The organism is Klebsiella sp. CN_Kp075, assembly GCF_040065055.2.
Lineage (GTDB): Bacteria > Pseudomonadota > Gammaproteobacteria > Enterobacterales > Enterobacteriaceae > Klebsiella > Klebsiella aerogenes.
In genome coordinates this window covers 1,671,708-1,729,378 of sequence record NZ_CM198050.1, presented here as the reverse complement: position 1 = coordinate 1,729,378, position 57,671 = coordinate 1,671,708, and the positions used below count along the sequence as shown (strand labels likewise).

Annotated in this window: 44 protein-coding genes and 1 riboswitch (2 of these 45 cut by a window edge); of the genes, 20 read left to right on the top strand and 24 right to left on the bottom strand. The window is 53.4% G+C overall.

Features of this window, described 5'->3' with window-relative positions:
- From ABLV78_RS08205 to galF, 9 genes are all read right to left on the bottom strand, one after another.
- Positions 1–305, bottom strand: partial view of an O-antigen ligase family protein gene (locus ABLV78_RS08205; protein WP_047046476.1) — the 5' portion only. It extends 922 nt beyond the left edge of the window; only the first 305 of its 1,227 coding nucleotides appear in the window; its start codon is at positions 303–305; its stop codon lies off the left edge, out of view.
- Positions 306–342: 37 nt separating this feature from the next.
- On the bottom strand, positions 343–1,707 hold the full coding sequence (locus ABLV78_RS08200; protein WP_047046473.1) for a right-handed parallel beta-helix repeat-containing protein: 1,365 nt from the start codon (positions 1,705–1,707) through the stop codon (positions 343–345).
- Positions 1,708–1,727: 20 nt separating this feature from the next.
- Positions 1,728–3,158, bottom strand: a complete 1,431-nt coding sequence (gene wbaP, locus ABLV78_RS08195) for an undecaprenyl-phosphate galactose phosphotransferase WbaP (RefSeq protein WP_047046471.1) — start codon at positions 3,156–3,158, stop codon at positions 1,728–1,730.
- A 92-nt stretch (positions 3,159–3,250) separates the two neighbouring features.
- Positions 3,251–5,404, bottom strand: a complete 2,154-nt coding sequence (locus tag ABLV78_RS08190; protein ID WP_047046468.1) for a polysaccharide biosynthesis tyrosine autokinase — start codon at positions 5,402–5,404, stop codon at positions 3,251–3,253.
- A 16-nt stretch (positions 5,405–5,420) separates the two neighbouring features.
- Positions 5,421–5,855 carry an arsenate reductase/protein-tyrosine-phosphatase family protein gene (locus ABLV78_RS08185; protein ID WP_072057560.1) on the bottom strand — a complete coding sequence of 145 codons (435 nt, stop codon included), beginning with the start codon at positions 5,853–5,855 and terminating at the stop codon, positions 5,421–5,423.
- Positions 5,856–5,857: 2 nt separating this feature from the next.
- Positions 5,858–6,994 (bottom strand): polysaccharide export protein, encoded by a 1,137-nt coding sequence (locus ABLV78_RS08180; protein ID WP_047046465.1) that lies wholly within the window; start codon positions 6,992–6,994, stop codon positions 5,858–5,860.
- Positions 6,995–7,104: 110 nt separating this feature from the next.
- A complete protein-coding gene (locus ABLV78_RS08175) occupies positions 7,105–8,544 on the bottom strand; it encodes a capsule assembly Wzi family protein (RefSeq protein WP_047046462.1) in 1,440 nt (479 codons plus the stop codon).
- 921 nt (positions 8,545–9,465) lie between these two features.
- The gene (locus ABLV78_RS08170; RefSeq protein WP_045391862.1) at positions 9,466–10,095 is read right to left on the bottom strand and encodes a phosphatase PAP2 family protein; all 630 of its coding nucleotides are present in this window, start codon (positions 10,093–10,095) and stop codon (positions 9,466–9,468) included.
- A 448-nt stretch (positions 10,096–10,543) separates the two neighbouring features.
- Complete coding sequence (gene galF / locus ABLV78_RS08165; protein ID WP_015706060.1) at positions 10,544–11,434, bottom strand: UTP--glucose-1-phosphate uridylyltransferase GalF; 891 nt, start codon at positions 11,432–11,434, stop codon at positions 10,544–10,546.
- Between the two features lie 855 nt (positions 11,435–12,289).
- On the opposite strand from galF, the gene ABLV78_RS08160 reads away from it, so the two are divergent.
- A complete protein-coding gene (locus ABLV78_RS08160) occupies positions 12,290–13,876 on the top strand; it encodes a TerC family protein (protein ID WP_047046458.1) in 1,587 nt (528 codons plus the stop codon).
- Between the two features lie 47 nt (positions 13,877–13,923).
- Here the strand turns inward: ABLV78_RS08160 and asmA are convergent, their stop codons facing one another.
- The 4 genes from asmA to alkA all read right to left on the bottom strand — a co-directional run bounded on the left by asmA (position 13,924) and on the right by alkA (position 18,076).
- Entirely contained in the window at positions 13,924–15,771 is a 1,848-nt protein-coding gene (gene asmA, locus ABLV78_RS08155) for an outer membrane assembly protein AsmA (RefSeq protein ID WP_047046455.1), read from the bottom strand.
- Between the two features lie 27 nt (positions 15,772–15,798).
- Positions 15,799–16,380 carry a dCTP deaminase gene (dcd, locus tag ABLV78_RS08150; RefSeq protein ID WP_015365790.1) on the bottom strand — a complete coding sequence of 194 codons (582 nt, stop codon included), beginning with the start codon at positions 16,378–16,380 and terminating at the stop codon, positions 15,799–15,801.
- A 91-nt stretch (positions 16,381–16,471) separates the two neighbouring features.
- Positions 16,472–17,113 (bottom strand): uridine kinase, encoded by a 642-nt coding sequence (gene udk / locus ABLV78_RS08145; RefSeq protein ID WP_015365789.1) that lies wholly within the window; start codon positions 17,111–17,113, stop codon positions 16,472–16,474.
- A gap of 114 nt (positions 17,114–17,227) precedes the next feature.
- Positions 17,228–18,076, bottom strand: coding sequence for a DNA-3-methyladenine glycosylase 2 (alkA, locus tag ABLV78_RS08140; protein ID WP_047046452.1), 849 nt, complete (start codon positions 18,074–18,076; stop codon positions 17,228–17,230).
- 136 nt (positions 18,077–18,212) lie between these two features.
- On the opposite strand from alkA, the gene yegD reads away from it, so the two are divergent.
- On the top strand, positions 18,213–19,565 hold the full coding sequence (gene yegD / locus ABLV78_RS08135; protein ID WP_047046502.1) for a molecular chaperone: 1,353 nt from the start codon (positions 18,213–18,215) through the stop codon (positions 19,563–19,565).
- 99 nt (positions 19,566–19,664) lie between these two features.
- Here the strand turns inward: yegD and ABLV78_RS08130 are convergent, their stop codons facing one another.
- Positions 19,665–19,721: a type I toxin-antitoxin system Ibs family toxin gene (locus ABLV78_RS08130; protein ID WP_224108887.1), complete on the bottom strand. Its 57-nt coding sequence runs from the start codon at positions 19,719–19,721 to the stop codon at positions 19,665–19,667.
- A 256-nt stretch (positions 19,722–19,977) separates the two neighbouring features.
- Here ABLV78_RS08130 and ABLV78_RS08125 point away from each other — a divergent pair, with 256 nt between their 5' ends.
- The 8 genes from ABLV78_RS08125 (at position 19,978) to yegS (ending at position 33,667) form a co-directional block, all read left to right on the top strand.
- Positions 19,978–21,222 carry an MdtA/MuxA family multidrug efflux RND transporter periplasmic adaptor subunit gene (locus ABLV78_RS08125; RefSeq protein WP_047046449.1) on the top strand — a complete coding sequence of 415 codons (1,245 nt, stop codon included), beginning with the start codon at positions 19,978–19,980 and terminating at the stop codon, positions 21,220–21,222.
- A complete protein-coding gene (locus tag ABLV78_RS08120; RefSeq protein WP_059355873.1) occupies positions 21,222–24,344 on the top strand; it encodes an MdtB/MuxB family multidrug efflux RND transporter permease subunit in 3,123 nt (1,040 codons plus the stop codon). Before ABLV78_RS08125 ends, ABLV78_RS08120 begins: the two co-directional genes overlap by 1 nt.
- A complete protein-coding gene (gene mdtC / locus ABLV78_RS08115; protein ID WP_047046444.1) occupies positions 24,345–27,422 on the top strand; it encodes a multidrug efflux RND transporter permease subunit MdtC in 3,078 nt (1,025 codons plus the stop codon).
- 1 nt (position 27,423) lies between these two features.
- A complete protein-coding gene (locus ABLV78_RS08110; protein WP_047046441.1) occupies positions 27,424–28,839 on the top strand; it encodes an MFS transporter in 1,416 nt (471 codons plus the stop codon).
- Positions 28,836–30,290 carry an envelope stress sensor histidine kinase BaeS gene (gene baeS, locus ABLV78_RS08105; protein WP_045391887.1) on the top strand — a complete coding sequence of 485 codons (1,455 nt, stop codon included), beginning with the start codon at positions 28,836–28,838 and terminating at the stop codon, positions 30,288–30,290. The genes ABLV78_RS08110 and baeS overlap by 4 nt, the downstream gene beginning before the upstream one ends.
- Positions 30,287–31,009 (top strand): envelope stress response regulator BaeR, encoded by a 723-nt coding sequence (baeR, locus tag ABLV78_RS08100; RefSeq protein ID WP_045391890.1) that lies wholly within the window; start codon positions 30,287–30,289, stop codon positions 31,007–31,009. The genes baeS and baeR overlap by 4 nt, the downstream gene beginning before the upstream one ends.
- A gap of 145 nt (positions 31,010–31,154) precedes the next feature.
- Positions 31,155–32,516: a prephenate-dependent tRNA uridine(34) hydroxylase TrhP gene (gene trhP, locus ABLV78_RS08095; protein ID WP_032714942.1), complete on the top strand. Its 1,362-nt coding sequence runs from the start codon at positions 31,155–31,157 to the stop codon at positions 32,514–32,516.
- Between the two features lie 257 nt (positions 32,517–32,773).
- A complete protein-coding gene (yegS, locus tag ABLV78_RS08090; protein WP_015706070.1) occupies positions 32,774–33,667 on the top strand; it encodes a lipid kinase YegS in 894 nt (297 codons plus the stop codon).
- 34 nt (positions 33,668–33,701) lie between these two features.
- Here the strand turns inward: yegS and ABLV78_RS08085 are convergent, their stop codons facing one another.
- The 3 genes from ABLV78_RS08085 to dalD all read right to left on the bottom strand — a co-directional run bounded on the left by ABLV78_RS08085 (position 33,702) and on the right by dalD (position 37,884).
- On the bottom strand, positions 33,702–34,979 hold the full coding sequence (locus ABLV78_RS08085) for an RbtT/DalT/CsbX family MFS transporter (RefSeq protein ID WP_165430571.1): 1,278 nt from the start codon (positions 34,977–34,979) through the stop codon (positions 33,702–33,704).
- Between the two features lie 65 nt (positions 34,980–35,044).
- Positions 35,045–36,508, bottom strand: coding sequence for a xylulokinase (gene xylB, locus ABLV78_RS08080; protein WP_047047564.1), 1,464 nt, complete (start codon positions 36,506–36,508; stop codon positions 35,045–35,047).
- The gene (gene dalD, locus ABLV78_RS08075; protein ID WP_047047561.1) at positions 36,499–37,884 is read right to left on the bottom strand and encodes a D-arabinitol 4-dehydrogenase; all 1,386 of its coding nucleotides are present in this window, start codon (positions 37,882–37,884) and stop codon (positions 36,499–36,501) included. The genes xylB and dalD overlap by 10 nt, the downstream gene beginning before the upstream one ends.
- Before the next feature lie 196 nt (positions 37,885–38,080).
- Here dalD and ABLV78_RS08070 point away from each other — a divergent pair, with 196 nt between their 5' ends.
- Complete coding sequence (locus ABLV78_RS08070) at positions 38,081–39,022, top strand: sugar-binding transcriptional regulator (RefSeq protein ID WP_045398229.1); 942 nt, start codon at positions 38,081–38,083, stop codon at positions 39,020–39,022.
- 12 nt (positions 39,023–39,034) lie between these two features.
- On the opposite strand, the gene ABLV78_RS08065 is transcribed toward ABLV78_RS08070, so the two are convergent.
- Positions 39,035–40,048: a LacI family DNA-binding transcriptional regulator gene (locus ABLV78_RS08065; protein ID WP_045398223.1), complete on the bottom strand. Its 1,014-nt coding sequence runs from the start codon at positions 40,046–40,048 to the stop codon at positions 39,035–39,037.
- A 288-nt stretch (positions 40,049–40,336) separates the two neighbouring features.
- On the opposite strand from ABLV78_RS08065, the gene ABLV78_RS08060 reads away from it, so the two are divergent.
- From ABLV78_RS08060 to ABLV78_RS08050, 3 genes are all read left to right on the top strand, one after another.
- Complete coding sequence (locus ABLV78_RS08060) at positions 40,337–41,086, top strand: SDR family oxidoreductase (RefSeq protein WP_045398225.1); 750 nt, start codon at positions 40,337–40,339, stop codon at positions 41,084–41,086.
- Between the two features lie 32 nt (positions 41,087–41,118).
- Positions 41,119–42,726 carry an FGGY-family carbohydrate kinase gene (locus ABLV78_RS08055; RefSeq protein WP_047047559.1) on the top strand — a complete coding sequence of 536 codons (1,608 nt, stop codon included), beginning with the start codon at positions 41,119–41,121 and terminating at the stop codon, positions 42,724–42,726.
- Positions 42,727–42,808: 82 nt separating this feature from the next.
- A complete protein-coding gene (locus tag ABLV78_RS08050; protein WP_165430572.1) occupies positions 42,809–44,092 on the top strand; it encodes an RbtT/DalT/CsbX family MFS transporter in 1,284 nt (427 codons plus the stop codon).
- A 63-nt stretch (positions 44,093–44,155) separates the two neighbouring features.
- On the opposite strand, the gene fbaB is transcribed toward ABLV78_RS08050, so the two are convergent.
- The 4 genes from fbaB to ABLV78_RS08030 all read right to left on the bottom strand — a co-directional run bounded on the left by fbaB (position 44,156) and on the right by ABLV78_RS08030 (position 47,480).
- Positions 44,156–45,208 (bottom strand): class I fructose-bisphosphate aldolase, encoded by a 1,053-nt coding sequence (fbaB, locus tag ABLV78_RS08045; RefSeq protein WP_015365768.1) that lies wholly within the window; start codon positions 45,206–45,208, stop codon positions 44,156–44,158.
- Positions 45,209–45,356: 148 nt separating this feature from the next.
- Positions 45,357–46,157 (bottom strand): bifunctional hydroxymethylpyrimidine kinase/phosphomethylpyrimidine kinase, encoded by an 801-nt coding sequence (gene thiD / locus ABLV78_RS08040; protein WP_047044834.1) that lies wholly within the window; start codon positions 46,155–46,157, stop codon positions 45,357–45,359.
- The gene (gene thiM, locus ABLV78_RS08035; RefSeq protein ID WP_047044837.1) at positions 46,154–46,927 is read right to left on the bottom strand and encodes a hydroxyethylthiazole kinase; all 774 of its coding nucleotides are present in this window, start codon (positions 46,925–46,927) and stop codon (positions 46,154–46,156) included. The genes thiD and thiM overlap by 4 nt, the downstream gene beginning before the upstream one ends.
- A 34-nt stretch (positions 46,928–46,961) precedes the next feature.
- A riboswitch (TPP riboswitch) is annotated at positions 46,962–47,058 on the bottom strand.
- A 104-nt stretch (positions 47,059–47,162) separates the two neighbouring features.
- Positions 47,163–47,480, bottom strand: a complete 318-nt coding sequence (locus ABLV78_RS08030; protein WP_045391193.1) for a DUF1493 family protein — start codon at positions 47,478–47,480, stop codon at positions 47,163–47,165.
- A gap of 294 nt (positions 47,481–47,774) precedes the next feature.
- Here ABLV78_RS08030 and ABLV78_RS08025 point away from each other — a divergent pair, with 294 nt between their 5' ends.
- Together ABLV78_RS08025 and ABLV78_RS08020 are read left to right on the top strand one after the other, a co-directional pair.
- Entirely contained in the window at positions 47,775–48,200 is a 426-nt protein-coding gene (locus ABLV78_RS08025) for a hypothetical protein (RefSeq protein WP_047044840.1), read from the top strand.
- 284 nt (positions 48,201–48,484) lie between these two features.
- Positions 48,485–50,461, top strand: coding sequence for an alkyl/aryl-sulfatase (locus ABLV78_RS08020; protein WP_047044843.1), 1,977 nt, complete (start codon positions 48,485–48,487; stop codon positions 50,459–50,461).
- 43 nt (positions 50,462–50,504) lie between these two features.
- On the opposite strand, the gene ABLV78_RS08015 is transcribed toward ABLV78_RS08020, so the two are convergent.
- Positions 50,505–51,140: a helix-turn-helix domain-containing protein gene (locus ABLV78_RS08015; protein ID WP_047044846.1), complete on the bottom strand. Its 636-nt coding sequence runs from the start codon at positions 51,138–51,140 to the stop codon at positions 50,505–50,507.
- A 215-nt stretch (positions 51,141–51,355) separates the two neighbouring features.
- Between ABLV78_RS08015 and ABLV78_RS08010 the strand changes: the two genes are divergently transcribed.
- Positions 51,356–53,332, top strand: a complete 1,977-nt coding sequence (locus tag ABLV78_RS08010) for an alkyl/aryl-sulfatase (RefSeq protein WP_047044849.1) — start codon at positions 51,356–51,358, stop codon at positions 53,330–53,332.
- 139 nt (positions 53,333–53,471) lie between these two features.
- Positions 53,472–53,894 carry a universal stress protein gene (locus tag ABLV78_RS08005; protein WP_047044852.1) on the top strand — a complete coding sequence of 141 codons (423 nt, stop codon included), beginning with the start codon at positions 53,472–53,474 and terminating at the stop codon, positions 53,892–53,894.
- Here the strand turns inward: ABLV78_RS08005 and ABLV78_RS08000 are convergent.
- Positions 53,891–54,802 (bottom strand): LysR family transcriptional regulator, encoded by a 912-nt coding sequence (locus tag ABLV78_RS08000; RefSeq protein WP_047044855.1) that lies wholly within the window; start codon positions 54,800–54,802, stop codon positions 53,891–53,893. The two genes, ABLV78_RS08005 and ABLV78_RS08000, sit on opposite strands and share 4 nt — an antisense overlap.
- Positions 54,803–54,926: 124 nt before the next feature.
- Here ABLV78_RS08000 and ABLV78_RS07995 point away from each other — a divergent pair, with 124 nt between their 5' ends.
- Positions 54,927–56,738: an adenine deaminase gene (locus ABLV78_RS07995; RefSeq protein ID WP_047044858.1), complete on the top strand. Its 1,812-nt coding sequence runs from the start codon at positions 54,927–54,929 to the stop codon at positions 56,736–56,738.
- Positions 56,739–56,740: 2 nt separating this feature from the next.
- Positions 56,741–57,671: the 5' portion of an NCS2 family permease gene (locus tag ABLV78_RS07990; RefSeq protein WP_032708742.1), read on the top strand. 413 nt of this gene lie beyond the right edge of the window; only the first 931 of its 1,344 coding nucleotides appear in the window; it begins with the start codon at positions 56,741–56,743; the stop codon falls past the right edge of the window.

Below are 57,671 nucleotides of genomic sequence, written 5' to 3'. Positions count from 1 at the left end.
TAACAAAAAAAAGCAAACATCGAACTAATATATGCTATTTGAGATGACAATGGTAAAAATGGTGAGCCCGAAAAAAACAATGCATTGTATGAAGATTGATTTATTAAAAATGAAAGCAATAACAATATTAATGGTATTAATGCGAGTAAGAGTTCTTTCGGTCTTGTCAGTGCATGCAAGGCTCCCATGAACATAAAATACATACTACTCAACAGCGAAATATATAGTGGGAACCCTCCGATTTTAGCACCTGCTTTGGGGATCGCAAATGTTATGAAAAGCAGTGCATCTTTTAACCTACTCATATTTCTTATCCATTTTTATATTCTTAATTTCAAAACATCAATTCTGATATGATATTTGGTCTTTGTTAATCAAAACATTATTTAATACATTGTTATTGGTTTTTACGCTCAATTTCTTATTTGATTCAATCTTAAAAAACTGTATAGCTTTAAAATTTTCAGATGGTATGTTTATGAATGTATTATTAGCGATTTTTATACTTGCACTTGCTTTCTTAACGTTTCCAACCCTAATTGTACTAGCCATTTTATCAATTATAGTATCGTATTTAAACTTATTATCAGAAATGTCAATATCACCATTGTTATTGCTAGTAAAATCAACAATTACATTGCCAAAATAATTATTTCTAACATTCAGGTAATCAGTCGCACCATTTTGTTTAAAATATGAAATCAAACCTTCACTAACAAACACATTACCGATAAAGTTAATATTTTTATTAAGTGGTTTTTGACTTGCATTAAATATAGCCGCGATTGATTTCCCATAAAGACCCGAGTTAAGTGCAAGATTATTTTTAAATATAATATTATTACATATAAAAAAAGTTGCTAGACATCCATGCTTAAAATTTTTGACGATGTTGTTTTTAGCAATACTATTATTACAGCCCTCAAAATCAATACCCACATCACCACCGTTTTCTACATAATTCGCAGTAATGCTTACACGTTCCCCCATTGACCCCCAAATCCCGCCTAATCTGACATCACGGATTATATTATTATTAATTACTAATGCTGTGCATTTTCTTTCATTATGCGGTTCCCCATCTTTAACGGGATTCGAATCACCGCCCCAGAACATAATTCCATGATAGAAAGCTGATATTATATTATTACCACACCGCCCTCCATTGATATAACTAAGTTCAATACAGGCATGATTAGTTTTTATTTGTTTTGCATTAGCACTACAAGATGACACATTGATATCCTGACTTATTCTTTCAATAAGAATATCAGAGTATCTTTGTGTCATTTTGGAAGAAAAAATCCTACACCCTATACACTTAATTTTTTTTACAGTAATATTTTCAACATAATCCACACACTGCACAACTACTATCAAATCATCTTCAGCAATGAAGTTCCCTCCTGAAATTTGTATATTTTTAGCACCTGCAATATTAAATATCGCAGCACTACGATTACTCTTATGTGCATCAATATAAATATTAGCCCCATCCGAAAAAATTATTTCTGACATCGAGTCAATGTTTATAGATGTACCGTCAAAGTAATAGTCACCAGGAGGGATTAAAATCTTCTTACTATTTTGGTTTTTAAAAAATTCTGATAAATTTTTTTTAGTATTATTTACTGTTACTGCGCGCGCAAACTGACTGCTTAATGCTACACTAGAAATCGTTGATAACAAGAAAGCTCTTCTATTCATGTTCACACCCACAGCAATAGTTAATAAGCACCATCTTTTTTCAAAACTACTGTAATTGTTTTGAATAATATGGCTATATCATTCCACATTGACCAATTTTTAACATACCAGGCATCAAGATATACACGGGTGTCATAGTCAACATCACTTCTACCACTTACCTGCCATAATCCAGTCATTCCTGGTTTGCTCAGAAGATAGTACTCCACTTCATCGTTATACCTTTCTAACTCAGCTGTGATAATTGGCCTCGGTCCAACCAGACTCATTTCGCCTTTTAACACATTAAACAACTGAGGTAACTCATCCAAACTTGTTTTCCTCAGGAATTGGCCAATTTTGGTAATCCTTGGATCATTTTTTAATTTAAATGTCGCATCCCATTCCGCTTTGGCATCAGCATTTGAAAGAAGTAACTCTTCCAAAACCTGCTTTGAATTAACAACCATTGAACGAAATTTCAAACACTTAAAAGATTTCCCGTCTTTCCCTACTCGTTCGTGACCATAAATTGCCGGGCCACCATCCTTTTTAACTTTATGGCTGATATATATAAGAAGCGGTGATAATATCACTATAATACTTATTGACCCTATAATATCAAAGGTTCGTTTAAGTATTCTTGACGACAGTTTCGCTAAATTTTGTTGAACACGGAATATCATTACCTCATGACTAAAAATAAATGACATATCCGTACTATCGAGTGGCACACCCCTCAATGTTGGTATAACCGATACGTATCGGTATCCTTTGATCATAAAATCTCGTAACCATGCATTTCGCACATCGCCTTGATTTGATTCTACTGCAACGATGAACTGTGTTCTTTTATCAATGCTATTCAGCCAGTTTTCTTCGGGCTTCAAAACATTTGCATTTTTTAATTTTTCTTTTATTAACCCCTGCTGCTCACTATCTGAAATAAACCCAACAATATTTAAACCGAGATTTTTTTCACTTTGTATCGCATTATATGCATCTAATGCATTTTTACCGCTGCCAATAATCCAGGTATCTCTGAGCCATAACCCGATCTTTTTGAGCACCCATTTTGCAGCGATTCTTGACAACGGGACTAATGCAAGGGCAAATAACCATGTCAGCAACCAGACATATCTTGAAAAATACCATTTTGCAAATGCAATGACAGCGATTTCTATAACAGCAAAAATTATTAATGTACGCAATATTTCTTTTAATTCAAACCAAAATGTTTTCCGATAAAAATAATGTCTGAGTCGTACTCCATACCAGCATATGCAACATACTCCTAGCAACCAATGTAAAGCAACCCAACCGGATATTTGTTCTTCTGGTACACGTTCTTCAAAGTGAGTTAGCGTAACTGAAAGTATTCCTAAGGAAAGATATAAAGAGAGAACAAAGCCAAAAAAATCGGCAAGCGCTAGGATTACGCTGCAAGTTATATTTTTAGAAAAGTGCGTCATAGCTCCCTCTGTGTACACATAGAGATTTAAATTGTATATGACAATATTTAAGGTGAGCTATAGTAGCTCACCTTTAATATCATAATAATTTATTATTCTTTGTTTGAGTATGAATAACCATAATGATTATATCCATAACCATAATAGCTACTTGCTTTCTTTAACACACCATTCAATATACAACCTTTAACATTTACACCACTTTGTTCAAAGCGCTTAACACTTACTGAGATTTCTTTCGTAGTATTAGCCTCGAAACGAGCAACAAGCAATGTTGTTCCTGCATAGCGCCCAATGATAGCAGCATCGGTAACCGCAAGGATTGGTGGTGTATCGACAATTACAAGGTCATAATTACTTGATGCCCATTCGATCATGTCAGAGAAGCGAGTATGCATTAGCAATTCAGCAGGGTTCGGAGGAATTTGTCCACGGCCAATATAATCAAATTCACCACCGGGAACTCGTTCGATGACTTTTTCAATTGATTCTTGACCAGATAATATCTCAGATAGTCCCTTGGCATGCTGTTTGCCCAACATTTTGTGTACATACCCCTTACGTAAATCGGCATCCACAAAAAGAACTTTTTTTCCTGTCAAAGCAATTATTGCAGCTAAGTTAGTACTAATGAAAGTTTTACCTGCATTAGGGCTAGCACCTGAAATCATAAGAACATTATTCTTTGCTTCCATCATTGCAAAGTGAAGGCTGGTGCGTAAACTTCGGATAGCTTCCACAGCCAAATCAGCTGGATTCTCTACAGCAAGTAAAGTACTAGATTGATTTTTATTGCGTTTGATTTTTCCGGTATTTTGTTTTGTTAACCATTCAGACACCGGTACACTTGCATAAACATTTACACCGAGTTCTTCTAATTGTTCAGGAGATTCGATTCCTCTACGCAGAACGACACGAACCAATACGAGTCCTACCGAAATAAATAATCCCAATATAATTCCGATTACTATAACAAGGATTTTTTTAGGTTTCACCGGACTTGGTTCTGTTATTGCCTGATCAATTATACGGACATTACCAATAGCACTCGACTTAGCAATGCTTAACTCTTGTTGCCGGTTGAGCAACTGCATATAAACAGCTCGACCTGACTCAACATCACGGCTTAATCGAAGTACTTCTTGCTGCGTTGATGGCATCGCGCTTACGCGCTTACTTAGTTTTCCTTTTTCTTGTTGCAGAGTTTTACGTTTTTCCATTAACGCTTTATATGTAGGATGTTCTTTCGTATATAACTGCGAAATTTCAGCCTCTTTGAATGTCAACGTATTCAATTGGTTATCGACATTTACAATTTGATCAAGTACTGATTTTGCCTCCATAGACAAATCAACTGAGTCTTTTTGTTTCCTATAAGCATTCAATTTATCTTCTGCAGCATCTAAGTCAGAGCGAACAGTCGGTAACTGATTACTCAAAAACTCTAAACTCTTTGCATCTTGTGCTGCTTGCCGATCGACATTCTGGGATAGATAATTTTGACTAATATTATCTAACATATGAGCAATAAGCTCAGGATCATCTCCGGTTAATGTCAAATTAAGCATCCCGGTATCTTTGCCTTGATCGACAACACTAAATGAGTCTTGAAGGTTACTTATTGCTAATAGCCTTGGCAAATATCTTATTTTAAATTGTGTTCCCGGTTCTGCATCGATTGATTGAACTAATAATGATATTCCTTTATCTTCAATCAATTTACCCACGACTCCATTAATGACCAAATCACCACTTTCAATTTGGTAATTATTTTTATCCTTAACTGTCAGTATGATTTCAGGTGTATCGCCCTTCAGGCTTTTTGGCAAATACAGCCTGGATACATTTATTTTGCCTCGTTTTTCACCTAGTATTCTGGATAAACCTTTCCCAAACACGGGAAAGTAAATCTGTTCTGTCTGAGCCTGAAGATTTAAATCATCAACTGATTTGCCAAGAATCATTCGTGATTGTAGTAATGCTATTTCAGGTGCAGACTGAGGTTGACTATCAGGCAACATCTGACTGAGACTATCTAAAAGTGCATTTCCTTGTTTTTGTTCAACTTGGATTAAAGCATTTGCTTGATATATTGGGGTAGCTAACAGTGAGTACAATACCGCCAGTACTGTAAAACCAGCAGTAACAGCAATGATGAGTTTTTTATGGTCAATCAACTCACCAATCAGCCGCCCGAAATCAATGTCGTTACTATCTTGCGAAGTATTGTTATTTAATGATGCCATGCAGAAAATTCCTGAATTATCTACCTAGTTTCTCTGCCCAGTGCTGGCAGCTTTGGTCTATTAATCGATACACCGACTCAAACGCCTCATCGCTTTTGCGATAAGGATCGGGGATTTCTTTTCCTTGCAACCAATGTCCAAGTAGCATTGTCTTGCCTCTAACCTCCGGCGCGATTCGACTAACTTGTTCTAAATGCTCAGTTTCCATTACAAGTAGCAGATCGTATTGTCGACCCAAAGCACTAGTAAATTGTATTGCTTTATGCCCTTCCAGGGATATGCCATGGTTACTAGCTACCCTTATCGCTGAATTATCTGCTGCATGACCTACCAATGCGCCAACACCAGCGGAATCAATTTTTTTATCTGGAAAAATACTACGTAGTATTCGCTCTCCTATTGGAGAGCGACAAATGTTACCTGTACAGATCACTAATATAGAATCAAACATTATTATGGCCACGTTTTGATATATCTAACAGTTTCAGTCATATCATGAACCCCACTAATTGTTGGTACCAATTGTGAAATAACGCGGTTCCATCTAACCAGCGGAGCTGTTGTAACATAAACAATGTCATATGGCTGTAATTGGAATTCAGTCCCTAATACCATTGCGGATGCATCTTGAGCATTAAGTTGGTAAATATTAGCAATTTTACCCTGCTTATCACCTTTAAGCTGGCGAACTACAAATACCCCTGTTGCATCGCTCATTGCTTGGGAAATTCCTTCTGCATTCCCTAGAGCTTCTGCGAGCGTCATTCCACTTCGATCCATTTTCATGGTGCTTTGTTTGCCCACTTCTCCCATCACAAATACCTTGAGATCATCGTTTCTTGGTACAAACAAAATGTCACCCGGATACAGTAAGTGGTTTTGAGTTAAATCTCCTTTTTGCATCAGAGCATATAATGAAATCTTAGTATCTTTGCCATTATGTGTCAGGACTACATTTCGCCAATCAGCATCAGGTGCTAAGCCGCCCGCGTTATTTATTGCGTCCATAACTGTCAGCGGTATATTGGTTATCGGTTGTTGGCCTGATTTAACCACTTCACCTGTAACATATGCTTTTTGAGAGCGGAAAGCTGCCACGCTGATGTCGACTTGTGGACTCTCGATGTATGTTGTCAATCTGCTCGCTATTTCTTGTCTAACTTGACTCAACGGTTTTCCTGCTACCTGAACTTTACCTATATAAGGATAAAAAATTGAGCCGTCAGAATTCACCCAGTTGCCGGTGTCACTTGCACTACGATACTGGCCAGCTGGAGTAGTTAACTCTGGATGATCCCAAACAGTGACCATCAGCACATCCCCCACCCCAATACGATACTCATAGTTTTTCAATAAGTTATCTAACTGAGGGTTTGGGCGAGCCAGCACAGTCTCAGGTCTAAGCTGCTCCACTAACCTCGGCGTCATTGGATAAACGTTCACCAACTTATCCAGGTCATAATCGCTATCCGGAAGTTCAACTACATTTTTGCGTAAGCTGTTCAGCCCCTGACCCGGAACAATAGTACACCCTGTCAAAAAGCTAATTGCCAATGCCACTGCTGAAACCCTAACAATTTTTTTCTTCATAATGTCACATCATCAATAAACCAAATTTTTCAATTACTGATTTGCCGTCTGAGTTTTTACCGATTAACAATTCACAATCAGTAATCCCTACCCTCTTCTCAGCATCCAGCCTATAAACTAAATGGAATCTCTATCCCTGCACTGGCACCAACATCGTCGCTATCGCTGTTATCGGCATTGGTGTACCAAAGATTAGTATTCAATCGAACAGATTTATAGACATCGCCACTCCAGCCCAACTGTATCCCTTTTAAGGTGTCTGAATTAGGAAACGCTTTATTGATAGTCTGATTTTCCGGGTTCACTTTCGCGTACACCAGACGGGTACTCCAGCGCTGATTATCTTCAGTCACCAACTCAACTTTGCCTGCAAACAACTGGCCATCTCCCCCCATCGCATCACCTAGTGGATAGCCTTGCTGATAATAACCATCTTTATAGATGTGATGGGTATAACTGTAATTAGTGCGACTCATATTGGTACGGGTATCATGCGCTTCCACATACCAGTTAATCGCATCTTTACCCCAGCCGTGGTGACCTTCAATACCACCAAGATACATATTCGCGGAAGGTAAGAATCCTGACTCATCTTCGCCAATCATTTGGCCATAGAAACTCACCGGCCAGCCCAGAGTAGGTTCGAGCTTAAACTTAAAATCAAAACCGGCAAGTTGGTTGCCCGGTTCATTTGGGTCGTTGGCTGAGGTGTTGTCTTTGCCGGTGAATCCATCCCAGAAGTTGCTAAACGATTGAGGACGTCCCTCCCCACCCCACTGCATTATGCGTGAAGCGCCAAGCTCAAGTGACTGGAACGGAGTAAAGGTAAAACGGCCACCGATAATTTTGGTATGAGGTACGGCCGTGTATTGGTTCATCTGGCTTGCGGAAATCTGATACTGCCACGGACCAATCCAGCGCAACCACCATGTCTCAGGAGCAGCTTGTTCAGCGCGTTGCATTAAAAAACCGGTCATCGGTCTTGCCGCATCGCCACGAATCAAGCTACCTTCATAACCAGGGCCCCACCACTGGGGCACCTGGCCGAATGATAACCATTGATTCCAGAACTTGACTGCGCCATATGCGCCGTTGGCATTAAAACGTGATCCATTGCTAATACGCTCGCCGCCTTCGACATTCCCCTGCAGATGCACATCCCACCATTCACCGCTGTTATTGAAGGCAAGAGAGAGAGAATTATCTGCTGGTTGGCTTTGGCCGAATCCCTGCGGTGTTCCAGGCTGGTCAGTTGACGTATAGCCGCTTACGCGAAAATCCGCCTTCAAATTAGAAAGGCGTTGATTGATGCGCGCCAGGACAACTTGTTCAGAGGAATATGAAGGTTTTGCTTTTTTCAGTGCTCGGGTAATTTCTTCCTGGCTGAGCGGCCAGGTGGAGAGACTTAGATGAATGACTCCGCGATCGGATAACCACGCCAGGTCGTTGCGAAGTTCATTATCATTTTGCACCAACCCTGCTGCATATACCTGCGAGCTAACTGATGCAACCAGACCCAAAGCAAGTGCGATACGAGCAATTTTTATCATTGTTCAAGTTCCATTTACGAGTCCCTTCCCACCAGGTGGGTACGGCAATGGGGATTTTTAAGAATCAGGAGCTTATGAGTTCGACAAGCCTATTTTTTACAACAGCGATCCATTGCCTCGATGGACAACATCCTCAGGTACGAGCGGTTTGCTGCAAACGGATGTGAACTTAATGCATTCATAATGTAAGCGATATTGGTTGCCAAGGCTACTTTCATGGGCTCAATAATGTGCACATGATCAGAAGTCTGACAACGTCGCTATGCGTATGGTGAGTATTCAAAACATTGGGTACCGTGAGTGTCAGGATACGCTACCGCCCTTGGCTTAACAGCTACCAACGCACTGTACCTCTTACCCAGGAATTTTCTTTACATCGACTGTTGGTGAATTAACCACAGCAATTATTTTTACCGCCTCGAGTTTACGAGATTCTTCTGTTAATTGGGAGTATAAATTCACCCCCACGAAGCGGATAAAACGATATTTTTCATTTTTACTGGCAAGGGTTCATCTGTTAATAAGATTATTTAATGGCATCCCTCACCAGCTGACCACTTTATTACCACCCTAAGAATGAACCATGGTAACCATATGATTTTAAAGCAATTAAAATAAATGCCATGTTTAAGTAAAAAAATACCCATGCAGTAGTCAACTACAAAATATGATAGATATCATCACCCACTTCTTTTTTGGGTTCCAGAACGATAACTCTGATTTCCGTTATTCTCTTTTCATTTAAGAATCATCTTATCCGTAATAACATACCGAACCGCGCTTTCAAAGATCCTGTTAACATTATTATGTTTCACCATTATGAAAGCCACGATTCTAAAATCCCTTAGTTAACTATGGATACGCCATTTATCATACTAATCACGCCAACTGTTAACCCGTAAACTTATCGAAATAGTATGATTAATATATATGCTTATGTAGATCGGCTCTGGTAAACGGCTTCTCAAATGGTCCGATCATGGTTGCAACCTCGCCTAACAACGACTGCGTCGGTGCTTTAACCCCAGTGTTTAATAATATGAGTGGGATAATTACCACGCTCAACGCCCCCATCCATGAAATCTGCGCAGAACGAAAAGCCGACGTACGCCATTGCAACAGCAGAAAAGTCAAACTTCCACAAGCCCCCAGAATAAATCCACTCACCACTTCAGATACCGAATGTGCATGAATCATCAATCGGGAATAACCCACAATACCCGCCAGAATAAAGCCCAGAAGCACGGCCCCCCAGCGCAGGGATGATGAAGCACGAGAAGTTAACAGCCATAAGAGTATTGGCCAAAAGGCGGTTGAGAGTGCGGTATGTCCGCTGAAACCGGTAAAATCGATTTCCCGTATGCCAATTCCCCAGCCCATAAAGGCCAGTTTTGAAATGCACACGACAGTCCCCGTAATCCCAAAGAGCAGCGCCCATTGCCAGGCCAGAGTCCGGGATGTTTTACGCAGCACCAGCACCGCGAACAGCACCACTGCGCTAGGAAGCAACACGGTACTATCGCCAAAAAACGAGACAAATTGCCAGTTCATTTACGCTTCATCCTCTGACGATACATCCCTTTTCCCTGTATCTTATCCATGAATTCCTTATGGGCATATTCATCCATTAACGTTACGTTTATATGCATACATCACCGTTGTTTAATGGCTAAACATGATCTCAGTCAAGTTTTATTTCGCATCTCTAACTGTGCTACAGTGCGCTTGCTTAAGAAAGAGCGCACTAAGCAACTATCAGTTAAGCAATTTTCTGACTCATCTGACCAAATGACTGCTTCACGCACGACAATCATCAATCAGCCATCGCATCTATGTACTCAATAAGATTCAACTGAGATGAAAACTCTTCATTGCAATTAATGAACCGAATAAATAAGAATCTCGGCTTCATTTCAGTTGGATCTTCTAACGCTGGCGTGCCACTCAACAATATGATGTTATCTGCACGCCAGCTTTCGTTCGTATTAAGCGCCTGGTTTCACGCCAGCAGCTTTTTGATGCTCTCGCGGAATTTAGTTCCTTCTTTATGGTTACGTAAGCCGTAGCTTACAAACGCCTGCATGTAGCCCATTTTTTTACCGCAGTCGTAGCTCTCACCGGTCATCAACATGGCATCAACAGACTGTTTCTTCGCCAGTGCGGCTATAGCGTCAGTCAGCTGGATACGACCCCATGCGCCAGGTTCGGTACGCTCAAGTTCTTCCCAGATATCAGCAGACAGCACATAACGGCCAACGGCCATCAAATCGGAATCGAGCGTTTGCGGTTCGTCTGGTTTTTCAATAAATTCAACAATACGGCCAATCTCCCCTTCCACTTTCAACCCATCTTTGGTTTGAATGACGGAATACTCGGAAAGGTCCCCTGGCATGCGTTTGGCCAGAACCTGACTGCGCCCGGTTTCATTAAACCGCGCTACCATTGCCGCAAGGTTATAACGCAGCGGATCCGCGCTCGCACCATCAAGAATGATATCCGGCAACACCACTACAAACGGATTATTGCCAACGGCCGGACGCGCACAAAGGATAGAGTGACCCAACCCCAGTTGCTGACCTTGTCGAACGTTCATTATCGTGACGCCTGGCGGACAAATCGCCTGCACTTCTGCTAACAGTTGGCGTTTAACTCGTTGCTCCAGCAGCGCTTCCAGCTCATAAGAGGTATCGAAATGGTTTTCTACAGCATTCTTAGATGAATGGGTGACCAGCACAATTTCTTTGATTCCGGCGGCGACAATTTCATCGACGATATACTGAACCATCGGCTTATCAACGATCGGCAGCATCTCTTTCGGTATCGCTTTGGTTGCAGGCAACATATGCATCCCTAACCCTGCTACCGGAATAATTGCTTTCAAACTCACCATTATTTCATCCACCTATATGGTTATAAACTTTCGAATTTTTGTCAGAACGTTGATGTCACTGGCATTTGTTTGTGATGGTACAGCATCGTACCGTGCACGACTTTAACCAAAATCCTAAATTACTCTCTTAGTCCAAGAATACACGCAAAAAATGCTAGCTGACAGGTAGCTTTAAGAAAATTCTCACACATTTGTCCTGGTCAATTGGCATTCATGGGAGCAGAGCAAAAGCAGCGCTTAATGCATTGTTATTTAACAATAATAATTGGAAAACGTTCCTGGCGATAAGCAACTTCCTTTGCAGATTAAACATCTTCTTTCTTAAAAACCGCCATGGCAAGACACTTCAGAAAAAGTCAAATACCATGTGAAATAGCAATTTGGCGATAGTAATTAGTAAAATCGTCTAAATTTTGGACAAAAGGCTAACTTGACTAACCTTCTTACCCGCAGATTAACCCATTGTCCATCGCTGATACTGCTGCTTTTATGCAACAATGAGCCATCTTAAGGGTCTTATTAAACGAGAGACCTGACAAGCTACGGAATTCAGTAGGAATTTTCCCCTAAATAACAACTTGGTGAAAAATACGCCAATATTTTGGTGTTGGCCACGGTTAATAATCTTTTCTTATCCTTGCTATTACCGCACAGTAATTGTATGGATTTCTAATTAATTCCAAATCAGCCCAAATAGATCTTAAAGGCCCGATATTTAACCATCGTTTATTACGTTATAACTTTCGTTTGTACGCTAACCCGCTACGCATCGCCACCATAAGTCGTTGCATTTTACCTGGCGCTTATCCATGATCGATAGATGATACGATTATGTTGTAAAGGTTCTTATTGATTATGGAATGGATTGCCGATCCCTCTATCTGGGCTGGTCTCATTACGCTCGTGGTTATCGAACTGGTTCTGGGGATAGATAACCTGGTATTCATTGCTATCCTTGCCGAAAAGCTTCCCCCTGCCCAGCGCGATCGCGCGCGTGTTACCGGTCTGTTGTTGGCAATGGTGATGCGTTTGGTTCTGCTGGCGTCAATTTCCTGGTTAGTCACCCTCACCACGCCGCTCTTCAACTGGCATGACTTAAGCTTCAGCGCCCGCGATTTGATCATGTTATTCGGCGGGCTGTTCCTGTTGTTTAAAGCCACCGTTGAGCTTAATGAGCGGCTGGAAGGGAAAGACAGTAATAATCCCACCCAGCGTAAAGGGGCGAAGTTCTGGGGCGTGGTGGCGCAAATAGTCGTGCTAGATGCTATCTTCTCGCTGGATTCAGTCATTACCGCGGTTGGTATGGTTGATCATCTGGCGGTAATGATGGCCGCAGTTATTATCGCCATTACGCTGATGTTAATGGCCAGCAAAGCCCTGACCCGCTTTGTCAACAGCCACCCCACGATTGTCATCCTATGCCTTAGTTTCCTGCTGATGATCGGTTTTAGCCTGATCGCCGAAGGGTTTGGCTTCCCAATCCCGAAAGGCTATCTGTATGCCGCTATTGGTTTCTCGGTGATGATCGAATCGTTCAATCAGTTAGCCATCTTTAATCGCCGGCGCTTCCTCTCGGCAAATCTCACTATGCGGCAGAGGACGACTGAGGCGGTGATGAATCTACTAAGCGGACGTAAGGAGAATGCTGAGCTTGATGCCGAGACGGCAACCATGGTCGCCGATCAGGGGGAAAACCCGCTGTTTAATCCGCAGGAACGCTTAATGATTGAGCGCGTACTGAATCTGAATCAACGCACCGTCAGCAGCATCATGACTTCACGTCATGATATCGAGCACATCGACTTAAGCGCGCCCGAAGAGGAAGTCCGCGCGCTGCTGGAGAAAAACCAGCATACCCGTATCGTCGTCACCGGCGGCAACGATAACGAGGATCTGTTAGGGGTTGTTCATGTTATCGACCTGCTACAGCAGTCGTTGCGCAATGAGCCGCTTGATTTACACGTTCTGCTACGCCAACCGCTTATTTTTCCGGAAACCTTGCAGCTACTCCCGGCGCTGGAGCAGTTTCGCCAGGCGCGGACGCACTTTGCTTTTGTGGTCGACGAATTTGGCTCCGTTGAAGGGCTGGTGACTATCAGCGATGTTATGGAAACCATTGCGGGTAATCTGCCTAATGAAGTGGAAGAGATCGATGCTCGTCATGATATTCACAAAAACGCCGATGGCAGTTGGACCGCTAACGGCCATATGCCGCTGGAGGATCTGGTTCAGTACGTTCCGCTACCGCTGGATGATAAACGCGAATATCACACGATAGCCGGATTATTGATGGAATATTTGCAGCATATTCCAGCCGCAGGTGAAGAAGTGAAGATTGGCAGTTATACCCTGCGAACTCTGGAAGTTGAAAGCCACCGAGTGCAGAAAGTACAGATTATCCCGCCGGTTGAAGTAGAAGATGAATTAGATTATGAAGTGTGAATAAAGCGGTTCAGCCGCCGCGGGTCACCTGCGGCGGCTGATGATGATTACAGCTTATCGAGCAGTTTCTTCACATCTTTGCCGTTCTGACTATTACTATTGCGTTCAGCCCACTCGTTCAAACGCTGTCTGGCTTCGTCCTGCAACTGCTTACGCAGGATCTGATCTACCTGTAGGCTATAGCTTAACGACTGCCACTTACCATAGATACGCAGCGGGATTGCCGTCTGCTTGAGGCGGTCAATCAGCTTGCTTTCGCCTTTCCAGCCGCCTAACACCCGCACGTTGAAATGCATGTCGCAATCCTCTGATTGCAGATTCAGATTACCTTGCCCGTTCAACGCCATCATTGCGGACTGTCCCTGCAAGCCGTTAAGCGTTATCTGGCCATTATTCAGGGTTAAATCACTGCTTAACGCGTCAAGCTGAGTCGCATTATCGAAGTTTTCTTGCGCCTGTACGTTGGTGCTCCTCGCTACAGCCTGCTGTACGAGCTGCTGGAAGTTGAGCCCTTCAGTACGCGTATCCTTCATTCGTAGCTGTGCCCTTCCCTGCCAGTTACGACGGAAGTCATCTGCATCAATGCGCGGGCCGGAGAAATCGCCATTCAGGGATAATTTTCCCGTCAGGCTAATCGGGTAGTGGAAGGCCTGCAAAATGGTACCGATTTCCACATTATCTAACTGCGGTTGGAAAGCAGCATGGGACGTATTGCCCCGAACATCCAGCACTCCAGGTAACGAGATACGCCCCTCGCCCAGACTGCCCTGCAGTTGTTTCACCGTCAGCAGCCCCTGCTGGTTCGTGATATCACTCTTCACCTGGCTGAATCGCATACCACGCCACTGCACCTGATCCGCCGACAGCGCGAGCTGGCCGTTAAAGCCAAGCAAACTATGATAATCCTGCTGGATATCGCTATCGGCAATCACGGGGCGCAGCTGTCTCGGCTGGCTTTGCCCACGCTGATCGGCATTGCCTTCATTAGCCGCCGCGTTTTGCGCAAGCAAACTGTCCAGATTCAGGGTGGTCGCCTGCAGGTTTAGCACCCAGTCAGGTTTATCCCCCAACACAACGCTACCACTACCGGTAATTGCGCTGCCATTAGCCGTGAGATTGAGATTGTCGAAATTGAGTTTTTTCGCCTCTTCAATCCAGCTGGCTTGCAGACTTCCTTGCCCGTTGAGGCCATCCGGCGGCAGCTCCGCTCCGCGTACCTGCCAGTTGAGCTGCGAAAAATCCGCTTTCAGAGAATGAGGGTAATCACCGCCCTGAACCTGTGCAGTAAAGGACAACGCCAGGTCACGTTGATCGCGATTGACCCTGCCGGAGAAATCAACCGTCGCCAGATGGTTGTCATCCTGCTCCATTTGTAAGCGTATGTCGCGCACGGTGATCTGTTCGCCATTTTCATGCTGGAAGAACAGGACACTATCGGCTACCTGCAGCTTACGGACATCGTAGGACCAACCGCGATCTTGCGGCGCCTGCGGCAACGTATTGTCATGCGGCACCACCGGCGCGTTCTGGTCACGCACCGCTTCCGTTTTCGCGGTAAGCTGAATGACCGCGCCTTTCAGCATCACCTGCTTGACCTGCAGTTGATGAGAAAGTAGCGGCATCAGCGCAACATCCAGACGCATATTATCGGCACGCACGACCGGTTCGGAAGCACCTGGCGCCGTTAGCACCATACGGCCGGAGAGAATACTCAACTGCGGCCAAACATGCCAACGCAGCGGACCATCAAGCTTCAGTTGATAGCCGCTACGCTCCGCCACTTCCTGCACCATATAGTTGCGGAAGTCATTAGGGTTGACCAGCAACACCAGCGCAGTGAGTCCCGCGACAATGACGGTCAACAAGATCATCAGCGTGGTCAGAATTCGTCTCATGACATCCTCTATAAGCCGCTTACTTTATCAATCCTTGTCGATTCGACTAGCCACCGCGCCCTGCTGGTCGCGATATTTGGCGTCTTCACGGCGGTTGTATGGCCGCGCCGCCGGGCCAGAAAGCGGCTCGAAGCTCAACGCGCCAATGGGCATTCCCGGGCGCAGCGCCAACGGCAGCTTGCCGGAATTATAGAATTCCAGCACGATGCAGCCAGACCAGCCCGGGTCAATACGGTGCGCAGTGACGTGAACCATAAGTCCGAGACGCGCCAGTGACGAGCGGCCATCAAGCCAGCCGACGAGGTCTGCCGGAAGCGTTACGGACTCATAAGTCACCGCCAGCGCCAACTCTCCAGGATGAAGATAGAAAGCCTCTCCTTCCGGCAATACGATCTCTTCGCTCATGACCCGGTCCAGCGCCGCGCTCACTTCCGCCTTAGGGCCGCTCAGGTCAATAAATGGCGCCGTATGACCGCGGAAGGTACGGAATTTATTGCCTAAGCGAACGTCAACGGTCGCACCGTTAATTCGATCCACCGGCGGACGTGGGCTGATTGCCAGGCGCCCTTCATCCAACCAGGCTTCTATATCTCGGTCACACAGACGCATGAGCTTTCTCCTTTAAGGCATCTAGCCCTTACGCTTTCCGGGAATAAGGGCAATTGAGGATTCTCTTTGCACGTTACACAATTAGTACGTGTTATTCAAAGAACTGACTGATTTTGGCCTTCAGAATATCGATGGCAATACGGTTTTTACCGCCGCGCGGGACAATAATGTCGGCATATTGCTTGGAAGGTTCAATAAATTGCAGGAACATTGGCCGCACCGTCTTCTGATACTGCGCCATCACCGAGTCCATGGAACGACCACGTTCGTTAACATCACGCTTGATGCGGCGCATCAGGCAGATATCCAGCGGCGTATCGACGAAAATAGAGAAGTTTAATTCATTGCGGAGTCTGGCATCCGTCAACAGCAGGATCCCTTCCAGAATGATCACTTTCTTCGGTTGAATATGAATCGTTTCCGGCATACGCGTATGTTCAACGTAGCTATACACGGGTAATTCAATTGGCTGGCCGCTTTTCAGCGTCTGTAAATGCTGGAACAGCAAGCTATGGTCCATCGAGCTTGGATGGTCATAGTTGGTTTTTACACGCTCTTCCATCGACAGATGGCTTTGATCTTTGTAATAGCTGTCTTCTGGAATAACGCCAATATGCTCATCGCCAACTTGTTCACGTAATTCACGATAAAGTGTGCTGGCGATAAGGCTTTTGCCCGAAGCCGATGCGCCGGCGATGCCTACAATGACGCACTGATGAGACGTATCAGTCATAAATTTTTGCGACCTGATTAACCTGGATGTAGATGGAGGGTGACGTTTGACCGTCAAACGCGGCAATTATAGGGATTTCAGGGCGGCGATACCAGTGATATGCGCCCTGTACGCCTATTCCTCGTCCGGCGTCCAGCCTTCGGTATACCAGATATGCAACAACGCATAGGAACGCCAGGGTTGCCAGCGGCTGGCATAGCGCGCGATACGCGCGGGCGTCATTCCAGGAAAACGCTGTTTAATCAGATAGTCATCGGGCAGAAAAATATCTTTTGCCTGCCAACCACGCAGCGCATAGTAATTCGCCGTCCAGCGACCAATGCCCGGCAGACTCTGCAATCGCTTCATACCGGTTGCAATATCAGCAGGCGCCGTCAACGGCAATTCACCGCTCAATGCCGCTTTGCCAAGGTGAATCAAGGCTTCCGCGCGGCGAAGGGGCATACCTAGCGCTTTGAGAGCCAATGGATCGGCTTGCGCCAGTTTCTGTGGGTCAGGGAAGAGAACATAGCCTGGCGCTTCGCTTAACGGCTGCCCGTAGGCCGCAGCCACTTTGGCCGTCAGCTTCGCCGCCATCGCTACGCTCACCAGTTGCCCCAATACCGCGCGCACCGCCTGTTCAAACGCATCCAACGCGCCCGGCAAGCGTAACCCAGGCCGCGGCTGCGCCAGTTTGCCTAAGGTTTGCGTGACCTCAAACGGATCGCATGCTAAATCAAACAGTTGCGCTACGCGCGCCAGGCACTGGTCTGCTACCGGTAATAGTCCGCGAGAGAGCATCACCCGGAAACCCTGCCCGCATTCATCCGCTTTAACGGTAATCAATCCGCTGTGCCCATCGATACTAAAGCTGCGGGTATATTCATCTTCATGGAAGCTTTCAATTCCCGCTACCGCACGCGCGCTGAGAAACGCGAACATCCATCGCCAGTCATAAGGCGGTTGCCAGGGTAATAATGTCATGCACTCTCCTTATTGATCGCAACAAGCATAGATGCTCTGCACCAGATACGCCTTGCTTTTAAATTCCAGTTGTCGGCATGGCGGCAATCCGCTAAAGTCGCCCCCCTTCTTCACTGGCATGGGGATTTTTCCGGTTATGTTTATTGGTTTTGACTATGGTACCGCTAACTGTTCGGTCGCCGTTATGCAGGGTGACAGCCCACGGCTTTTAACGCTGGAAAATGGTAGCCCGCTGTTGCCATCGATGCTTTGCGCTCCGACGCGCGAAGCGGTCAGCGAATGGCTATACCGCCACCACAATGTCCCGGCCGACGGTGCGGAAAACCAGGCGCTGCTGCGTCGCGCCATTAATTATAACCGTGATGAAGATATCGAAGTCCTGGGCAACAGCGTTCAGTTCGGACTCGCCTCTCTGCATCAATACGTTGACGATCCGGAAGAGGTCTACTTCGTTAAGTCGCCAAAATCGTTTCTTGGCGCCAATGGCCTTAAACCCCAACAGGTCGCGTTATTTGAAGATCTGGTCTGCGCGATGATGCTGCATATTAAGCAGCAGGCGCAGTCTCAGCTTAGCGAACAGATTACCCAGGCGGTCATTGGTCGCCCGATTAACTTCCAGGGGCTTGGCGGCGATGACGCCAACGCTCAGGCACAAGGAATTCTTGAGCGGGCGGCGAAACGCGCTGGATTTAACGATGTCGTATTTCAGTTTGAACCCGTCGCGGCGGGATTAGATTTTGAAGCCACCCTCGCTGACGAAAAACGCGTGCTGGTCGTCGATATCGGCGGCGGCACCACCGACTGCTCGCTGCTGTTGATGGGGCCGCAGTGGCGGCAGAAAGCTGACCGTCAGGCTAGCCTGCTCGGCCACAGCGGCTGCCGTATCGGCGGTAACGATCTGGATATCGCCCTGGCCTTCAAATGCCTGATGCCGTTACTCGGTATGGGCGGTGAAACGGAAAAAGGCATTGCGCTGCCGGTACTGCCCTGGTGGAATGCAGTGGCGATTAATGACGTCCCGGCGCAAAGCGATTTTTACAGCGCCGCCAACGGCCGTATGCTCAATGACCTGCTGCGCGAGGCCCGCGATGCCGACAAGGTCGCACTGCTGCTTAAAGTCTGGCGTCAGCGTCTGAGCTATCGCCTGGTGCGCAGCGCGGAAGAGAGCAAAATAGCCCTTTCCGCCCAGCAGGATTTCAACGCCGAACTGCCGTTTATTAGCGATGAGCTGGCGACCGCTATCAGCCAGCAGGGGTTGGAAGAGGCGCTCAATCAGCCGCTGGCCCGCATTATGGAGCAGGTAAAGTTAGCGCTGGAAAGCAGCCATGAAACCCCGGACGTTATCTATCTCACCGGCGGTAGCGCGCGATCGCCATTAATTAAGAAGGCGCTGGCCGCACAGCTGCCGGGGATACCGATCGCCGGCGGCGATGATTTTGGTTCCGTGACCGCCGGGCTTGCCCGCTGGGCGCAGGTGGTTTTCGCCTGAAACGCGAGCGCCATTCGGTAACCTGAGTTGACTTTGCCGCTTTTTCGTCCTAATTTGCAGGATGAAGGGTAAGGGAGGATTTCTCCTCCCCCTGGCGTCTTAGTAAGCCGGTAAGCTAATCACTAAGAGTATCACCAGTATGATGACCAGGTTCATCATAACCCTTTCCTTATTTAAGGCCCCTTCCTCAGGAGGGGCTTTCCTGTATTTAGCCTCCGCTAAATCAAGCTGACGTTACCATGCCGCGTCCGACACATTTCTTTTCAGCGTTCGGCTTTGCGAGCCTCCTCGTGAAAGCCCGCCAATTCAGACCTTTCCATACGCGCTTTTCATAATTCCTCCATTTTTGCGGGGCGTTCCGTTACTAAACTAGTATCATTCAGCGAAAGCTTCAGGATGAGATAGCAAAATAATGAAAAGTAGTCACACACTTCGTTGGGGAATAGTCCTGACGGTAATTTTGGCGGCGGGAGCCGCCTATTGGTTCTGGCACGATCGCTCCGTAGAGACAACCGCAGGCGCTGCTGGCGCAAGTCAACAAGGAGCAAAAGCGCCTGCCGGGGGGCGCCATGGCCGCTTCGGCGCGGCGCTGGCCCCGGTGCAGGCGGCAACCGCCACCAGCGAATCCGTCCCCCGCTATCTTACTGGCCTGGGGACTATCACCGCGGCGAACACCGTGACCGTGCGCAGTCGGGTTGACGGTCAGTTGCTGAGTATTCATTTCCAGGAAGGTCAGCAGGTAAAAGCCGGCGATCTGCTGGCGCAAATCGATCCCAGCCAGTTCAAGGTCGCGCTGGCCCAGGCGCAGGGCCAGCTTGCCAAAGATAACGCTACCCTCGCAAACGCGCGCCGAGATCTCGCCCGCTATCAACAACTGGTCAAAACCAACCTTATCTCCCGTCAGGAGCTGGATACGCAGCAGTCGCTGGTGGTTGAATCCGCCGGTACGGTTAAAGCCGATCAGGCCGCCGTCGCCAGTGCGCAACTGCAGCTGGACTGGACCCGCATCACCGCGCCGATTGACGGACGCGTGGGCCTGAAACAGGTCGACATCGGCAACCAAATCTCCAGTGGCGACACCACCGGCATTGTCGTACTCACGCAAACCCACCCTATCGATTTGGTCTTTACCCTGCCGGAAAGCGATATCGCCACCGTGGTACAGGCGCAAAAGGCCGGGAAAACGCTGACCGTTGAGGCCTGGGATCGTACCAATAAACAGAAGATCAGCACTGGCAACCTGCTGAGCCTCGATAACCAAATCGATGCCACCACCGGCACCATTAAGCTTAAAGCGCGATTTAATAACCTCGATGACGCATTGTTCCCGAATCAGTTCGTCAACGCCAGAATGCTGGTGGATACCGAGCAGGATGCGGTCGTGATCCCCACCGCCGCGCTACAAATGGGCAACGAGGGGCACTTCGTGTGGGTGCTGAACAGTGAGAATAAAGTCAGTAAACATACGGTCACGCCGGGTATTCAGGATAGCCAGAAAGTGGTGATTAACGCCGGGCTGTCAGCAGGCGACCGGGTGGTGACCGATGGTATCGACCGCCTGACCGAAGGCGCGAAGGTCGAAGTCGTCGAAGCCCACAGCGCCGCGGAGGAACAACCTGCCGCCCGCCAGAGTGGTAAAAACGGAGCGGGCGCCTGATGCAAGTCTTACCCCCAAGCAGTACGGGCGGTCCGTCCCGGCTGTTTATTATGCGTCCGGTAGCGACAACGCTCTTGATGGTCGCCATTCTGCTGGCCGGCATCATCGGCTATCGCTTCCTGCCGGTCTCCGCGCTGCCGGAAGTGGACTACCCCACTATTCAGGTGGTGACGCTTTACCCCGGCGCCAGCCCGGATGTGGTGACGTCGTCGATTACCGCGCCGCTGGAGCGCCAGTTTGGCCAGATGTCCGGCCTTAAGCAGATGTCATCACAAAGCTCGGGCGGCGCGTCGGTCATCACCCTCCAGTTCCAGCTGACCCTGGCGCTGGATGTTGCCGAACAGGAAGTGCAGGCGGCTATTAACGCCGCCACCAACCTGCTGCCGTCTGATTTACCCAACCCGCCGGTTTATAGCAAAGTGAACCCGGCGGATCCGCCGATCATGACCCTGGCCGTCACCTCCAGCGCAATGCCGATGACGCAGGTCGAAGATATGGTGGAAACTCGGGTGGCGCAGAAGATTTCTCAGGTTTCCGGCGTCGGTCTGGTGACGCTGGCCGGCGGCCAGCGCCCTGCGGTGCGCGTTAAGCTCAATGCCCAGGCGATCGCCGCGTTAGGTTTGACCAGCGAAACCGTGCGCACCGCCATTACCAGCGCCAACGTGAATTCAGCGAAAGGTAGCCTTGACGGTCCGGCCCGCGCGGTCACTCTTTCCGCCAACGATCAGATGCAGTCGGCGGAAGATTACCGTCGACTGATTATCGCCTATCAGAACGGCGCGCCGATCCGCCTTGGCGATGTTGCGACCATCGAACAGGGCGCCGAGAACGCCTGGCTCGGTGCGTGGGCCAATAAGCAGCGGGCGATCGTAATGAACGTCCAGCGCCAGCCGGGAGCGAATATCATCGCCACCGCCGACAGCATCCGCCAGATGTTGCCGCAGCTCACAGAGAGCCTGCCTAAATCCGTTAAGGTACAGGTGCTTTCTGACCGCACCACCAATATTCGCGCGTCGGTCAGCGATACGCAGTTCGAATTGCTGCTCGCCATCGCTCTGGTGGTGATGATCATTTATCTCTTCCTGCGCAATGTCCCGGCAACCATCATTCCCGGTGTCGCCGTGCCGCTGTCGCTGGTCGGCACCTTCGCGGTTATGGTGTTCCTCGATTTTTCAATTAATAACCTGACGCTAATGGCGCTGACCATCGCCACCGGCTTCGTGGTCGATGACGCCATCGTAGTCATCGAAAACATCTCCCGCTACATTGAAAAAGGTGAGAAACCGCTTGCCGCCGCGCTGAAAGGCGCGGGGGAAATCGGCTTCACGATTATTTCATTAACCTTCTCGCTGATTGCCGTACTGATCCCGCTGCTGTTTATGGGTGATATCGTTGGGCGATTGTTCCGCGAATTCGCCATTACCCTCGCGGTGGCGATTCTGATTTCGGCGGTGGTCTCGCTGACCCTGACGCCAATGATGTGCGCGCGGATGTTAAGTCACGAATCGCTGCGCAAACAAAACCGCTTTTCGCGGGCCAGCGAGCGATTCTTCGAGCGGGTGATTGCCGTGTATGGTCGCTGGCTGGGCCGCGTGCTGAACCACCCGTGGTTAACATTGAGCGTGGCGTTAAGCACCCTTGCGTTATCGATTCTGCTATGGGTCTTTATCCCGAAAGGCTTCTTCCCGATCCAGGATAACGGCATTATTCAGGGCACCTTACAGGCGCCGCAGTCGGTATCGTTCGCCAGTATGGCGCAACGCCAGCAGCAGGTATCCGAGCTGATTCTGAAAGATCCGGCGGTTGAAAGCCTCACGTCGTTTGTCGGCGTTGATGGCACCAACCCGGCGTTGAACAGCGCGCGTCTACAGATTAACCTCAAGCCGCTGGATGAGCGTGACGATCGGGTACAAACGGTCATTAGTCGCCTGCAACACGCGGTGGCAAGCGTACCGGGCATTGAGCTCTACCTGCAGCCAACGCAGGATCTGACCATCGATACCACCGTCAGCCGAACGCAGTATCAGTTTACCCTGCAGGCTAACTCGCTCGATGCGCTGAGCAACTGGGTGCCGCAATTGCTGTCGCGCCTGCAATCCTTACCCCAGCTTGCCGATGTCAGCAGCGACTGGCAGGATAAAGGGCTCGCGGCTTATATCAATGTCGATCGCGATAGCGCCAGCCGACTGGGTATTTCCATGGCGGATGTCGATAACGCGCTGTATAACGCCTTTGGCCAACGGCTGATCTCGACAATTTATACCCAGGCCAACCAATATCGCGTGGTGCTGGAGCACGACACCCAGGCGACGCCGGGGCTGGCGGCGCTGGATAATATTCGCCTCACCAGCAGCGATGGCGGCATTGTGCCGCTGAAGTCTATCGCCAGCGTCGAGCAGCGTTTTACGCCGCTGTCGATCAACCATCTCGATCAGTTCCCGGTTACCACTATTTCATTCAACGTGCCGGATAACTACTCTCTTGGCGAAGCGGTAGAGGCTATTTTGTCCGCCGAGCAGTCGCTGGATTTCCCAAGCGACATCCGCACTCAGTTCCAGGGCAGTTCGCTCGCGTTCCAGTCGGCGCTCGGTAGCACCGTCTGGCTGGTGGTCGCGGCGGTCGTCGCCATGTATATCGTGCTCGGCGTGCTGTATGAAAGCTTCATTCATCCCATCACCATTCTTTCTACGCTGCCGACCGCTGGCGTCGGGGCGCTACTGGCGCTATGGCTGGCCGGTAGCGAGCTGGATGTGATTGCCATCATCGGCATCATTCTGCTGATTGGTATCGTGAAGAAAAACGCCATCATGATGATTGACTTTGCCCTCGCCGCCGAGCGCGAACAGGGAATGCCGCCGCGGGAAGCCATTTATCAGGCCTGCCTGCTGCGCTTTCGTCCGATTCTGATGACCACCCTCGCCGCCCTGCTTGGCGCGCTGCCGTTGATGCTCAGTACCGGCGTCGGCGCCGAGCTGCGTCGTCCGCTGGGGATTGGCATGGTTGGCGGCCTGATGCTCAGCCAGGTACTGACGTTATTCACCACGCCGGTGATTTATCTGCTGTTCGATCGGCTATCGCTGTATATGAAGAGCCGCTTCCCGCGCCGTGAAGAGGAGGCGTAAGTGAAGTTTTTCGCTCTCTTTATATATCGCCCAGTGGCGACGATTCTTATCTCGCTGGCGATTACCCTGTGCGGGATCCTCGGATTCCGCCTGCTGCCGGTCGCGCCGCTGCCGCAGGTCGATTTCCCGGTGATCATGATTAGCGCCTCGCTGCCCGGCGCCTCGCCGGAAACCATGGCCTCGTCGGTAGCCACACCGCTGGAGCGCTCGCTGGGGCGCATTGCCGGGGTCAATGAAATGACCTCGTCGAGCTCGCTTGGCAGTACCCGCATCATCATGGAGTTTAATTTCGATCGCGATATTAACGGCGCAGCCCGCGACGTGCAGGCGGCGATTAATGCCGCGCAAAGCCTGCTGCCGAGCGGGATGCCCAGCCGCCCCACGTATCGCAAAGCTAACCCGTCCGATGCGCCGATCATGATCCTGACGCTCACCTCGGATACCTATTCGCAGGGCGAGCTGTACGATTTCGCGTCAACCCAGCTGGCGCAAACCATCGCGCAGATCGACGGCGTCGGCGATGTCGACGTCGGCGGCAGCTCCCTGCCGGCGGTGCGTGTCGATCTCAACCCGCAGGCGCTGTTTAACCAGGGCGTCTCACTGGATGCCGTGCGCAGCGCCATCGACAACGCCAACGTGCGTCGCCCGCAGGGCGCGCTGGAAGATGGAACCCATCGCTGGCAGGTGCAGACCAACGATGAACTGAAAACCGCGGCGGAATATTTGCCGGTAATCGTCCACTACAACAACGGCGCAGCGGTACGTCTTGGCGACGTGGCAAAAGTGACAGATTCAGTGCAGGATGTGCGTAACGCCGGAATGACCAACGCCAAACCGGCGATCCTGCTGATGATACGCAAGCTGCCGGAAGCCAACATCATTCAAACGGTTGATAGCATTCGCGCCCGCCTGCCGGAGCTACAGCGTACCATCCCCGCCGCCATCGATTTACAGATTGCCCAGGATCGTTCGCCCACTATCCGCGCATCGCTTGAAGAGGTCGAGCAAACGCTGGTGATCTCGGTCGCGCTGGTGATTCTGGTGGTCTTTCTGTTTTTGCGCTCCGGGCGCGCAACGCTTATCCCGGCTGTCGCCGTACCGGTATCGTTAATCGGTACCTTCGCCGCCATGTATTTATGCGGCTTCAGCCTTAATAATCTGTCGCTAATGGCGCTGACCATCGCCACCGGTTTTGTTGTTGATGACGCCATCGTAGTGCTGGAAAACATTTCCCGCCATCTTGAGTCGGGAATGAAACCGCTGCAGGCCGCGTTACAGGGCAGCCGTGAAGTCGGCTTTACCGTGCTGTCGATGAGCCTGTCGCTGGTGGCGGTGTTCTTACCGCTGCTGCTGATGGGCGGCCTTCCGGGCCGTCTGCTGCGCGAGTTCGCCGTCACGCTATCGGTAGCGATCGGCATTTCGCTCGCCGTATCGCTCACGCTAACGCCGATGATGTGCGGCTGGCTGCTGAAAAGCGGCAAACCTCATGAACCAACGCGCAATCGCGGCTTTGGCCGCCTGTTGGTCGCTATTCAGGGCGGCTATGGCAAATCGTTAAAATGGGTGCTGAAGCATAGTCGTCTGACTGGCCTGGTCCTGCTCGGTACGATAGCGCTCAGCGTGTGGCTGTATATCGCCATTCCGAAAACCTTCTTCCCGGAGCAGGACACCGGGGTGCTGATGGGCGGCATTCAGGCGGATCAGAGCATTTCTTTCCAGGCGATGCGCGGCAAACTGCAGGACTTTATGAAGATCATCCGCGAGGATCCGGCGGTCGATAACGTGACCGGCTTTACCGGCGGCTCGCGGGTGAATAGCGGTATGATGTTTATCACCCTGAAACCGCGCGAGCAGCGCCATGAAACCGCGCAGCAAATCATCGACCGGCTGCGGAAAAAGCTGGCGAAAGAGCCCGGCGCTAATCTGTTCCTGATGGCGGTGCAGGATATCCGCGTCGGCGGGCGTCAGTCGAATGCCAGCTATCAATACACTCTGTTATCGGACGATTTGTCGGCGCTGCGTGAATGGGAGCCAAAAATCCGCAAGGCACTGGCGGCGCTGCCGGAACTGGCCGACGTTAACTCGGACCAACAGGATAACGGCGCGGAGATGGATCTGGTCTACGACCGCGACACCATGTCACGACTGGGTGTCAGCGTACAGGATGCCAACAGTCTGTTAAACAACGCTTTCGGCCAGCGGCAAATCTCGACCATCTACCAGCCGCTGAACCAGTACAAAGTGGTGATGGAAGTCGATCCGCTTTATACCCAGGACGTTAGCGCGCTGGAACAAATGTTTGTCATCAGTAAAGACGGCAAACCCATTCCGCTGTCGTATTTCGCCAAATGGCAACCGGCGAACGCGCCGCTTTCGGTCAATCATCAGGGGCTATCGGCCGCCTCGACCATCTCCTTCAACCTGCCAACCGGCAAATCGCTATCGGAAGCCAGCGACGCCATTGACCGGGCGATGACCCAGCTCGGCGTGCCGTCGAGCGTCCGCGGATCGTTTGCCGGCACCGCGCAGGTATTCCAGCAGACGATGAACTCACAGGTGATCCTGATTATCGCCGCCATCGCCACGGTGTATATCGTGCTGGGGATCCTCTACGAAAGCTACGTGCATCCGTTAACTATCCTCTCTACCCTGCCATCGGCTGGGGTGGGCGCGCTGTTGGCGCTGGAGTTGTTCGGTGCCCCATTCAGCCTAATCGCCCTGATAGGGATCATGCTATTAATTGGCATCGTAAAGAAAAACGCCATCATGATGGTCGATTTAGCCCTTGAAGCGCAGCGCAGCGGTAATCTGCCGCCGGAAGAGGCCATCTTCGAGGCCTGCCTGCTACGTTTTCGCCCGATCATGATGACCACCCTGGCGGCGCTGTTCGGCGCACTGCCGCTGGTGCTGTCGGGCGGGGATGGTTCAGAGCTGCGGCAGCCGTTGGGGATCACCATCGTCGGCGGTCTGGTCATGAGCCAGCTGCTGACGCTGTACACCACCCCGGTGGTCTATTTGTTCTTTGATCGTCTGCGGCTGCGTTTTACGCGCAAGTCTGCTCAACCGGTAAGCGAATAAAATGACAGATCTGCCCTCCAGCGTACGCTGGCAGTTATGGATTGTGGCCTTCGGCTTCTTTATGCAGTCGCTGGATACCACCATCGTTAACACCGCCCTCCCCTCGATGGCCAAAAGCCTTGGGGAGAGCCCGCTGCACATGCATATGGTGGTGGTCTCATATGTGCTTACGGTGGCGGTCATGCTGCCGGCCAGCGGCTGGCTGGCGGACCGGGTTGGCGTGCGCAATATCTTCTTCAGCGCCATTGTATTGTTTACCGTCGGCTCGCTATTCTGCGCCCAGGCCAGCACTCTCGATCAGTTAGTGATGTCCCGCGTGCTGCAAGGCGTCGGCGGCGCGATGATGGTACCGGTCGGGCGTCTGACGGTGATGAAAATCGTTCCACGCGATCAGTATATGGCGGCGATGACCTTCGTCACCCTGCCCGGCCAGGTTGGACCGCTGCTCGGCCCGGCGCTTGGCGGCGTGCTCGTCGAATATGCTTCCTGGCACTGGATTTTCTTAATTAACATCCCGGTAGGTATCATCGGCGCTATCGCCACGTTATGCCTGATGCCAAACTACACCCTGCAGACCCGGCGTTTTGATATTCTTGGTTTTATTCTGCTGGCGGTGGGAATGGCCGCCCTGACGCTGGCGCTTGACGGCAAAAAAGGGCTGGGTATCTCGCCGCTGCTGCTCGCCGTGCTGGTCGTCGGCGGCCTGATGGCGATGGGATTCTATTGGTGGCACGCCCGCGGTAACGTTAACGCATTGTTTAGCCTCAAACTGTTTCGCAATAAAACCTTCTCGCTCGGTCTTGGCGGCAGCTTCGCCGGGCGTATCGGCAGCGGGATGTTGCCGTTTATGACCCCGGTATTCCTGCAAATTGGCCTCGGCTTCTCGCCGTTCCACGCCGGGCTGATGATGATCCCGATGGTGCTGGGCAGCATGGGGATGAAACGCATCGTGGTGCAGGTAGTGAATCGCTTTGGCTATCGCCGCGTGCTGGTTTTCGCAACCCTCGGCCTGGCGCTGGTGAGTTTGCTGTTCATGGCCGTCGCACTGGCCGGCTGGTACTGGCTGCTGCCGCCAGTGCTGTTCCTGCAGGGCATGATTAACTCCAGCCGTTTCTCGTCGATGAATACTCTGACGCTAAAAGACCTGCCTGATGAGTTGGCCAGTAGCGGTAACAGCCTGCTCTCGATGGTTATGCAGCTCTCGATGAGTATCGGCGTGACCATCGCCGGGCTACTGCTCGGCATGTACGGCCAGCAGCATATCAGCGCCGATGCCCCAGCCGTTCATCAAGTTTTCCTCTACACCTATCTGAGCATGGCGGTGATTATCGCCCTCCCGGCGCTCATCTTTTCCCGCGTACCGAACGATGTCGGCAGCAACACCGTCATCCGCCGACGCAAAAGGAGTGAATCGTGAAACTTTGGCGCCCGGGTATCACCGGTAAGCTGTTCCTGGCTATTTTCGCTACCTGTATCGTGCTGCTGATTAGCATGCACTGGGCGGTACGTATCAGCTTTGAGCGCGGCTTTATCGACTATATAAAACGCGGTAATGAACAGCGATTAACGATGCTCGGCGACGCGCTGAGCGAACAGTACGAGCAGCACGGCGACTGGAAGTTTTTGCGCAATAACGATCGTTTTATCTTCCAGTTACTGCGCACCTTCGAGCGGGATAACGACGAACGCCCGCCGGGTGGTCCGGGCCCACACGGCGAGCCAGGGCCAATGCCCGGGCCTGGCCCGCGTCCCGATATGCCGCCGCACGGTTGGCGCACGCAATTTTGGGTTGTCGATCAACAAGGGCGCGTGCTGGTAGGCCCGCGAGCGCCGGTACCGCAAGATGGCACCCGGCGCAACATTGTCGTCAACGGCGTGACCGTCGGGGCGGTGATCGCCTCGCCGGTCGAGCGACTCACGCGCAACACGGATATCAATTTCGACCGCCAGCAAAAACGCACCAGTTGGCTTATCGTCGCCCTCGCCACCCTCCTCGCCGCTCTGGCCACCTTCCCGCTGGCCCGCGGGCTGCTGGCGCCGGTCAAACGGCTGGTGGAAGGTACCCATAAGCTGGCGGCGGGCGATTTCTCTACCCGCGTCACGGTCACCGGCGGGGATGAACTGGGTCGTCTGGCGCAGGATTTCAACCAGCTTGCCAGTACGCTTGAGCGCAACCAACAAATGCGCCGCGATTTGATGGCCGATATTTCGCATGAACTCCGCACGCCGCTAGCGGTGCTGCGCGGCGAGCTGGAAGCTATTCAGGACGGCGTGCGTAAATTCACCCCGGATTCAATTTCTTCGCTGCAGGCGGAAGTCGGCACGCTCACTAAGCTGGTAGACGATCTGCATCAGCTATCGATGTCCGATGAAGGCGCGTTAGCCTACCAGAAAGAATCGGTCGATTTAATTGCGCTACTGGAGGTCGCCGCAGGAGCGTTCCGCGAACGTTTCGCCAGCCGCGGGTTGACCATCGGCGTCTCGCTGCCGGATAACGCTATCGTGTTCGGCGATCGCGATCGGCTAATGCAGCTGTTCAATAATCTGCTGGAAAACAGCCTGCGCTATACCGACCGCGGCGGACGCCTGCTGATTAGCGCCAAACAAAACGGCCGCATGTTGACGCTCGATTTTGCCGATAGCGGCCCCGGCGTTAGCGACGAGCAGTTGGCGCGGCTGTGTGAACGTTTTTACCGCACCGAAGGTTCGCGTAACCGCGCCAGCGGCGGATCCGGCCTTGGGCTGGCAATCTGTATGAACATCGTAGCGGCCCACGGCGGCAGCCTGAACGCCAGCCATTCGCCTTTTGGCGGGGTTAGCATTAAAGTAGAATTACCTCTGGAACAGGATTTATCGAGGGACGTATGAGCGAATTACCCATTGATGAAAACACGCCGCGTATTTTAATCGTGGAAGACGAGCCCAAGCTCGGTCAGTTGTTGATCGACTATTTGCAGGCCGCGAGCTACGCGCCAACGCTAATTGCGCATGGCGATCGGGTACTGCCCTACGTTCGCCAGACGCCCCCGCATTTGATTCTGCTGGATTTAATGCTGCCCGGCACCGACGGCCTGACATTGTGCCGTGAAATCCGCCGTTTTTCCGATGTACCGATCGTGATGGTCACCGCCAAAATCGAGGAGATCGATCGCCTGCTGGGGCTGGAGATCGGCGCCGACGACTACATCTGCAAACCATATAGTCCGCGTGAAGTTGTGGCTCGCGTGAAGACGATCCTGCGTCGCTGCAAGCCACAGCGCGCTCTGCAGGCGCTGGATGCGCAAAGCCCGCTCATCGTTGATGAGAGCCGCTTCCAGGCCTCGTGGCGCGAAAAATTACTGGACCTGACTCCCGCCGAGTTTCGGCTATTAAAAACGCTGTCTCAGGAGCCGGGTAAAGTCTTCTCCCGCGAACAACTGCTCAATCATCTGTACGACGATTATCGCGTGGTCACCGACCGCACTATCGACAGCCATATTAAAAACCTGCGCCGTAAGCTTGAATCGCTGGATGCCGAGCAGTCGTTTATTCGCGCCGTCTACGGCGTCGGCTATCGCTGGGAGGCGGACGCCTGTCGAATAGCCTAACCTCTGCGCCTCTCAGAGCAGAGAGGCGCAAAGGTTTACTCCCTCTTTCCACGGCGCTACAATGCCCGCCCTTAATGTGGGGACACTCCCCCGAATCGCCGCACCTGGTGCGGCGAGTCTGACCTGTCATCAGAACGAGAAAATCATGTTTAAACCGGAACTCCTTTCCCCGGCGGGAACGCTGAAAAATATGCGTTACGCTTTCGCTTATGGCGCCGATGCGGTCTACGCCGGCCAGCCGCGTTACTCACTGCGCGTGCGCAACAATGAATTTAACCACGAAAACCTGCAGCTCGGCATCAATGAGGCCCACGAGCTAGGGAAAAAATTCTACGTGGTGGTTAACATCGCACCGCATAACGCCAAGCTGAAAACGTTTATTCGCGATCTCAAACCGGTAGTGGAAATGGGGCCGGACGCGCTGATTATGTCCGATCCTGGTTTAATCATGCTGGTGCGGGAAAACTTCCCTGATATGCCAATTCACCTGTCGGTACAGGCCAACGCCGTCAACTGGGCGACGGTGAAATTCTGGCAGCAAATGGGGCTAACCCGCGTGATCCTCTCCCGCGAGCTGTCGCTGGACGAGATCGCCGAAATTCGCAGCCAGGTGCCGGAGATGGAAATCGAGATTTTCGTCCATGGCGCGCTGTGCATGGCCTACTCCGGCCGCTGCCTGCTCTCCGGCTATATCAACAAACGTGACCCTAACCAGGGTACCTGCACCAACGCCTGCCGCTGGGAGTACAACGTCCAGGAAGGCAAAGAAGATGACGTAGGTAATATCGTCCACAAGCATGAGCCTATCCCGGTGCAGAACGTTGAACCCACTCTCGGTATCGGCGCGCCAACCGACCAGGTATTTATGATTGAGGAAGCCAAACGTCCGGGCGAGTATATGACCGCCTTCGAAGACGAGCACGGCACCTACATCATGAACTCCAAAGATCTGCGCGCAATCGCCCACGTGGAGCGCCTGACCCAGATGGGCGTGCACTCGCTGAAGATTGAAGGCCGCACCAAATCCTTCTACTACTGCGCGCGCACCGCCCAGGTGTACCGTAAAGCGATTGACGACGCCGCCGCCGGTAAACCGTTCGATACCAGTCTGCTGGAGACGCTGGAAGGTCTGGCTCACCGCGGCTATACCGAAGGCTTCCTGCGCCGCCACACCCACGACGACTATCAGAATTACGAGTACGGCTACTCGGTTTCCGAACGCCAGCAGTTTGTCGGCGAATTCACCGGCAAGCGTAATGGTAATCTGGCCGAAGTGGCGGTAAAAAATAAGTTCTCGGTCGGCGACAGCCTGGAGGTCATGACTCCGCAAGGCAACGTCAACTTTACGCTCGAACATATGGAGAACGCCAAAGGCGAAGCAATGCCGGTCGCGCCGGGAGACGGTTATATCGTCTGGCTGCCGCTGCCGGAGGATATGGCGCTGGAGTATGGTTTGCTGATGCGTAACTTCAACGGCGAGTCGACGCGCAATCCGCATAAAAATTAGTTTATTGGCGTTATTTTTTCACTATGTATGGATATTAGAATCGGATCACATACCGTTACGTTCGAAGCAGGTATCATCCATTTCGCTGAAAAACATAACCCATAAATGCTAGCTGTACCAGGAACCACCTCCTTAGCCTGCGTAATCTCCCTTACGCGGGCTTATTTTTTATGCATCCTATTTTCCCGACTTTCTTATTCCATGACGCCATTCATGCGATACACTGAGGATGACGACTAAGAATGAGGCGATAAAGGATGACCCAATTTCCAGCCAGCTTATTAATTCTCAACGGTAAAGGCGCGAATGAGCCCCAACTGCGCGAAGCCGTTAATCTCCTGCGCGAAGAAGGTATCGAGATACACGTCCGCGTGACCTGGGAAAAAGGCGATGCGATTCGTTTTGTCGAGGAAGCCGAAACGCTCAGGGTGGCGACGGTGATTGCCGGCGGCGGCGATGGCACGATTAATGAAGTCGCCACCGCGCTGGTCCAGCGCGGCAGCAATATGGCGCTGGGAATACTCCCCCTCGGCACAGCCAATGATTTCGCCACCAGCGTCGGCATCCCGCAGGACTTAGCCAGCGCGCTGAAGCTGGCGATAGCCGGGCGCGACGTCCCTATTGATGTGGTTCGCGTGAATAACGAGGCCGGATTTATCAATATGGCCACCGGCGGCTTTGGTACCCGTATCACCACCGAAACGCCGGAAAAACTAAAAGCCGCGCTCGGCGGCGTCTCCTATCTGATTCACGGCCTGACGCGCATGGATACCCTGAAGCCGGACCGCTGCGAAATTCGCGGCGAGAACTTTCACTGGCAGGGCGACGCGCTGGTTATCGGCATCGGCAATGGCCGCCAGGCCGGTGGTGGTCAGCAACTGTGTCCTGAAGCATTAATTAACGACGGGCTACTGCATCTGCGTATTTTTACCGGCGAAGAGTTGCTGCCTGCGCTGTTTAGCACCCTCGCTAATCCCGATAATTCACCAAATCTGATCGACGGCGTATCGCCGTGGTTTGAAGTCACCGCCGCCCATGAAATGACCTTCAACCTGGATGGAGAACCGCTGAGCGGCAAATCCTTCCGTATGGAAATCCTCGGCGAGGCGCTACGCTGCCGTCTGCCGCCGGACTGTATGTTACTGCGTTAAAACATCAGGGCGGGATATACCCGCCCTGATAACGTTATGAATATTCTACCCCTTCCCTGACGCCGCTTGCCTTACGGACAAAGCCCGGCTGATCGACACGAATAAACGGGCACAGACAAAACGCCAGCAGATAGAGCGCGGTATAGGCCACCACCACGCCGATGGTGCTGAAGTGCGGCAGCAGCACCACCGCAATCGCCGGCGCGAGGAAGTTCGACAGCCCGGCAGACAGGTTGTAGACCGAAATCGCCGCCCCTTTATGCTTTGGCTCCAGCGCCGGGAACACCGCCGCCATCGGCACGAACGCCGCGACGAAAATCCCCAGCGCAATCGCCGGCACCAGCGCCATGGCGAAGTTATGCCCGAAGTGCTGCGGCAGGTAGTAAAACGCCAGGCTCGACAGCGCCATGCCGATGCAGCCGAACCAGCGCACCACTTTCATCCAGCCCAGTTTCTCCGCCACGATACCCCAGAAGACGTTGGAGAAGATGGTGGTGAAGAAGAACGCCGCCCATACCTGCAGCCATTCGGAAGTGGTGAAGCCGAGCTCATCGACGAACATCATCGGCATGACCACCGCGAAGCCGAACAGCGACAGGGTGTTGATAATGCGCACAATGCTGGAGAGCATAATGCTGCGGTTGGTGTAGATAAGGGTCACCGCGCGCCCCAGCTCGGAGAACTTCTCGCGGGTGGTGAGGTTCTGCATATGGCGCGGGGTTTCGGTGTTGCGCAGCGCCGCCAGGGCAATCAGTCCGCCGGTGACGCAGAACGCCAGCGCCAGCCACAGAGTGCCCATCTCGCCGATGTGCGGGATGGTGAAGCTCGGGATATAGCTGCCGAACACGCCGATACCGACGGAGTAGACCGCCCAGAACCAGCCCAGCGCCGAGCTGGAGCTGTCGCTGCGGACGTTATGGATAATGGCGACGATGAACGAGTAGAGGAACAGCGGATAGGCCAGACCGCGGATACCGTAAAACAGCAGGATTAAGGCGTAGTTGGCGCGGCCGAGGCCGAAGACGAGGAACAGGACGTGGAACACGCACCACAGCACAAAACCGATAAACATGGTTTTACGCGGGGTGATGATTTCCGCGACCACGCCGGAGACCCAGGCCGAGAGGGCAGCGGCGAGGCCGTAGAGGGTGAAGGCGAAAGAGGCCTGTGCCGGGCTGAAGCCCAGCTCCTTGATGTAGTGCGAGAGGAAGGCGAGTTCAAAACCGTCGCCGGTCATAAACACGGCGATGGCGACGTATCCCCAGATAAGGTTCAGCGGCAGACCGAGCCACTGTTTGTGATTAACGGACATGGTGACCTCGTTGTTGTAGGGTGCAGGAGAATCACTCCGGCAGTTTCGCCGGAGCGTCATATGTCTTATTGCTGTCGAAAATGTCGGTCGTTGAGGTACAGAGACTGAAAATGGGCGTAACGCGGCATCAGCGTCTGATGACGCTGCGGATCCGTCTGCCAGGTTTGCCAGATTTCCGGCTTATGACAAACGCTGGCCAGCGGTTTGCCCGCCGCCAGGCAGGCCAGCCGCGCCGCTCCCAGCGCGCCGCCGGTTTCCCCACCTTTATGCGTCACCACCGGCATCGCCAGGATATCCGCCAGCAGTTGCGCCCAGAACGGACTGCGGGCGCCGCCGCCGACCAGGGAACACTGGTCGATACGGGTTCCGCTCTCCTGCAACGCGCGCAGGCCGTCAGCAATGCCGAAGCTCACCCCCTCCAGCACCGCATATCCCAGTTGAGCGCGCTGGCTGGCATGGGTCATTCCCCAGAACATACCGCGCGCCAGCGGATCGTTATGCGGCGTACGCTCGCCGGAAAGATAAGGCAGGAAGTATGGCGCATTGGCTTTTTCGTCTTCGCTTAACTGGGCTATCTCCTCCAGTAGCGCCACTTCGGTGGTGCCGGTCAGACGACAGAACCACTGCAGACAGCTGGCGGCGCTGAGCATCACGCTCATCTGGTGCCACAGGTTCGGCAGTACGTGACAGAAAGCATGCACCGCCGACTGCGGCGCCGGACGATAGCGGTCGGTGACGACAAACAGCACGCCGGAGGTCCCCAGCGAGATAAAAGCGTCTCCCGGCGACACCGCGCCAACGCCAATCGCGCTGACCGCATTATCGCCGCCGCCCCCCGCCACCAGCACCGAAGGATTAAGCCCCCAGCGTTCGGCAATGTCTGCCGCCAGCGTGGCGGAAACGTCGCATCCTTCAACCAGTTCCGGCATTTGTTGCCGCGTCAGGCCGCACTTTTGCAGCAGCGCGTCGGACCAGTCCCGTCGCGCAACATCCAGCCACAGGGTGCCGGCGGCATCCGACATATCGGAGACTTTTTTGCCGGTCATCTTGTAGCGCAGAAAATCCTTCGGCAGCAGTACGCAAGCGGTACGGGCAAAATGCTGCAGCTCGTGACGCCGCACCCACAGCAGTTTCGGCGCGGTAAATCCCGGCATCGCCAGATTACCGGCCACCTGATGCAGCTCCGGCGCCATCTCCTCAAGCTCGGCGCACTCCTGCGCGCAGCGGGTATCATTCCATAAAATCGCCGGGCGAATCACCTCGCCGCTGGCATCCAGTAGCACGGCGCCATGCATCTGTCCGGAAAGGCCGATGGCTTTAATCGCCGACCAATGGCTCGCGCACTTCTCGCGCAGAGTGGCAATCAGGTATTCCGTCGCTTCCCACCACGCCTGCGGCGATTGTTCAGACCACTGCGGATGCGGCCGTTGAATGGTCAACGGCGCGCTATGGCTGGCGACGACCGCATTGTTTTCATCCAGCACCAGCGCTTTAACTTCCGAAGTGCCGAGATCGATGCCTAAATACATAGCGCCTCCTGCTGGGTCAGCGCGTAGACGGCGGCGATTTGCTCACGCAGCAGCGCGTGGAAATCCGCCGATTCCGCCAGATCGCCAAACAGGGCTTTATCACCGGCGTACCGGGCGATCGGGTCAGGCGAATTAAACATGGCGTGTACCGCCGATTCATCAAGAATTCCGTCCTGGTACTGATACGGTAAAGCCCCTTTATGCCACTGCTGCATAAAGACAAAGAACAGCGCCGGCAACATAGCGGTAGCCTGCGGACGCACGCCGCGCTGGTAGCACTCCTGCAGGGTTGGGGCAATCATCGCCGGGATTTTTGAGAATCCGTCTGCCGCCACCCGCTGATTGGTGTCCTGGATATAGGGGTTGGTAAAACGCTTGAGTACCACGTCGCGATAGGTTACCAGGTCGATACCGTTATCGCCCAGACACGGAATCACATCTTCACTGACGTAACGGTCAGCGATGGCGTAGATGGCATCGGTAAGCGTACTCTCGTGAATATATTGCTGGCCCAACAGGGTTCCCGCCCAGGCGATACAGCTATGTGACGCGTTAAGAATGCGAATCTTCGCCTCTTCATAGGGGATAACCGACGCCACCATCTCCACGCCTACCGTCTCAAGCGCCGGGCGCTCAGCGCGGAAATTATCTTCCACAACCCATTGAATAAAGGTTTCGCCCATCACCGGCGCTTTATCGTCGATGCCGGTTTGCGCTTTGATACGTGGCGCCAGATCGGCGGCCGGGCGCGGCGTGATACGATCGACCATGGTGTTTGGACAGGTCGCGTTCACCGCCAGCCAGTCAATAACCTGCTGTTTACCGGTCAGCTGCAGAAATTCCACCAGTCCATCATGGAAACGTTCGCCGTTGTGGCGCACGTTGTCGCAGTTAAGCAGCGTCAGCGGACCAGCATCGTCGGCGATGCGTTTTTCAAGGATCCGGGTGATGGTGCCATAAATGGTTTTGCAATCCCCCTGCAAATCGGCCTGCAGATCGGCGTTGCTGGTTTCCAGGCGATGTTGCGTATTGAGGTAATAGCCCCCTTCCGTCACCGTGAAAGCAATGACTTTGGTCTGCGGGTTCGCGCCTTCATCAATCAGCGGCTGCAGCCCCGCCTGCCACGGCAGTAATTTTTGAATTGAGGCGATCTCTTCGTATTCTCGCTCCCCTTCCGGGCTCACCGTCTCGAGGACATAGCGCCCTTCCTGCTCCGCCAGCGCATGCACCACATGCTCGGCGTCATTACGAATATTTCCCGCCGCGATATGCCAGCGCGAATCGCCGGAAACCCGCAGTCGATGCAGATACCACGCCTGATGGGCGCGATGAAAAGACCCGAGACCAATGTGAAGCCATGTGAATTGCGTATTCATGTTCTGCTCTCCTTGAGGTGATGCGGCTCACTGTAGGTGATCATTTGAATCAAATAAGAGCTACAGATCACAAAAGAACAATTACCCAATAAAATTACAAATGACCAATTCAGAGCAAAAGCTTGCCTGTTTGGAAAACCGCAGCCAAAATGCGGGTATCTGCGCTACTGCGCCCGCGTATTTAAGGCAGGATAACGTGAGTAAAGAAGACGACATCAGGCTGGATCAGAAGGTCCGCGCCGCATGGATGTACTACATTGCCGGTCAGAATCAGAGCGAAATCGCCAGCCACCTTGGCACCTCAAGGCCGGTGGTCCAGCGCCTGATCGCCGCGGCGAAGGAAGAAGGCATTGTGTCAATTGGTTTGCATCATCCGGTGGCGAACTGCCTCGATTATGCGCAGTTGTTGCAGGAAAAGTATCAACTCATCGAGTGCAATATCGTGCCGACCTACAACGAGGAGAGCACGCTGGATAGCGTTTCCTTCGGTTGTTATCAGCTGATGGCCCGCTACCTGCAGAGCGATAACGCCAAAATAATCGGCATTGGTTCTGGATTAACGCTGAAAAAAACCATCCAGCGCATTGATTTCGATAGCCCCAACAGCCGCTGCGTGGCGCTGATTAGCGCAATGAACGATGAAGGGAAATGCAACTACTACGACGACGTGCCGTTGCTGCTGGCGCGGAAAATTCAGGCCAACTACTACCAGTGGCCCGCGCCGCGCTATGCGCAAACCCGTCAGGAACATGAGATGTGGTGCGGCAGCCGCCTGTTCAGCAACGTATCTGCCGCCGCACAGCAGGCGGACGTTATTTTCGTCGGTATCGGCCCATTGGGGACCCAAAGCCCCATCTTCAAAGACGGATTTATTAATAAGGCCCAACTGGATGAACTGACGGCGCGCGGCGGCATCGGCGAGATCCTCGGCCGCTTTATCGATGCCGACGGCGGCGTCGTCGACAGCGAAATTAATCGCCTGATCACCAGCTACGATATCCGCCAAAATCAGTGCCCGCGGATAGCCGTCGCCTGTGGCGAGAACAAGCGCCCGGCGATCCTCGCGGCGTTAAAAGGCGGCTGGATTAACGGCCTGGTGACCGATGAACATACCGCCCGCTGGCTGCTGACGCGCTAGCGCCAGCGGTTTTCACGCCAGATGCTCGCGGCTGCTAATCAGCAGCGGCGGGATCTCTACCCGCTGCTGGCTGGCCTCGCCAGCGTCGATGATATTGAATACCGCTTCCAGCATCGCCGGTACGTTCTGCTGCACCATGTCAATGTCGTGACCCAATAGATAAACAAACGGATCCCAGTCAAAACAGCCCATTGGTGGCTGTTCGGCGCCGGTCAGCCCTAGCTGGGCCAGCCATCGCACCACCCCTTCCAGCGAGATGGTCGAGTTAACGAAGAACCCCTGAAGATGTTCATCAGCGCTTTTGAAACGCGCCTGCATGCAGGCTTCTACTTTGCCTTTTGAATAGCCCGGAGAAAGAATATTTTCATCCGGCACGCTCATGCCGCGCGCCGCATGGGCATCGCGAAATCCGCGCAAACGCTCCAGGGTGTTGTGGTCGCTACTGCGCCCGCCGACAAAAAACAGCGGCGCCAGTTTGCCGTGGCGATTGAGGCTGTTATCAAGAATTTTATCGGTCAACGCGCGGGCGCCCGCGTAGTTATCGGAGATCACCGACGGTGCGGTGGAGCCCGGCAGGTCAAGGTTGACCGTCGGCACCCCCGCCTGCTGACAAAGCTCGGTAATTTTATCCGGATTAGTCGCCCCGGTCGCCACCACCCAGTCCACCTGCCAGGAGAGCATCGCTTTCACCGCTTCGATTTCCAGCTCCGGTCGACGGCGAGTACAGGTAATAATCGGCAGCAGGCCGCGCTCACGAGCCATCTCTTCAAAGCCTTCCGCCACGGAACCAAAATAACGGTTGTCGTATTTGGGGACAATCATCCCGATGACATGCGATTTTTTACTGCGCAACATGCTGGCCTGGCGATTAATCGCGTAGCCCTGTTCTTGCGCAATCCGCGTCACTTTTTCCGCAAGTTTGGCGCTGATACGGCGTTTTTTCCAGTTGCCATTGAGGATCGCGCTCACCGCGCTTGCCGAAACGCCGGATAATTCCGCCAGATCGTAGATAGTGATTTTTTTCATTTTCCCAACTTGCGTCACAAATTCATTTCGCTGTTAATTTCCCCACTTGCTCAATCGATGAAGCTGGCGCAACATTAGCTTCATCGATTGAGCAACCATGACGCTCGCTAGCGTATACACTCAATAATCGTTCAGACATCAGCAAATTGAAATAAATGGTGCTGATATTCAATAGCTTAACTTAGTTACTCCTGCTCTGACAGGCCAGATTGTTGTAGCAGGTAACCGCTCCTCAAGCTCGTCGAGACCCGCTTGATGAGCAAAACAGACAACATGAAGGATTATAAAATGAACCACTCTGTATCCTCTATGAATACTTCTCTTAGCGGCAAAGTCGCCGCGGTCACCGGCGCCGCTTCCGGCATTGGTCTTGAATGCGCGAAAACCCTGCTTGGCGCGGGCGCGAAGGTGGTTCTGATCGACCGCGAAGGCGAAAAGCTCAACAAGATTGTGGCAGAGCTTGGCGAAAACGCTTTTGCTTTACAGGTCGATCTGATGCAGGGCGATCAGGTGGATAAGATCATTGACGGCATCCTGCAACTTGCCGGCCGTCTCGATATCTTCCACGCCAACGCCGGCGCTTACATCGGCGGCCCGGTCGCTGAGGGCGACCCGGACGTCTGGGATCGCGTGCTGCACCTCAATACTAACGCCGCCTTCCGCTGCGTGCGTAGCGTGCTGCCGCATATGATTGCGCAAAAATCCGGCGATATTATTTTCACCAGCTCCATCGCCGGCGTGGTGCCGGTTATCTGGGAACCTATCTATACCGCCTCAAAATTCGCCGTACAGGCATTTGTTCATACTACCCGCCGCCAGGTTTCCCAGCACGGCGTCCGCGTCGGCGCGGTACTGCCGGGCCCGGTGGTCACCGCCCTGCTCGATGACTGGCCGAAAGAGAAAATGGAAGAAGCGCTGGCCAACGGCAGCCTGATGCAGCCTATCGAAGTTGCCGAATCGGTGCTGTTTATGGTCACCCGTTCGAAAAACGTCACCGTGCGCGACCTGGTTATTCTGCCTAACAGCGTTGATTTATAACCCCCGGTATCGGTGACTAAAAGGACGATTTTATGAATGGCGAGACTCAAACCCTCATCGGCGTCGATGTCGGCTCCGGCAGCGTACGCGCCGGGGTATTTAACCTCAGCGGCGAACTGCTGGCCCACGCCACCCGGGAGATAACCCTCTTCCGTAGCACCGGCAGCGTGGTGGAACAATCCAGCCGCGAAATCTGGCAGGCGGTTTGCGACTGCATTAAACGCGCGGTCGTAAAGGCCGCCGTCTCTCCGCACTCGGTAGCCGGTATCGGCTTCGACGCCACCTGCTCGCTGGTGGTAATCGGGGAGAATGACGCGCCGCTGGCCGTCGGCCCCAGCGAAGAGGCGGACCGCAATATCATCGTCTGGATGGATCACCGCGCCACCGAACAGGCGGAACGCATCAATGCCACCCGCCATCCGGTGCTGCAATACGTCGGCGGGACTATCTCTCCGGAGATGGAAACGCCGAAGCTGCTGTGGCTGAAGGAAAATCGCCCGCTGACTTATGCCCGTGCGCGTCACTTCTTCGACCTGGCCGACTACCTCACCTGGCGCGCGACCGGCGATCTGGCCCGCTCCGTCTGTACCGTCACCTGTAAATGGACCTATCTGGCCCATGAAAAGCGCTGGGATGCCGACTACTTCCGCCAGATTGGCCTCGCAGAGCTGGCGGAAGAAGACTTCGCCCGTATCGGCCAGCGTATCGCCGATCCGGGAACGCCATGTGGTGATGGGTTAACCGCGGCGGCGGCCGAAGAGATGGGTCTGCCTGTCGGTACGCCGGTGGCGGTCGGGATGATCGACGCCCATGCCGGCGGCATTGGCACCGTTGGCGTACTCAACGGCGCGGTGAATAATATGGCCTACGTCTTCGGCACCTCCTCCTGCACCATGACCACCACCGAGAAAGCGGTGTTCGTCCCTGGGGTCTGGGGGCCTTACTATTCGGCGATGGTGCCGGGTTACTGGCTGAACGAAGGTGGACAAAGCGCCGCCGGCGCGGCTATCGACCAGTTACTGAGCTTCCATCCGGCGGCGGCCGAAGCGCGCGAACAGGCCAAAGCCGCCGCCGTTCCACTGCCGGTCTGGCTGGCGGATCGCGTGCTGGCGCAGGTTGCCTCGCCGTCGGAGGCGGTGAAGCTGGCAGATGGACTGCACGTCGTGCCGGAGTTTCTCGGCAACCGCGCGCCGCTTGCCGACCCCCACGCGAAAGCGCTGATTGCCGGGCTGGGGATGGAGCGGGATCTTGATAACCTGACCGCGCTGTATGTCGCTGGATTATGCGGGATTGGCTACGGCCTGCGGCAGATCCTTGATGCCCAACGCGCCTGTGGTATTGAGAGCGAAAATATCGTTATCAGCGGCGGCGCGGGGCAGCACCCGCTGGTACGCCAGCTATTGGCCGATGCCTGTGGCGTAACCGTGGTCAGCACCGCCAGCAGCGAACCAGTATTGCTGGGTTCCGCCATCCTCGGCGCCGTCGCGGGTAACGTCGCCGCCTCGCTACCGGACGCCATGAAGCGGTTCACCAGAGTGGATAAAACCTATCGCAGCGAAACGGCGTTTAGCCCGCTGCATCAACGCAGGTATGAGGCCTACAAAGCGCTACAACAGGCCGGTCGGCTAATCCGCGAATAACGTACCTCTTTAATTTAATAACAATAATGCTCCGCTGTTGTGCAGTGGAGCCGCTCCTCTGCATCCTGAAATCGAGGTTAACATGTCCGTTAATAACAAACAGTGGTTCGGTCTGCCGCTGAACCTTATCTGGGGATACGTCGCCATCGCCGTGTTCATGACCGGCGACGGTTTTGAACTCGCCTTCCTCTCACACTACATCAAGGAGCTGGGCTTCAGCCCGGCGCAGGCCTCTTTCGCCTTCACCCTCTACGGCCTCGCCGCTGCCCTCTCGGCCTGGGTCTCCGGCGTGGTCGCGGAAATCATCACCCCGCGTAAAACCATGTTTATCGGTTTCGTGCTGTGGTGCGTGTTCCACGTCCTGTTCCTCGTCTTCGGCCTCGGCCGCGCCAACTACGCCTTAATCCTGCTGTTTTACGGTATCCGCGGCCTGGCCTATCCGCTGTTCCTCTATTCGTTTATCGTCGCCATTATCCATAACGTCCGTAGCGACAGCTCCAGCTCGGCGCTGGGCTGGTTCTGGGCGGTCTACTCCGTCGGTATCGGCGTGTTCGGCAGCTATATCCCGAGCTTCACCATCCCGCACATTGGCGAGATGGGCACTCTGTGGCTGGCGCTGGCGTTCTGCGTCACCGGCGGGCTGATTGCCCTGGCGGCGCTGCGCAACACCGAAACCCCGCGCCATATGCAGAACCTCACCACCCGCGAGAAGTTCTCCGAGCTGGGGCGCGCGGTGACCCTTATCTACACCAACCGCAGCATTATGCTCTCCAGCATTGTGCGCATTATCAACACCCTGTCGCTGTTCGGCTTCGCGGTGGTCATGCCGATGATGTTCGTCGATGAGCTCGGTTTCACCACTTCCGAATGGCTGCAGGTGTGGGCGGCGTTCTTCTTCACCACCATTTTCTCCAACGTCTTCTGGGGGATTGTGGCGGAGAAACTGGGCTGGATGAAAGTGGTGCGCTGGTTCGGCTGCATCGGCATGGCGCTGTCGAGCCTGGCGTTTTACTACCTGCCGCAGCACTTCGGGCATAACTTCGCCATGGCGCTGGTGCCGGCGATTGCGCTGGGGATTTTCGTCGCGGCGTTCGTGCCGATGGCGGCGGTGTTCCCGGCGCTGGAGCCAAAGCATAAAGGGGCGGCGATTTCGGTCTACAACCTGTCGGCCGGGCTGTCGAACTTCCTCGCGCCGGCAATTGCGGTGGTGCTGCTGCCGCACTTCAGCACCATCGGCGTGGTGGTGGCCTATACCGCACTCTATATTCTCGCCTTCTTCCTGTGCCCGTTTATTCGCGTTGAACAGCCAGGGTTTGCTACCAGCGAAGCGGCTAAACCGCTGACCGTCAGCGCAGCAAAATCATAAAAAAACCCCGGAGACCGGGGTAAGTAAAAGAGTCAATCCGGGCCTCGCGCCCGGATTTTTGCCTTATGCGATAGTGACTTTGCCGTCCAGATAGACGTCCTGCACCGCATTGATCAGCTTCACGCCTTCGCTCATCGATTTCTTAAACGCTTTACGACCGAGGATCAGCCCCATGCCGCCGGCGCGTTTGTTGATCACCGCCGTGCGCACCGCATCGGCGAGATCGGTTTCGCCGCCCGCCGCGCCGCCGGAGTTAATCAACCCGGCACGGCCCATATAGCAGTTTGCCAGCTGATAGCGCACCAGATCGATCGGGTTATCGCTGGTCAGCTTGCTGTAGACGCGATCGTCGGTATAACCGAAGTTCACCGCCTTATAGCCGCCGTTATTCTCGGCCATTTTCTGCTTCACGATATCAGCGCCGATGGTGGCGGCCAGATGGTTGGCCTGGCCGGTCAGGTCAGCGGAAACGTGGTAATCGACGCCATCTTTTTTGAATGCCGGGTTGCGCAGATAGGCCCACAGCACGGTGACCAAGCCGAGCTCGTGCGCGCGCTCGAAGGCGGCGGAGATCTCTTCAATCTGCCGACGCGACTGCTCGGAGCCGAAATAGATCGTCGCGCCAACCGCAACCGCGCCCATGTTGAACGCCTGCTCGACGCTGGCGTACAGGGTCTGGTCATACTCGGTCGGGTAGCTCAGGGTTTCGTTATGGTTGAGCTTAACGAGGAATGGAATGCGGTGCGCGTAGCGGCGCGATACCGAGGCCAGTACGCCATAGGTAGAAGCCACGCAGTTACAGCCGGCTTCGATGGCGAGTTCCACGATATTCTTCGGATCGAAGTAGAGCGGGTTGGCGGCGAACGACGCGCCCGCCGAGTGCTCTACGCCCTGGTCGACCGGCAGAATGGAAAGGTACCCTGTTCCCGCCAGACGCCCGGTATTGTAGAGGGTCTGCATATTACGCAGCACCGCAGGCGGGCGGTTGTTATCCACCATCACCCGGTCGACGTAATCCGCGCCCGGTAAATAGAGTTGGTCGGCTGGAATAGTCATACAACGGTGCTGTAAAAGGCTGTCGGCATCTTTGCCAAGCAACTGCGTAATATCAGTCATAGCTATCTCCCGTAAGTGCTGGCCGCAGCCAGCATGTTTTATCCCAACCCAAAAATTTTGGGCAGGTTAAGCCTGGTACCGAGTTAGCATATTTTCCAGCCGGAAGCGCATTTTTTCAGTAGATTCTGCTGTCTCGTTTCACTGCCATTTACCACCAGGCGTGGAAATGATGTACCGGGCCGATACCGTGCCCCACTTCCAGCGAATCGGCCTGCGCCAGCGCCGCCGATAGCCAGCCCTTCGCTTCGGCGACGGTTTGTCCCCAATCGGCATAGCGCGGACGCAGCGCCGCCAGCGCGGCAGATAACGTACAGCCGGTACCGTGGGTATTTTTGGTCTTCACGCGCGGCGCGGTAAAGCGCTGTTCGCCTTCGCGGGTGAACAGCCAGTCCGGGCTTTCGGCGTCGTCCAGATGTCCGCCCTTCATTAATATCGCCCCGCAGCCTAATGCCAACAGCGCCCTGCCCTGTTCCAGCATCTCGCGCTCGCTTTGCGCATGCGGCGCATCGAGCAGCGCCGCGGCCTCCGGCAAATTCGGGGTGATCAGTGAAACCTGCGGCAGCAGGCGCTGGCGCAGCGTCGCAATTGCCGAGTGGGATAACAGCGGATCGCCGCTTTTCGCCAGCATCACGGTATCCAGCACCACGTTGGCAATCTGATAGCGGGCAAGACGTTCCGCCACCGCTTCAACGATATCGGTTTCCGCCAGCATGCCGATTTTCGTAGTATCGATTCGCACGTCGCTAAACACCGAATCCAACTGCGCCGCCACGAAGTCCGGCTCAATGCGGTATACCGACTGCACGCCGCGGGTATTCTGCGCCACCAGCGCGGTGATCACCGAGCAGCCGTAAGCGCCGAGTGCGGAGAATGTTTTGAGGTCGGCCTGGATCCCGGCGCCGCCGCTGGGATCGGTGCCGGCGATGGTTAAGGCGTTAATCCGCTTCATGCCGCCACCTCCGCGTATAACGCGTCGAGGAATGCCGGGATAAAACTGCCGGGACCGCCGTGTCGCGCCGCTTCCCCACCCGCCATTTTCATCAGGCCGCAGGCGGCTGCTACGTTTTGCAGCCGATCGCCGGGCATCGCGGCGCTTGCCGCCACCACCGCGGATAACGCGCAGCCGGTCCCTACCACCCGCGTCATCAGGACATCACCGCCGCTCACGGCAAGCGTGCGCTCACCGTCGCTGATGTAATCCACCTCGCCCGTCACCGCGACCACGGTATTGAGCTTGCGCGCCAGCACCTGGACTGCGGGTAACGCCGCAGCTACGCTATCGGTCGTGTCCACGCCGCGCCCGCCGCCGCTATTCCCCGCCAGCGCCATGATTTCCGAGGCGTTGCCGCGAATCGCCGCAGGCCGCAGTTCCAGTAGCTCGCGACAAAAATCGGTACGCAGCGTCAGCGCGCCGACGGCAACCGGATCCAGCGTCCAGGGTTTTCCCGCCTGGCGGGCGCTCTGCGCCGCCGCTCGCATCGCGTTGGCGCGCTCAGTGGTTAAGGTCCCGACGTTAATCAATAGCGCATCGGCAATGGCGGCAAACTGCGCGGCTTCCGTAGGATCAATCACCATCGCCGGCGAGGCGCCAATAGCCAGCAGGACGTTAGCGGTGAAAGTCTGGACCACATCGTTGGTCATACAGTGAACAAGCGGCGAAGAGGTGCGGAAAAGCTGCTGCAGGTGCGCGATATGCGCCGGATTTAGCGGTTCATGCATGGTTTGCTCCCGCCAGATGAGGAAGCAGCGCAGACCATGCGGTCTCTGACTTCCCTACGCTGGCATTATCCAGATCAGGTGGTACGGGTATTTCTCAGCCTTCACAAAGAAGGGCACCCCGAGTCATTTGGTACAAAATGGCGACTAACGTTCCGTTAATCTCTCTTCAGGATAGTAATGCCAGCGGTAAGTCTTGTAAACGGTAAAAGCGGTATGTCTCCCGGCGATATGTCCCTTAATCGTACAGCCATTCACCCGCTTTTGCGGACTCTACCAACATTTGTACTGTTAGCGGTTTAAGCGGCTTCTCTGGAGGCATGGAACCTAAAAACTCAGGTTCAAAGTAATAGATAATTTCGAAGCCATTCATTTTTACATTCCATTGTTTGAAATAGTAATCTAAAGTATCTTCTGCATCTTCCCAGATGATATTCAGCCCCCCCTTTGTTAATTCAGTATCTAACGTGACTTCTGGACGATCGCCAAAAAAACAGTATTTCTTATGGCTATGATGAGTATATATATAATCAATAATTTCTTGTTCAATGCTCATTAGAAGTATGTCCATAGTTTCATCATAATGGCTGATTGGCACACCGTCATTACTCGTCATTGTATCATCCCCGTACGCTTGCCACAGAGACGCTCTTTTCACCGCATTGTAAACGATTACACTATTGTTTAGTTATCCGTACGGCGGTTGATGTAGATCACAATTTTCTTAATCACCCTACGACATAGTTACCACGCGTTACGAATTAAGCACGCTAACGATCCGCGGACGATCGCCGCTGTCATGAATGTTCGTCGCATGTATAAAATAATATCTACGATAAGGTCGTTAATGATGAAAGTGAAATACGTCTCGATGATACTGCTGGCACTCAGCGCAGCCATCGCGGCCGGTTGCAGTTCGCCGGCGCAGCGTATGGCCGAGTGTGAAGCCCAGGGGGTCAGTAAAGACGCCTGTTATATTGCGGAACAAAACAAACAGGCTGCGGTGAACGCCGCAGCAGAGAAGCAGGCGCTGGAAAATGCACAGGCTTTATATCCCGTGCAGAAAGCGCAATCCAGCAAAAAAGTGAAAATCTTCAATGGCATGAAGCTGGTCACAAACTCAACCGGGCTGATCGTTGATGGCAAACCCGCGGCCTTAGACGAAAGCAATGCTGACGCGAAAACCTATTCTCAGGGTTTATACGTTTTTATTGTCTACCAATCAGGAAAAATTGCCGTCATGCAGGACGGTAAATTTTTAGGCTACGCCAAATAGCGCCGCTTCCTTGTTAATTTAAAAGCGGCCTAAGAGCCGCTTTTTTCTCCCCTTCCCCCCAGTAACCGACACGTCTGACACCGCGCTAAACAAGCGACATCAATCCCATTGGATAAATCTCATTTTACCTACGAGTGAGTAGTTTTTTAACTAATGTAGTTTTTTTGTAACCATAACTTGCTCAATGTAAACAACTGGTTATAGTTCAAATAAGCGTTACAAGTTGTAACACCACGTCAGATCGGAATTAACGAGTGAATTGCCATCATGGTAAGAGGATTCCAATGAAATTGACCCCCGTAGTGAAAGGTTTAGCCATCGCCGGCTTGCTGTCATCGTTAAGCCTGTCAGCATGGGCGGAAGTCGCCGCAAAAGAAGCGACCGCCGCCACCAAACAAGCCAACGACGCTCTCTATAACCAACTCCCCTTCTCAGATAACACCGATTTCACCAACGCCCATAAAGGGTTTATTGCCGCCCTACCCACCGAGATCATTAAAGGCGAACAAGGTAACGTAGTATGGGATCCGCAGCAGTACTCCTTCATCAAAGAAGGTGAAAAAGCCCCGGACACCGTCAACCCGAGCCTGTGGCGTCAGTCTCAATTGATCAATATTAGCGGCCTGTTTGAGGTCACCGATGGCGTCTACCAGATCCGCAATCTGGATCTCTCCAATATGACCATCATCGAAGGTAAAGAAGGCATTACCGTCGTGGATCCGCTGGTGTCGGCAGAAACCGCCAAAGTGGGCATGGATCTGTATTACCAAAACCGCGGTAAGAAACCGGTCGTCGCCGTTATCTATACCCACAGCCACGTTGACCACTACGGCGGCGTGCGCGGCGTAATTGATGAAGCGGATGTAAAATCCGGCAAAGTGAAAATTTACGCACCGTCCGGCTTTATGGAAGCGGCGGTCGCAGAAAACATCATGGCCGGTAACGTCATGAGCCGCCGCGCCAGCTACATGTACGGTAACCTGCTGAAACCATCGGCCACCGGACAGGTCGGCGCCGGCCTTGGCACCACCACCTCGGCGGGCACGGTTACCCTGATTGCCCCAACTAATATCATTGAAAAAGACGGGCAGAAAGAAGTTATTGACGGTTTGACCTATGACTTTATGCTGGCGCCGGGTTCGGAAGCGCCGTCGGAAATGCTGTGGTTCATCGAAGAGAAAAAACTGATTGAATCCGCGGAAGACGTGACACACACCCTGCACAACACCTATTCGCTGCGCGGCGCGAAAATCCGCGAACCGCTGCCGTGGTCGAAGTACATCAACGAAGCAATTGTGCGCTGGGGCGACAAGGCCGAAATTATTATGGCTCAACACCACTGGCCGACCTGGGGCAACGAAAACGTGGTTAACCTGCTGAAGAGCCAGCGTGACCTGTATCGTTACATTAACGATCAGACCCTGCGCATGGCCAACGAAGGGCTGACCCGCGATGAAATCGCCGCTAAATTCAAACTGCCGGAGAGCCTTGCCAACACCTGGGCTAACCGGGGTTATTACGGCTCTGTCAGCCACGACGTGAAGGCCACCTACGTGCTGTATCTCGGCTGGTTCGACGGCAACCCGGCGACCCTCGACGAACTGCCGCCGGAAGAAGCGGCGAAGAAATTCGTCGATTACATGGGCGGCGCCGATGCCATCATGAAGAAAGCGAAAGAGGATTACGACCAGGGTAACTATCGTTGGGTTGCTCAGGTGGTTAGCAAAATCGTCTTCGCCGATCCGAAAAACCAGGATGCGCGTAATCTTGAAGCGGATGCGCTGGAGCAGTTAGGCTACCAGGCGGAATCAGGCCCGTGGCGTAACTTCTACCTCACCGGCGCGCAGGAACTGCGTAACGGCGTGGTGAAAGGGCCAACCCCGAACACCGCCAGCCCGGATACGGTGCGCGCGATGACCCCGGAAATGTTCTTCGACTATCTGGCGGTACATATCAATGGCGAGAAAGCGGGTAACGCGAAATCGGTGTTTAATATCGATCTCGGCAGCGACGGCGGCAAGTATAAGCTGGAGCTGGAAAACGGCGTACTGAACCATACCGCCAACGCGGAAGCGAAAGATGCCGATACCACTATCGCCCTCAACCGCGCCACCCTGAATAAGATCATCCTCAAAGAGGAGACGCTTAAACAGGCCGTCGATAATGGCGACGCGAAAATCACCGGTAACGCCGATAAGCTCAATGAAATGCTGGGTTATATGGACAATTTCGAATTCTGGTTCGACATCGTCACGCCATAATGCCCTGCTCCCGCGACCATCGGTCGCGGGAGTTTCCTTTCTACTAGTAAGCTTCCGGCAGCGGTCGGTCGATCGAAACCAGTTTGCCGCGCTTCATCGTGATATAGCCCCCGGCTTTTAGATCCGCCAGTACGCGAAATACATGCGTGCGCGACAGATTAGTGCGCTTAATAATAAACAGCGCCAGGCCTTCATTTTCCCCCTGATGCGTACTCTGGCGATAAAGATAACGAAACAGCATCGGCCTGATGGTCTGGTAGCTGGTCATTTGCCGGCGTTCGTTGTGAAGATCGATAGTAAAAATCGACATATAGGTCAGAATGGTCGCCAACTCCTGCACGCGTTCAGGGCCACCGTGTAAAAAGATTTGGTCAAAGACATCATAGGTGACTTTAACCAGCTTCACCGCCGCGCTGCCGCTATATTCAAACTTCGCCAGCGGGCAGTACCTTTCCATAAGTCCAATCGGCATATACTCAATGGAATTACCAATATGAAGGCCATTCTCCGGCATTAATATTGAAAGCGAACCTTCAGTGCAAAAATAAATATACCCTGGCTGAATTGCTAATTTTTTATTTGCCGCAACCGTCAGGGGCTCCCCTTGTGCCATTATTTGCGGAAAAAAGGCATCAATGTTGAGTTGCTGATAATAGCTATGGATATCCTGAAAATTCACGCTATACACCTTGCTACGCCGTCTGTTGTGATATCGAGTATAGCAGCGAAGTGATAGCAGATTCGAGGGTGATTATTTCTTTGATAATGACCAGTCCCATATGGGACTATCAACGCAAAGTATTCGCTTTAAAATGGCCAGTAATTAGTCCGCATTTGAATTATCCGCTGATATTAAACATTGATAGCGGAACAAATAATCTAAGAGGCCATGCAATGAAATTAAATCAGATCGCTAAACATCTGGCTCTGGCCGGTGTTTTAACTTCACTGTCGCTTTCCGCCTTCGCTGCCGCCCAGCAACAGGACGCCACTCCGGCAACTCATCAGGCAAATAACGCGCTCTACAACAAACTGCCGTTTGCCGATAAAACCGATTTCGATAACGCGCATAAAGGCTTTATCGCCGCGCTGCCGCAAACCATGATTAAAGGCGAGCAAGGCAACGTTATCTGGAACCCGGCAAAGTATGACTTCGTCAAAGAAGGTGAAAAAGCCCCGGATACCGTTAACCCAAGCCTGTGGCGCCAGTCGCAGCTGATTAATATCGGCGGCCTGTTTAAAGTCACCGACGGGGTTTATCAGATCCGTAATCTCGATCTCTCCAACATGACTATCATTGAAGGTGAGAAAGGGATAACCGTTATCGACCCGCTGCTGAGCGCCGAGCCGGCGAAAGAAGCGATGGATCTCTATTACGCCAACCGTGGTAAAAAGCCGGTTGTCGCCGTGCTGTTCACCCACAGCCACGTTGATCACTACGGCGGTATCCGCGGCGTGGTTGATGAAGCCGACGTGAAAGCGGGTAAGGTGAAAATCTACGCCCCTGCCGGATTTATGGAAGAAGCGGTTTCCGAGAACATCATGGCCGGTACCGCAATGAGCCGCCGCGCCAGCTACATGTACGGCAACCTGCTGAAGCCTGACGCCAAAGGGCAGGTCGGCGCCGGTCTTGGCACCACCACCTCCGCAGGTACCGTGACGCTTATCCAGCCGACCAACTACATCACCAAAACCGGCCAGCAGGAAGTGATAGATGGTCTGACCTACGACTTCATGATGGCGCCGGGTTCCGAAGCGCCGTCGGAAATGCTGTGGTATGTCAAAGAGAAGAAAATGATTGAAGCGGCAGAGGATGTTACCCATACCCTGCACAATACCTACTCGCTGCGCGGCGCGAAGATCCGCGACCCGCTGGCGTGGTCAAAATACATCAACGCCGCGATCGACCGCTGGGGCAACGATGCTGAAGTCATTATCGCTCAGCACCACTGGCCAACCTGGGGTAACGACAACATTATCAAGCTGATGAAAGGTCAGCGCGACATGTATCGCTACATCAACGACCAGACCCTACGCATGGCCAACGAAGGCCTGACCCGCGATGAAATCGCCGCTAACTTCAAGCTGCCGGAATCGCTGGAGAAACAGTGGTCGAGCCGCGGTTATTACGGCTCCGTCAGCCACGATGTGAAAGCGACCTATGTTTACTACCTCGGCTGGTTCGATGGCAACCCGGCGACCCTCGACGAGCTGCCGCCGCAACAGGCTGCGAAGAAATTCGTTGAATACATGGGCGGCGCCGATGCCATCATGCAGAAAGCCAAAGCCGACTATCAGCAGGGGAACTACCGCTGGGTGGCGCAGGTGACCAGTAAAATCGTCTTCGCCGACCCGCAGAATACCGATGCGCGTAATCTCGAAGCGGATGCCCTGGAGCAGTTAGGTTACCAGGCGGAAGCCGGTACCTGGCGCAACTTCTACCTGACCGGCGCGCAGGAACTGCGTAACGGCGTACAGAAACTCCCGACGCCAAATACCGCCAGCCCGGATACCGTGCGCGCGATGACCCCGGAGATGTTCTTCGACTATCTGGGCGTACATATCAACGGCCAGAAAGCCGGCGCGGCGAAAGCGGTCTTCAATATCGATCTGGGTACAGATGGCGGGAAGTATAAGCTGGAGCTGGAAAATGGCGTGCTTAACCACACCGCTAATGCGGTAGCAGACAACGCTGACGCCAGTATTACTCTGAACCGCGATACCCTGAACAAGATCATTTTGAAACAGGAAACGCTGAAGCAGGCTGAAGATAAGGGCGACGTCAAGATTAGCGGCAATGGCGCTAAGCTCGATGAAATGCTGAGCTACATGGACAAATTTGAATTCTGGTTCAACATTGTCACCCCGTAAGCGATAATCGCTGACATCCCCCGCACCGCTCTGACCACGGGGGATTTTTTTATCCATTCGACTCGCATGTTCTGATTTGCGTTCCCCTCGCCGCAGGCTCAAAATGAGTTCAGGACTGTTTTATTGCGCGGAGGTATATATGACCGTTTATCACCATGCGCTGGTACTGATTAATAGCAGCCTTGATGGTGTTCCGTTGCTACAACACGCCGCCAGGATGGCGCAGGAAAACGGGATGCGGATTACCATCGCCCACATCAGCACCGACTACCGGGCACTTAATTACGTGTCCGACAGCCTGCAGAATGATGAAGTATCGCAAGAGGTCATTCAGGCCAAAGCCCTGCTCAACGAGCTGGCGGTGACCGTCGCCCTGCCGGTACAGACGCTATCGCTGGTGACGACCCGCCGTTTTGCTGATGTCGAAGAGTGCGTACAACAACGCCATATCGATTTAATTATCGCCGGACACCATAACCGGCTGCTGGGGGTGCTGTCCTCGCACTCGCTGGAGTACATCAACCATTTGACGGTGGACGTACTGATAAAACACCTGCCCTAGCGCAATGCTGACTGTAACAGAGAAAAACACTCTTCGATTAATGGCGGTAGCGCCTGCGGCCCGCGCATCAGGGCCACCGTCCGCGTCAGCGCCGGCTGCTGCAGTTGCGCCACCTTTAACGCCGGGTCCTGGAGATAGGTCGTATACAGCGCCGGGAGAATGGCCACCGCCAGTCGCGAACGCACCAGCCCATAAAGGGTTTCGATATAGTCTACCTGGTAACGCGTCGTTAAAGTCAAACGCTGGCTTTCCACCAGCGCCGCCACCAGCCGCTGGATATTCCCCTTGGAGAAAACGGCAATATCACGGCCCACCAGTTGTTTCCACGGTAAATTTGGCTGCGCAGCCAGCGGATCGTCGCTGTGCAGCACCGCCACGAAAGGATCCTCGCGCAGCGGATAAACCAATAGCTCAGCCGGCAGCGAACTGTCGATCGCGCCGATACCAAAATCAATCTCACCGCTTTGCAGCGCCCGCATTAACGCATCGTTGGTCTGGTCATGAAATTCGATGCGCAGACGCGGAAAGGCCTGCGCCAGGGTCTGCGGCAGCAGCGGAAACAGCAGTGAGCTCACCGACGGAACCAGGCCTATCCGCACCGTGCCATCGCCGCCCGCTTCCACGATCTGTTGCATATCAAAAAAAGATGCCTGGGCCACGCTCAGTATCCGCTGGGCATGAGGTAAAATCGCCGCCCCCAGTTCCGTCAGGGTGACCGCCGAGGCGGTACGATTGACCAGCTTACCCCCAAGCACCGCTTCTATCTGGCGCAGCGCGCTGCTGAGCGCCGGTTGGCTAATCGCCAGCCGATTGGCGGTATCGGTAAAATGGCGCAACTGGGCCAGGGTCACAAAATACTGCAGTTGCTTTAGTGAGAGCGCGGGCAGACGTTGCCAGGGTTCGTTCATTGTCAGGTTCGCTACCGGTGGTGATACAGAATAACCCGAGCTTATCGGGCGATAAATTTATTCATCTGGGCAAACGTTTGCTGTGCCCCTAGAGTATCCGCATTATCCTTGTGGCGGAGTTGTTATGTCCAGCAATGCTGAAGTCCGTCGTCGCGCCGTACAGGCCGCGCGCGGCGAGTCCCCGTTTGATCTGTTGCTTATCGATGCGCAGATAGTCGATATGGCCACTGGCGAAGTCCGCGACGCTGACGTCGGCATTGTGGGTGAAATGATTGCCAGCGTGCATCCGCGCGGTAGCCGCGCCGACGCCCATGAAGTGCGCTCGCTGCAAGGCGGGTATCTGTCGCCCGGCTTGATGGACACCCACGTACACCTTGAAAGTTCGCATCTACCGCCCGAGCGCTACGCCGAAATCGTCCTGACGCAGGGTACCACCGCGGTATTCTGGGACCCGCATGAGCTGGCCAACGTGCTCGGCGTCGATGGCGTGCGCTACGCGGTTGACGCCAGTCGCCACCTGCCGCTACAGGTGATGGTGGCCGCGCCATCCAGCGTTCCCTCTACGCCAGGTCTCGAAATGTCCGGCGCTGATTTCGCCGGCGCTGAAATGGAAACCATGCTCGGTTGGCCGGAAGTACGCGGCGTGGCGGAAGTGATGGACATGCATGGCGTGCTGAACGGCAGCGAACGGATGCAGGAGATTGTCCAGGCCGGTCTTAACAGCGGCAAACTGATTGAGGGGCACGCCCGCGGGCTTAGCGGCGCCGATTTGCAGGCATATCTCGCCGCCGGCGTCACCTCCGATCATGAGCTGACTTCAGCGGCCGATGCGCTGGAAAAACTGCGCGCCGGGCTGACTATCGAAATTCGCGGCTCACACCCCTATCTGCTGCCCGATATCGTTACGGCGTTAAAAACGCTGCCGCATCTCTCTTCGCAAATCACCGTCTGTACCGATGACGTCCCGCCGGATATGCTGCTGGAGAAAGGTGGCGTTATCGCCCTGCTCAACCTGCTGATTGAACACGGTTTGCCAACGGTCGATGTGCTGCGTTTCGCCACCCTCAATGCGGCTATTCGCCTGCAGCGTAACGATCTTGGGCTGATTGCCGCGGGACGGCGCGCGGATCTGGTGGTGTTTGATTCGCTGGAGAAACTCGAGGCTCAGGAGGTCTACGTCGGCGGCAAACTTATCGCTCGCAGCGGTCATCTGCTAACCCCCGTTGCCGCCGCGCCCGGCGTGACGCCGCCGCGTGATACTCTGCAGTTAGCGCCCCTCGCCGCGGAAGACTTTATCCTGCGAATTAAGGGCATTCGCCATGGCGTCGCCCGCCTGCGCCACATCAGCGGCGCGCGCTTCACGAAATGGGGTGAAGTAGAAGTACAGATCCGCGACGGTGAAGTACAACTGCCCGCGGGCTTTAGCCTGATTTGGGTTAAGCACCGCCACGGCCGCCATCAGGCAACGCCGCAAATCGCTCTGCTCGAAGGCTGGGGCGAGCTGCGCGGCGCCATCGCCACCAGCTACTCGCATGATTCACATAACCTGGTCGTGCTCGGGCGCGATGCTCAGGATATGGCCTTAGCGGCAAATCAGCTGATCGCTTCCGGCGGCGGAATGGCGCTGGCGCAACAGGGCGAGATCCTGGCCCATGTGGCGATGCCGATTGCCGGCATGCTCTCCGATCTTCCCGCCGCCGAGCTGGCGCGGCAGTTCCGCGAGCTGCGAGATTTAAGCAGTAAAGTCGCCGACTGGGAGCCGCCATACCGGGTATTTAAGGCGATTGAAGGCACCTGCCTCGCCTGCAACGCCGGGCCGCATTTAACCGATTTGGGTTTAACCGACGGCGGCAGCCGCCAGATAGTTGACCCGTTGATAGCCTGCCGGGAGACACCGGCGCCAACTCATCACAACAATAATCCTCAGGGAGCCTGAGCATGGCCGATAACACACTTCATACTTCTGCCCGTAGCCACTGGCTGGAGCGCCGCTTTGCGCTGCACTCACGGGGCGGTTCGCTACGCACCGAATGCCTGGCCGGGATCACCGGCTTTCTCGCCGCCGCCTATTTACTGGTGGTCATTCCAGGGCTGCTGGCGATTGGCGGAATGGATAAAGGCGCCGCCACCACCGGCACTATCCTGGTTTTTGTCGCCGGTTCGCTATTAATGGCGTTTTACGCCAACCTGCCGTTTATCGTCGGTCCGGGCATTGGCGGCTCGGTACTGGTGGGGGTGACGCTGGCGGGCAGCGAAGGTATTGGCTGGCAGATTGGCCTCGGGATTGCCTGCTGGTCGGGGATCCTCTTCTTCCTGTTGACCCAATTCGGCCTGCGCGAAGTGGTCACCCGCTCGGTACCGCAGTCAATTAAGCTGGGGCTGACGGCCTCGATCGGGTTGTTCGTCGCGGTTCTCGGCTTTCGCAATGCCGGGCTGGTGTTGGCGAATGCCAAAACCAACGCCCTGATGCTCGGCGATTTTCTTGCCCCCGGCGCGCTGGTGGCGCTGTGCGGCCTGTTTCTGGCGATAGCGTTACAGGCGCGTAAAGTGCCCGGCGCGATACTGTGGGCCATTCTGTTCGCCACCCTGGTGGGTATTCCGTTCGGGGTAACAAAACTGCCGGGCAGCTTTATTGATGTTCCGCACTCGCTGGCTCCGGTGTTCGGGCAAATCGATCTGTTGGGGGCATTAAATATCGCCTTCCTGCCGTTCCTGTTCGTCTTTTTTGCGTCCGAGTTTTTCTCGACCATGGGTACGACCCTGGCGGTCGGCGGCGAGGCGGGCTTACTGGATGAAGAAGGCAACATGCCGCAGATTAATCGCCCGTTTATGGTCGATTCGATTGCCGCCGCGCTGGGCCCGTGGGTCG

What these genes read in the sequence shown, in the direction of transcription:
- ABLV78_RS08200 (WP_047046473.1), bottom strand. Translation starts at nt 1,707, where the DNA reads ATGAATAGAAGAGCTTTCTTGTTATCAACGATTTCTAGTGTAGCATTA.
- wbaP (WP_047046471.1), bottom strand. Translation starts at nt 3,158, where the DNA reads ATGACGCACTTTTCTAAAAATATAACTTGCAGCGTAATCCTAGCGCTT.
- ABLV78_RS08190 (WP_047046468.1), bottom strand. Translation starts at nt 5,404, where the DNA reads ATGGCATCATTAAATAACAATACTTCGCAAGATAGTAACGACATTGAT.
- ABLV78_RS08185 (WP_072057560.1), bottom strand. Translation starts at nt 5,855, where the DNA reads ATGTTTGATTCTATATTAGTGATCTGTACAGGTAACATTTGTCGCTCT.
- ABLV78_RS08180 (WP_047046465.1), bottom strand. Translation starts at nt 6,994, where the DNA reads ATGAAGAAAAAAATTGTTAGGGTTTCAGCAGTGGCATTGGCAATTAGC.
- ABLV78_RS08175 (WP_047046462.1), bottom strand. Translation starts at nt 8,544, where the DNA reads ATGATAAAAATTGCTCGTATCGCACTTGCTTTGGGTCTGGTTGCATCA.
- ABLV78_RS08170 (WP_045391862.1), bottom strand. Translation starts at nt 10,095, where the DNA reads ATGAACTGGCAATTTGTCTCGTTTTTTGGCGATAGTACCGTGTTGCTT.
- galF (WP_015706060.1), bottom strand. Translation starts at nt 11,434, where the DNA reads ATGGTGAGTTTGAAAGCAATTATTCCGGTAGCAGGGTTAGGGATGCAT.
- ABLV78_RS08160 (WP_047046458.1), top strand. Translation starts at nt 12,290, where the DNA reads ATGGAATGGATTGCCGATCCCTCTATCTGGGCTGGTCTCATTACGCTC.
- asmA (WP_047046455.1), bottom strand. Translation starts at nt 15,771, where the DNA reads ATGAGACGAATTCTGACCACGCTGATGATCTTGTTGACCGTCATTGTC.
- dcd (WP_015365790.1), bottom strand. Translation starts at nt 16,380, where the DNA reads ATGCGTCTGTGTGACCGAGATATAGAAGCCTGGTTGGATGAAGGGCGC.
- udk (WP_015365789.1), bottom strand. Translation starts at nt 17,113, where the DNA reads ATGACTGATACGTCTCATCAGTGCGTCATTGTAGGCATCGCCGGCGCA.
- alkA (WP_047046452.1), bottom strand. Translation starts at nt 18,076, where the DNA reads ATGACATTATTACCCTGGCAACCGCCTTATGACTGGCGATGGATGTTC.
- yegD (WP_047046502.1), top strand. Translation starts at nt 18,213, where the DNA reads ATGTTTATTGGTTTTGACTATGGTACCGCTAACTGTTCGGTCGCCGTT.
- ABLV78_RS08125 (WP_047046449.1), top strand. Translation starts at nt 19,978, where the DNA reads ATGAAAAGTAGTCACACACTTCGTTGGGGAATAGTCCTGACGGTAATT.
- ABLV78_RS08120 (WP_059355873.1), top strand. Translation starts at nt 21,222, where the DNA reads ATGCAAGTCTTACCCCCAAGCAGTACGGGCGGTCCGTCCCGGCTGTTT.
- ABLV78_RS08110 (WP_047046441.1), top strand. Translation starts at nt 27,424, where the DNA reads ATGACAGATCTGCCCTCCAGCGTACGCTGGCAGTTATGGATTGTGGCC.
- baeR (WP_045391890.1), top strand. Translation starts at nt 30,287, where the DNA reads ATGAGCGAATTACCCATTGATGAAAACACGCCGCGTATTTTAATCGTG.
- trhP (WP_032714942.1), top strand. Translation starts at nt 31,155, where the DNA reads ATGTTTAAACCGGAACTCCTTTCCCCGGCGGGAACGCTGAAAAATATG.
- yegS (WP_015706070.1), top strand. Translation starts at nt 32,774, where the DNA reads ATGACCCAATTTCCAGCCAGCTTATTAATTCTCAACGGTAAAGGCGCG.
- ABLV78_RS08085 (WP_165430571.1), bottom strand. Translation starts at nt 34,979, where the DNA reads ATGTCCGTTAATCACAAACAGTGGCTCGGTCTGCCGCTGAACCTTATC.
- xylB (WP_047047564.1), bottom strand. Translation starts at nt 36,508, where the DNA reads ATGTATTTAGGCATCGATCTCGGCACTTCGGAAGTTAAAGCGCTGGTG.
- dalD (WP_047047561.1), bottom strand. Translation starts at nt 37,884, where the DNA reads ATGAATACGCAATTCACATGGCTTCACATTGGTCTCGGGTCTTTTCAT.
- ABLV78_RS08065 (WP_045398223.1), bottom strand. Translation starts at nt 40,048, where the DNA reads ATGAAAAAAATCACTATCTACGATCTGGCGGAATTATCCGGCGTTTCG.
- ABLV78_RS08060 (WP_045398225.1), top strand. Translation starts at nt 40,337, where the DNA reads ATGAACCACTCTGTATCCTCTATGAATACTTCTCTTAGCGGCAAAGTC.
- ABLV78_RS08055 (WP_047047559.1), top strand. Translation starts at nt 41,119, where the DNA reads ATGAATGGCGAGACTCAAACCCTCATCGGCGTCGATGTCGGCTCCGGC.
- ABLV78_RS08050 (WP_165430572.1), top strand. Translation starts at nt 42,809, where the DNA reads ATGTCCGTTAATAACAAACAGTGGTTCGGTCTGCCGCTGAACCTTATC.
- fbaB (WP_015365768.1), bottom strand. Translation starts at nt 45,208, where the DNA reads ATGACTGATATTACGCAGTTGCTTGGCAAAGATGCCGACAGCCTTTTA.
- thiD (WP_047044834.1), bottom strand. Translation starts at nt 46,157, where the DNA reads ATGAAGCGGATTAACGCCTTAACCATCGCCGGCACCGATCCCAGCGGC.
- thiM (WP_047044837.1), bottom strand. Translation starts at nt 46,927, where the DNA reads ATGCATGAACCGCTAAATCCGGCGCATATCGCGCACCTGCAGCAGCTT.
- ABLV78_RS08030 (WP_045391193.1), bottom strand. Translation starts at nt 47,480, where the DNA reads ATGAGCATTGAACAAGAAATTATTGATTATATATATACTCATCATAGC.
- ABLV78_RS08025 (WP_047044840.1), top strand. Translation starts at nt 47,775, where the DNA reads ATGAAAGTGAAATACGTCTCGATGATACTGCTGGCACTCAGCGCAGCC.
- ABLV78_RS08020 (WP_047044843.1), top strand. Translation starts at nt 48,485, where the DNA reads ATGAAATTGACCCCCGTAGTGAAAGGTTTAGCCATCGCCGGCTTGCTG.
- ABLV78_RS08010 (WP_047044849.1), top strand. Translation starts at nt 51,356, where the DNA reads ATGAAATTAAATCAGATCGCTAAACATCTGGCTCTGGCCGGTGTTTTA.
- ABLV78_RS08005 (WP_047044852.1), top strand. Translation starts at nt 53,472, where the DNA reads ATGACCGTTTATCACCATGCGCTGGTACTGATTAATAGCAGCCTTGAT.
- ABLV78_RS08000 (WP_047044855.1), bottom strand. Translation starts at nt 54,802, where the DNA reads ATGAACGAACCCTGGCAACGTCTGCCCGCGCTCTCACTAAAGCAACTG.
- ABLV78_RS07995 (WP_047044858.1), top strand. Translation starts at nt 54,927, where the DNA reads ATGTCCAGCAATGCTGAAGTCCGTCGTCGCGCCGTACAGGCCGCGCGC.